General features: G+C 57.5%; 47 protein-coding genes (1 of these 47 running past the window's edge). 24 read left to right on the forward strand and 23 right to left on the reverse strand.

What is annotated here, in order from left to right; all coding sequences use genetic code 11:
* Together ACPOL_RS21980 and ACPOL_RS21985 are read left to right on the forward strand one after the other, a co-directional pair.
* Positions 1 to 874, forward strand: partial view of an SDR family oxidoreductase gene (locus tag ACPOL_RS21980; protein ID WP_114208949.1) — the 3' portion only. Its footprint begins 11 nt before the window's first position; the window shows 874 of its 885 coding nt (coding positions 12-885); its start codon lies beyond the left edge, outside the window; its stop codon occupies positions 872 to 874.
* A gap of 109 nt (positions 875 to 983) precedes the next feature.
* Complete coding sequence (locus ACPOL_RS21985; RefSeq protein ID WP_114208950.1) at positions 984 to 1,859, forward strand: SDR family NAD(P)-dependent oxidoreductase; 876 nt, start codon at positions 984 to 986, stop codon at positions 1,857 to 1,859.
* A gap of 270 nt (positions 1,860 to 2,129) precedes the next feature.
* Here ACPOL_RS21985 and ACPOL_RS21990 read toward each other — a convergent pair whose 3' ends face one another.
* The 3 genes from ACPOL_RS21990 to ACPOL_RS22000 all read right to left on the reverse strand — a co-directional run bounded on the left by ACPOL_RS21990 (position 2,130) and on the right by ACPOL_RS22000 (position 4,683).
* Positions 2,130 to 2,879, reverse strand: a complete 750-nt coding sequence (locus tag ACPOL_RS21990) for an SDR family NAD(P)-dependent oxidoreductase (protein ID WP_114208951.1) — start codon at positions 2,877 to 2,879, stop codon at positions 2,130 to 2,132.
* A gap of 48 nt (positions 2,880 to 2,927) precedes the next feature.
* A complete protein-coding gene (locus tag ACPOL_RS21995) occupies positions 2,928 to 3,773 on the reverse strand; it encodes an alpha/beta fold hydrolase (protein ID WP_114208952.1) in 846 nt (281 codons plus the stop codon).
* Positions 3,774 to 3,885: 112 nt separating this feature from the next.
* Positions 3,886 to 4,683: an alpha/beta hydrolase gene (locus ACPOL_RS22000; RefSeq protein ID WP_114208953.1), complete on the reverse strand. Its 798-nt coding sequence runs from the start codon at positions 4,681 to 4,683 to the stop codon at positions 3,886 to 3,888.
* Between the two features lie 233 nt (positions 4,684 to 4,916).
* Here ACPOL_RS22000 and ACPOL_RS22005 point away from each other — a divergent pair, with 233 nt between their 5' ends.
* Together ACPOL_RS22005 and ACPOL_RS35030 are read left to right on the forward strand one after the other, a co-directional pair.
* Positions 4,917 to 5,519, forward strand: a complete 603-nt coding sequence (locus ACPOL_RS22005) for a TetR/AcrR family transcriptional regulator (RefSeq protein WP_161557509.1) — start codon at positions 4,917 to 4,919, stop codon at positions 5,517 to 5,519.
* A 173-nt stretch (positions 5,520 to 5,692) separates the two neighbouring features.
* On the forward strand, positions 5,693 to 5,944 hold the full coding sequence (locus tag ACPOL_RS35030) for a hypothetical protein (protein ID WP_338026693.1): 252 nt from the start codon (positions 5,693 to 5,695) through the stop codon (positions 5,942 to 5,944).
* Positions 5,945 to 6,255: 311 nt separating this feature from the next.
* On the opposite strand, the gene ACPOL_RS22020 is transcribed toward ACPOL_RS35030, so the two are convergent.
* On the reverse strand, positions 6,256 to 6,447 hold the full coding sequence (locus ACPOL_RS22020) for a Rossmann-fold NAD(P)-binding domain-containing protein (protein ID WP_114208955.1): 192 nt from the start codon (positions 6,445 to 6,447) through the stop codon (positions 6,256 to 6,258).
* 105 nt (positions 6,448 to 6,552) lie between these two features.
* On the reverse strand, positions 6,553 to 7,923 hold the full coding sequence (locus ACPOL_RS22025; RefSeq protein ID WP_201758933.1) for an efflux transporter outer membrane subunit: 1,371 nt from the start codon (positions 7,921 to 7,923) through the stop codon (positions 6,553 to 6,555).
* Positions 7,924 to 8,109: 186 nt separating this feature from the next.
* Here ACPOL_RS22025 and ACPOL_RS22030 point away from each other — a divergent pair, with 186 nt between their 5' ends.
* From ACPOL_RS22030 to ACPOL_RS22040, 3 genes are all read left to right on the forward strand, one after another.
* A complete protein-coding gene (locus ACPOL_RS22030) occupies positions 8,110 to 8,739 on the forward strand; it encodes a TetR/AcrR family transcriptional regulator (protein WP_114208957.1) in 630 nt (209 codons plus the stop codon).
* Between the two features lie 93 nt (positions 8,740 to 8,832).
* Entirely contained in the window at positions 8,833 to 9,924 is a 1,092-nt protein-coding gene (locus ACPOL_RS22035; RefSeq protein ID WP_114208958.1) for an efflux RND transporter periplasmic adaptor subunit, read from the forward strand.
* Positions 9,921 to 13,058: an efflux RND transporter permease subunit gene (locus tag ACPOL_RS22040; RefSeq protein WP_114208959.1), complete on the forward strand. Its 3,138-nt coding sequence runs from the start codon at positions 9,921 to 9,923 to the stop codon at positions 13,056 to 13,058. The genes ACPOL_RS22035 and ACPOL_RS22040 overlap by 4 nt, the downstream gene beginning before the upstream one ends.
* A 423-nt stretch (positions 13,059 to 13,481) precedes the next feature.
* Here the strand turns inward: ACPOL_RS22040 and ACPOL_RS36495 are convergent, their stop codons facing one another.
* The 4 genes from ACPOL_RS36495 to aroF form a co-directional block, all read right to left on the reverse strand.
* The gene (locus ACPOL_RS36495) at positions 13,482 to 14,006 is read right to left on the reverse strand and encodes a CGNR zinc finger domain-containing protein (protein ID WP_114208960.1); all 525 of its coding nucleotides are present in this window, start codon (positions 14,004 to 14,006) and stop codon (positions 13,482 to 13,484) included.
* Between the two features lie 429 nt (positions 14,007 to 14,435).
* Positions 14,436 to 15,320 carry a DMT family transporter gene (locus ACPOL_RS22050; protein ID WP_114208961.1) on the reverse strand — a complete coding sequence of 295 codons (885 nt, stop codon included), beginning with the start codon at positions 15,318 to 15,320 and terminating at the stop codon, positions 14,436 to 14,438.
* 227 nt (positions 15,321 to 15,547) lie between these two features.
* A complete protein-coding gene (locus tag ACPOL_RS22055; protein WP_236656951.1) occupies positions 15,548 to 16,693 on the reverse strand; it encodes a YncE family protein in 1,146 nt (381 codons plus the stop codon).
* Between the two features lie 49 nt (positions 16,694 to 16,742).
* Positions 16,743 to 17,831 (reverse strand): 3-deoxy-7-phosphoheptulonate synthase, encoded by a 1,089-nt coding sequence (gene aroF / locus ACPOL_RS22060; RefSeq protein WP_114208963.1) that lies wholly within the window; start codon positions 17,829 to 17,831, stop codon positions 16,743 to 16,745.
* Positions 17,832 to 18,454: 623 nt separating this feature from the next.
* Between aroF and ACPOL_RS22065 the strand changes: the two genes are divergently transcribed.
* Positions 18,455 to 18,937, forward strand: coding sequence for a nuclear transport factor 2 family protein (locus ACPOL_RS22065; protein WP_150133096.1), 483 nt, complete (start codon positions 18,455 to 18,457; stop codon positions 18,935 to 18,937).
* A 52-nt stretch (positions 18,938 to 18,989) separates the two neighbouring features.
* On the opposite strand, the gene ACPOL_RS22070 is transcribed toward ACPOL_RS22065, so the two are convergent.
* Both ACPOL_RS22070 and ACPOL_RS22075 read right to left on the reverse strand, forming a co-directional pair.
* A complete protein-coding gene (locus tag ACPOL_RS22070) occupies positions 18,990 to 19,178 on the reverse strand; it encodes a hypothetical protein (RefSeq protein ID WP_114208965.1) in 189 nt (62 codons plus the stop codon).
* Complete coding sequence (locus tag ACPOL_RS22075; RefSeq protein ID WP_114208966.1) at positions 19,175 to 19,900, reverse strand: cytochrome c biogenesis protein; 726 nt, start codon at positions 19,898 to 19,900, stop codon at positions 19,175 to 19,177. Before ACPOL_RS22075 ends, ACPOL_RS22070 begins: the two co-directional genes overlap by 4 nt.
* 73 nt (positions 19,901 to 19,973) lie before the next feature.
* Between ACPOL_RS22075 and ACPOL_RS35035 the strand changes: the two genes are divergently transcribed.
* Positions 19,974 to 20,420, forward strand: coding sequence for a hypothetical protein (locus ACPOL_RS35035; protein ID WP_236656952.1), 447 nt, complete (start codon positions 19,974 to 19,976; stop codon positions 20,418 to 20,420).
* Between the two features lie 31 nt (positions 20,421 to 20,451).
* Here the strand turns inward: ACPOL_RS35035 and ACPOL_RS22085 are convergent, their stop codons facing one another.
* Complete coding sequence (locus ACPOL_RS22085; protein WP_114210975.1) at positions 20,452 to 20,886, reverse strand: recombinase family protein; 435 nt, start codon at positions 20,884 to 20,886, stop codon at positions 20,452 to 20,454.
* A gap of 261 nt (positions 20,887 to 21,147) precedes the next feature.
* Between ACPOL_RS22085 and ACPOL_RS22090 the strand changes: the two genes are divergently transcribed.
* Entirely contained in the window at positions 21,148 to 21,618 is a 471-nt protein-coding gene (locus tag ACPOL_RS22090) for an OsmC family protein (RefSeq protein ID WP_114210976.1), read from the forward strand.
* Here ACPOL_RS22090 and ACPOL_RS22095 read toward each other — a convergent pair.
* Entirely contained in the window at positions 21,615 to 22,922 is a 1,308-nt protein-coding gene (locus ACPOL_RS22095; protein ID WP_114208967.1) for a UvrB/UvrC motif-containing protein, read from the reverse strand. The two genes, ACPOL_RS22090 and ACPOL_RS22095, sit on opposite strands and share 4 nt — an antisense overlap.
* Before the next feature lie 117 nt (positions 22,923 to 23,039).
* Positions 23,040 to 24,422, reverse strand: coding sequence for a TldD/PmbA family protein (locus tag ACPOL_RS22100; protein ID WP_114208968.1), 1,383 nt, complete (start codon positions 24,420 to 24,422; stop codon positions 23,040 to 23,042).
* 138 nt (positions 24,423 to 24,560) lie between these two features.
* Between ACPOL_RS22100 and ACPOL_RS22105 the strand changes: the two genes are divergently transcribed.
* Positions 24,561 to 26,072 (forward strand): lipopolysaccharide biosynthesis protein, encoded by a 1,512-nt coding sequence (locus ACPOL_RS22105; protein ID WP_150133097.1) that lies wholly within the window; start codon positions 24,561 to 24,563, stop codon positions 26,070 to 26,072.
* A gap of 305 nt (positions 26,073 to 26,377) precedes the next feature.
* Here the strand turns inward: ACPOL_RS22105 and ACPOL_RS22110 are convergent, their stop codons facing one another.
* A complete protein-coding gene (locus ACPOL_RS22110; protein WP_114210977.1) occupies positions 26,378 to 26,875 on the reverse strand; it encodes an REP-associated tyrosine transposase in 498 nt (165 codons plus the stop codon).
* Positions 26,876 to 27,002: 127 nt separating this feature from the next.
* A complete protein-coding gene (locus tag ACPOL_RS22115) occupies positions 27,003 to 27,917 on the reverse strand; it encodes a YoaK family protein (RefSeq protein ID WP_114208970.1) in 915 nt (304 codons plus the stop codon).
* Here ACPOL_RS22115 and glpK point away from each other — a divergent pair.
* Together glpK and rpiA are read left to right on the forward strand one after the other, a co-directional pair.
* Positions 27,911 to 29,425, forward strand: a complete 1,515-nt coding sequence (gene glpK, locus ACPOL_RS22120) for a glycerol kinase GlpK (protein WP_236656953.1) — start codon at positions 27,911 to 27,913, stop codon at positions 29,423 to 29,425. The genes ACPOL_RS22115 and glpK overlap by 7 nt on opposite strands.
* Before the next feature lie 24 nt (positions 29,426 to 29,449).
* Complete coding sequence (gene rpiA, locus ACPOL_RS22125; protein ID WP_236656954.1) at positions 29,450 to 30,184, forward strand: ribose 5-phosphate isomerase A; 735 nt, start codon at positions 29,450 to 29,452, stop codon at positions 30,182 to 30,184.
* A 23-nt stretch (positions 30,185 to 30,207) separates the two neighbouring features.
* On the opposite strand, the gene ACPOL_RS22130 is transcribed toward rpiA, so the two are convergent.
* On the reverse strand, positions 30,208 to 31,722 hold the full coding sequence (locus ACPOL_RS22130) for an alpha,alpha-trehalose-phosphate synthase (UDP-forming) (protein ID WP_114208972.1): 1,515 nt from the start codon (positions 31,720 to 31,722) through the stop codon (positions 30,208 to 30,210).
* A complete protein-coding gene (gene otsB / locus ACPOL_RS22135) occupies positions 31,723 to 32,592 on the reverse strand; it encodes a trehalose-phosphatase (RefSeq protein ID WP_114208973.1) in 870 nt (289 codons plus the stop codon). It abuts the gene before it with no gap.
* Positions 32,593 to 32,714: 122 nt separating this feature from the next.
* Here otsB and ACPOL_RS22140 point away from each other — a divergent pair, with 122 nt between their 5' ends.
* Together ACPOL_RS22140 and ACPOL_RS22145 are read left to right on the forward strand one after the other, a co-directional pair.
* Entirely contained in the window at positions 32,715 to 33,443 is a 729-nt protein-coding gene (locus ACPOL_RS22140; protein WP_161557511.1) for a gluconate 2-dehydrogenase subunit 3 family protein, read from the forward strand.
* An 83-nt stretch (positions 33,444 to 33,526) separates the two neighbouring features.
* Positions 33,527 to 35,098 (forward strand): GMC oxidoreductase, encoded by a 1,572-nt coding sequence (locus ACPOL_RS22145; protein ID WP_114208975.1) that lies wholly within the window; start codon positions 33,527 to 33,529, stop codon positions 35,096 to 35,098.
* A gap of 23 nt (positions 35,099 to 35,121) precedes the next feature.
* Here the strand turns inward: ACPOL_RS22145 and ACPOL_RS22150 are convergent, their stop codons facing one another.
* Both ACPOL_RS22150 and ACPOL_RS22155 read right to left on the reverse strand, forming a co-directional pair.
* Positions 35,122 to 36,213: a threonine aldolase family protein gene (locus ACPOL_RS22150; protein ID WP_236656955.1), complete on the reverse strand. Its 1,092-nt coding sequence runs from the start codon at positions 36,211 to 36,213 to the stop codon at positions 35,122 to 35,124.
* Positions 36,214 to 36,250: 37 nt separating this feature from the next.
* Positions 36,251 to 37,663 (reverse strand): multicopper oxidase family protein, encoded by a 1,413-nt coding sequence (locus tag ACPOL_RS22155; protein WP_236656956.1) that lies wholly within the window; start codon positions 37,661 to 37,663, stop codon positions 36,251 to 36,253.
* A gap of 172 nt (positions 37,664 to 37,835) precedes the next feature.
* Here ACPOL_RS22155 and ACPOL_RS22160 point away from each other — a divergent pair, with 172 nt between their 5' ends.
* The 7 genes from ACPOL_RS22160 (at position 37,836) to ACPOL_RS22190 (ending at position 47,611) form a co-directional block, all read left to right on the forward strand.
* Positions 37,836 to 39,647 carry an NAD(P)-binding protein gene (locus ACPOL_RS22160; protein WP_114208976.1) on the forward strand — a complete coding sequence of 604 codons (1,812 nt, stop codon included), beginning with the start codon at positions 37,836 to 37,838 and terminating at the stop codon, positions 39,645 to 39,647.
* A 65-nt stretch (positions 39,648 to 39,712) separates the two neighbouring features.
* Positions 39,713 to 40,810 carry a Gfo/Idh/MocA family protein gene (locus tag ACPOL_RS22165; RefSeq protein WP_201758935.1) on the forward strand — a complete coding sequence of 366 codons (1,098 nt, stop codon included), beginning with the start codon at positions 39,713 to 39,715 and terminating at the stop codon, positions 40,808 to 40,810.
* Positions 40,807 to 41,910: an SIS domain-containing protein gene (locus ACPOL_RS22170; protein WP_161557512.1), complete on the forward strand. Its 1,104-nt coding sequence runs from the start codon at positions 40,807 to 40,809 to the stop codon at positions 41,908 to 41,910. Before ACPOL_RS22165 ends, ACPOL_RS22170 begins: the two co-directional genes overlap by 4 nt.
* 104 nt (positions 41,911 to 42,014) lie before the next feature.
* On the forward strand, positions 42,015 to 42,638 hold the full coding sequence (locus tag ACPOL_RS22175; protein ID WP_114208979.1) for a gluconate 2-dehydrogenase subunit 3 family protein: 624 nt from the start codon (positions 42,015 to 42,017) through the stop codon (positions 42,636 to 42,638).
* 27 nt (positions 42,639 to 42,665) lie between these two features.
* A complete protein-coding gene (locus ACPOL_RS22180) occupies positions 42,666 to 44,351 on the forward strand; it encodes a GMC family oxidoreductase N-terminal domain-containing protein (protein WP_114208980.1) in 1,686 nt (561 codons plus the stop codon).
* Positions 44,348 to 45,271, forward strand: coding sequence for a sugar phosphate isomerase/epimerase family protein (locus tag ACPOL_RS22185; protein ID WP_114208981.1), 924 nt, complete (start codon positions 44,348 to 44,350; stop codon positions 45,269 to 45,271). The genes ACPOL_RS22180 and ACPOL_RS22185 overlap by 4 nt, the downstream gene beginning before the upstream one ends.
* A gap of 153 nt (positions 45,272 to 45,424) precedes the next feature.
* A complete protein-coding gene (locus tag ACPOL_RS22190) occupies positions 45,425 to 47,611 on the forward strand; it encodes a glycoside hydrolase family 9 protein (protein WP_114208982.1) in 2,187 nt (728 codons plus the stop codon).
* 34 nt (positions 47,612 to 47,645) lie between these two features.
* On the opposite strand, the gene ACPOL_RS22195 is transcribed toward ACPOL_RS22190, so the two are convergent.
* Complete coding sequence (locus tag ACPOL_RS22195; protein WP_114208983.1) at positions 47,646 to 49,697, reverse strand: beta-N-acetylhexosaminidase; 2,052 nt, start codon at positions 49,695 to 49,697, stop codon at positions 47,646 to 47,648.
* Positions 49,698 to 49,795: 98 nt separating this feature from the next.
* A complete protein-coding gene (locus ACPOL_RS22200; RefSeq protein WP_161557513.1) occupies positions 49,796 to 53,257 on the reverse strand; it encodes a TonB-dependent receptor in 3,462 nt (1,153 codons plus the stop codon).
* A 418-nt stretch (positions 53,258 to 53,675) separates the two neighbouring features.
* Here ACPOL_RS22200 and ACPOL_RS22205 point away from each other — a divergent pair, with 418 nt between their 5' ends.
* On the forward strand, positions 53,676 to 54,896 hold the full coding sequence (locus tag ACPOL_RS22205; RefSeq protein WP_161557514.1) for a tetratricopeptide repeat protein: 1,221 nt from the start codon (positions 53,676 to 53,678) through the stop codon (positions 54,894 to 54,896).
* Positions 54,897 to 54,962: 66 nt separating this feature from the next.
* Here the strand turns inward: ACPOL_RS22205 and ACPOL_RS22210 are convergent, their stop codons facing one another.
* On the reverse strand, positions 54,963 to 56,489 hold the full coding sequence (locus ACPOL_RS22210) for a Gfo/Idh/MocA family protein (RefSeq protein WP_114208986.1): 1,527 nt from the start codon (positions 56,487 to 56,489) through the stop codon (positions 54,963 to 54,965).
* Between the two features lie 208 nt (positions 56,490 to 56,697).
* On the opposite strand from ACPOL_RS22210, the gene ACPOL_RS22215 reads away from it, so the two are divergent.
* Positions 56,698 to 57,669, forward strand: coding sequence for an ROK family protein (locus ACPOL_RS22215; RefSeq protein ID WP_236656957.1), 972 nt, complete (start codon positions 56,698 to 56,700; stop codon positions 57,667 to 57,669).
* Positions 57,670 to 57,671 lie beyond the last annotated feature (2 nt).

Below are 57,671 nucleotides of genomic sequence, written 5' to 3' on the forward strand. Positions count from 1 at the left end.
CGTCACTGGAGCCACCGGATTCATCGGTTCCGCAGTCGTGAAAGAACTCGTCGGCGCAGGCCATCAGGTAGTTGGAATGACACGATCAGACGCTGGCGCAAAGTCGCTTGAAGTCGCAGGTGCGCAGGCGCATCGAGGCGATTTAGAGGACCTGGAAAGTCTGCGCAGCGGAGCAGCCGCGACTGATGCCGTCATCCACACTGCGTTCTGGCATGACTGGACAAGATTTGCGGAGGCCTGCGAGCTGGACAGGCGCGCCATCGAGACCATCGGCGCCGTGCTCCAGGGTTCGAGCCGTCCGTTCATCGTCAGTTCCGGAGTCGGAGTGGCTCAGGGCCGCGCCGCCACCGAGGACGATCCGCCGCTTTCTTCCCCATCCCTTCCTCGCGTATCAGAGACGACGGCCGTCGCTCTCATGGAGCGCGGAGTCCACGCGTCTGTGATGCGCTTGCCGCAGGTACACGACACCGTAAAGCAGGGCCTGGTCACGCCGCTGATTGCGGTGGCTCGCGCTAAGCGAGTCTCGGCGTACATTGGCGAAGGTTACAACCGCTGGCCCGCAGCGCATATTTCGGATGTCGCGCGCCTCTACCTGCTTGCTCTGGAGAAGGGCACGGCCGGAGCCCGTTACCACGCGGTTGCAGAAGAGGGAGTGGCGCTCAAAGACATCGCCACCGCTATCGGCCGAGGGCTGAGTGTGCCCGTCGTTTCCATTCCGCAGGAACAAGCCCAGGAACATTTCGGCTTCCTCGGGTTCTTCGCGGGGAGGGACCCTCTGACCTCGAGCGCGCAGACGCGTGCAAAGCTCGGATGGAACCCCACAGGCCCCACCCTGCTCACCGATCTCGGGAACATGCGTTATTCCGAGATCTGAACTGATAGCGAAAACAGGAACGATGTAGCTTGACAGAGGCCTGCCTCCACTGCTGGCCTCTGTACCCTATCCTGCTCTCGCTGTAATTCCACAATCACGGAGGATCAAAATGCAAAAGACATGGTTAATCACCGGCGCCTCGCGCGGATTTGGCCGCATCTGGGCTGAGGCTGCTCTTACACGCGGTGATCGGGTGACAGCGACCGCCCGCCAACTGGCAGACATAGCCGATCTCGCGGAACGTTTCGGCGATGCGGTTCTGCCCCTTGCGCTCGACGTCACCGACTCCGCGCAGGTGCAGCAGGCAGTTCATCAGGCATACGCGCACTTCGGCCAGCTGGACGTCCTTGTCAATAACGCCGGGGCGAGCCTGTTCGCGGCTACAGAAGAAGCGAGCGACGAACAGATCCGCGGCCTCTTCGATGCGAACTACTTCGGCATGGTTCGAGTGCTTCGAGCGGCTCTGCCTCTGTTGCGGAAACAAGGGAGCGGTCACATTCTCGGCGTCTCGAGCGGGCTGGGCATAACGGCAATGCCGCTCATCGGCTTCTATTGCGCTACCAAGTGGGCGGTCGAAGCTCTCCACGAATCCCTCACCCAGGAGGTGAAGGCGTTCGGGCTGAAGGTGACACTTGTGGAACCCGGAGCCTACGCAACCGACTTCGGCAAGTCCTCACAGATCGCAGATGTTCTCGAACCATACGCGGAGTTCCGCAAACAGTTTCTTTCCCGCTTGGCCGATGTTGAACGAGGCGATCCGGAGGCGACCGCAGAAGCCATCCTGAAGCTTGTGGACGCGGAAAATCCGCCGCTGAGACTTGGCCTGGGCACTTCTATTCTTCCCAGGGCCCGCGCCGCGTATGCGGAGCGGCTACAGACGTGGGAAGCGTGGGAGGACGTGTCGAATGCGGCGATGGGCGAGCCGAAGAAATCGATGGCAGCATGGATTGAGCAACTGACCCATGGAGCTCCGGATCAGGATTAAGGATAGGATCTATACCTTCCATCAGCAAAGTTGGAGAAAGGATGCCGGCAGGAGAAGTTCCCGTCAAATGACAATCGCGAAGAAGATTGCAATTGGTAATCGGCAACTACATCGACAAAAAGAACGAGGAACATATTCCAGGATCATGCTGTCTAAAAAGGCTGTTCAGTTCCGAACGGATCAATCTCGCCAGTGAACGCGATCCGCGAGGGCAGGCTGACTAACTCACGCTTAGGTCAGTGGGGCTTCGCTGGCGAAGCCCCACCGCGCCTAGATCTGACCCATTCCGCCATCTACGAACAATTCAGCTCCGGCGACATAACTGCTGTCCTCTGAAGCCAGGAACAACACCGCTCTAGCGATCTCGTCAGGATTCCCAACGCGCCCGAGCGGGACGATCTGACCGAAGCTGTCTTTCCGCTTCCTGCCTTCTGGAGTGTCGCCAAGAAGTTCGCGCAGGCCTTCGGTGTCAATGGGGCCTGGGCTTACCGCATTGACGCGGATTCCGCGCTCTTTCAAATCGGTCGTCCAGGTGCGGGCGAAAGATCGAATGGCGGCCTTTGTAGCCGCGTAAACAGTGTTAGCCGGAAGTCCCTTACTCCCGACGACTGAGGACATGAGAACGATCGAACCTCCAGCGGTCATCAGGGGCAATGCCTTCTGCGCGCTGAACAGCAGACTCTTCACGTTGCCATCGAACATGCGGTCGAAGTGGGCTTCCTCGACACTCCCAAATGGGGCGAACTCAGCCGCGCCCGCGTTCGCGAATACGATATCGAGCTTGCCCTTTTCCTCTCCGATCTGCTTGAAAAGCCTGTCGAGATCAGCCATGTTGGCAACGTCGCCCTGAACGCCGGTGCTACTCGTTCCCAGCGTTCTTACTGCTTCCTCTACTTTCTCCCGGCGGCGACCTGTGACGTATACGTGTGCCCCTTCGGCTACGAAAAGCTTGGCTGTTGCTATACCAATTCCGCTTGTGCCGCCCGTTATCAACGCTACCTTACCGTCAAGCTTTGCCATTTGATCTCCTGCTGTTGGATGTGCTTTAACTTCAATTAGTCCGAAAAATCAACCGCGCAGAAACAATGTCGTGTGCTCCACGAAGAGCTCTGGATATTGAAAGAGCGAGCCGTGCGCGGAATCCGGGTAAAGGATCAACTGCGCTTTAGGTAGGTTCTGTTGAAGATAGAACGAGTTGATGGTGTAGAAGATGATGTCGGATTTCCCGCCGACAATTAACACAGGCATCTTGATGTCCTTCAAGTACGCGAACCGTTCGCCGACAGGCTTTCCCCACTCTTGAAGAGCCGCAAATTGCGCGGGCTGCACCTTCTCACTTATGGCGGCATCGCGATTCTCCACACGAGCGTCCCTGCGCTTGAAAAATGCACGGCCTGCGGCCTGGCTTGCCGGCGAAGCGGTAAAGAAACCGTCGATCCAGAAATCATCGGGATTGCCATATTTGTTTGTAAAGATCTTCTCCGACTCCGCAGTCAGCGGGATGCCGTCACCGTTGCGGGGACCGCTGCCAACGATCACGAGCTTGCGCACCAACTCCGATCGTTGCAGGGCAAGGTTCTGCGCGATCATGGAACCGATGGAGAAGCCGAGGACATCGACCTTAGTTAGCCCGAGTGCGCCGATGAAGACACCGGCACTCGTTGCCATTTCGGCAAAAGTCGTGGGGACTTCTCCTGTGGAACTAGCGACGCCCGCATTGTTGAAGAGGATCACTTCGCCATGCTGCGCGAAGCCGTCTGTCACAGATGGGTCCCAGCTATCCATGTTGCCAAGAATATGCGGGATGAAGACGGCAGGTGTGCCTTCTTGCTTACCAAAGCGACGATAAGCAAAGCGGACGCCGTTGGCTTCGACGAACTGAGTTGGCGCGGTGTTGTGCGTGTAGGTGCTCATATGAATTGTCCTGGGACCTCGTGGTTCGGTGATCTAAGAGGAGGCGGCTTGAGAGCCCGCCACCGGATAATAGAAGTGAAAGTCGAAGCTTGGAAATAGAGTGGGTGTACTGCTACTGGCGATCGCTGTCCAGGGCATGGCTGGCGCGAACGATGACATTTGCGACGAGCTCAGGTTGCGACAGCATCACCACATGGCAGGAATCCGCCGTCGTGGTCACCGCGTTCATCCGTTTCGCCTCCAACTCCTCGAGTTGAGGTTCGATCGTGCGGTCACGGCTGGCAATGATGAACCATGAGGGCTTTGTTCGCCACGCCGATGTGCTCACGGATGCACCCAGGGCGGAAGCAGAGATAGGACCTTGAGTCGCGAGCAGCGTAGTCCTCTCCCGCAGAGGCAAATCCTGTGCGAAGTCTGCAAGGATTCCCTCGGTATTAAGTTTCAGAAATCCTTCCGCGCCTTTCGTGATCTGATTAGAGGCGGGAGAGGCTGGGGCCAAGGTATTCAGCGTGAAGGCCGATTCTCCGGCATCCGGAGCGTAGGCGGAAATATATACGAGTCCGCTGACCTTCGGGTCGTTCCCAGCTTCGGTGATAACCACCCCGCCACAAGAGTGCGCGACGAGGAGCACCGGCCCTGTCTCCAACGCAATCGCCCGTCGAACTGTCGCCACATCGTTTGCCAATGAAGTGAGGGGAAGTTGGACCGCCACTACATGAAAACCTCTCTGCTCCAGAAGTGGAATGACTTTAGACCAACTAGAGCCGTCTGCCCAAGCTCCATGAACGAGGATGGCTTCCTTTGTCGTGCCAGGTTCCACTTCCTGAGTGAATGCCGCGGTGCTACAGATGAGCAACGCCGCAGCTGCGAAGATGAGAGAGGTGTTTCGTAATCTCTTGAGGGCGTTCATTGAATCTCCTAAACGAAGCCGCATTGATCGGAGTCCGGTCAAGCGGGTAGACAGTATGTGGGGGCAACTTGATAACGAATATCAGGCGTGAAGCGAACTGAGATATCCAATATTCCGGCAATATCTGTTTAAAGATACGCAACCTAGCGTATCGATACGTTGCAGATAAGATACAGTGGGTAGCGTTGGCGATGCATAATAAACGATGTACTCCAGTTATTCAGAGGGGCGAAATGAGGAAAGCAGCCAAGCAACAAACTAAGGGAGGCCGGCCCCGAAACGAACGACTTCATCAGGCCATGTTGGACGCCGCCCTCGATTTGGTTCTAGAAGTAGGGTTTCGGGGCGTCACCATTGAGGGAATCGCCGCGAAGACTGGCGTTGGCAAGACAACTCTCTATCGAAGATGGCCCAACAAAGCAGCGGTGGTGATGGAGGCGTTTTGCGGGTTGCGAGGCCCTGCGTCTCGCTTTCCTGAAAATGCGCTTGCCATGGAACGCCTGAGATTGCAGATGCAGGTAACGGCTAAGGCCTTTCGTGGCAAACTGGGAGCATTGTTGAAGGCTCTTATGGCCGAAGCCCAGTTCGATCCCGAGCTTGCGAAAGCCATCAGGGAGAAATGGACTCTCCCAAGACGGAAGCTTGTTCATGAGATTCTGCAGGAAGCGATAAGGAACGGTGAAGTGAGGGCCGACATCGACATCGATGCAGCTATAGACGCGTTTTATGCTCCGATCTACTATCGGCTGCAAACGGGAATCGCGCCGATCTCGGAGACTTATGTGAATAGTGTCTTCCAACAGGCGATGGAGGGACAGCGAAGCCGTAAAAGTTAGCCATCAGTGCTTGAGTTGGAAGATTCAACTAGCCGTCTTATTAGCAGCCCTATGCGCGTCTCGACGAACTCCCGGAACAAAGTGGCAGCTTTTGAGCGCTCCGCTCCACGTGATCGGCGACCAGAGAATCTGGTGACATCTTGAGCGCGATCGATTGTGCCACCAAGTGAGTTATGCCTCGTTCATTCACCGCCACGCCAGCTGCCTTTGGGAGCCATGAGAAAACTCTTTTGGTGAGTTCCACGAAATCGATGACGGGGCATTTACTCGGAGGTGCGGGAAGTCTTGAGGCTGGCCTCACAGTACTCACTATTCGCGATCAGGTCGCGCCACCGACTACCAACGTGGAAAGCCTTTGCGAAGAGGAACGTGGTTTGATCTTGTGCGGGACTCGCCGCGTTCTGCTCAGATTAACTTTGCGATGACCAATTCTTTTGGTTTCGGCGGAACGAACGCGTCGCTCATTTTGAGGCAATATATCAGCGATGAGATCGCGCCCGTTCGATGACATAGGACCGGGCAGTGATGTAGACGAATGCTCCTTCATGGACAAAACATTTCGCCGGCGCCAAACCAATTCCGGAGTTTACTCCGGTAATCAGCGTGCTTTTCCTTCGAATCTCCCTGGCATAACCTTCTCGTCCGAATCTTCTAGGGGACGCGTTGTTCATTGTTCTGCAGGAATTGCCGGAGGGTGAGAGGGGGCTGCCCAGTCAATCTCTCAACTACATTCGTCTCAATGTTGAAACCCTGTGCACGCGGCTACGGCGGCTTCGATTGCGTTCTGATGTTGCTGCACGCGCTTACCGGAGAAAAGGTCGTTGGTCGAGATAAGTAGCAGCCGGTCGACTCCCGCAAAAGCGGCCACCAGCGTTGAGGGATCGTTGAAGTCAGCAGACCGCAGTTCCACATTAGCCTTGGCATACATGGAGAGCTTCTCAGGCGTGCTTGGCTGAACAAGTAGACAGAGTGCTCGCGTTCCTCAACTGGCGTGAGAATCTTCCGGCTTACGATCACCTTTAATTCTTTCTGACTACGGTGTCCAGCCGCCGCCCAGCGCTCGGAAGGAGCTGACAGCCGCACGTGCGGCGGTCTCACGGGTTGATGCCAGATCGTCTTTCGCCATCAGCAGTTGACGATTCGCGTCGAGCACGTCGGTGAGTGGAATGACTCCGGCTTTGTAGGACTGTTCGGAGAGATCTTTGACCCGTTGCAGAGAAGATATCTCATGGGAAACCTCATGACTCCGCAACTCGGATTGGGCCAACGCACTGAAGGCATCCTCTACATCCTCGGTTGCGCGAAGGACGGAGCTTCGATACTGAACCAAGGCTTCTGCGTTTGCGCCGCGGGCCTGCCTTACCTCGGCATCGACGCGCCCGAAATCGAATAGACGCCAACGAAGACCAGCCACTGCGGTAGGCTGAAAGGCCCGCTCACGGAACAGATCTCCTGGACTGATGGCCTCATTACCGAGCAGTGCTGAGAGCGAAATTTTAGGGTAATACTCGGCGATGGCTTGGCCGATCCGGGCATTGGAGGCGGCAACCCTCCGCTCCGCAGCGATAATGTCGGGGCGTCTCCGAAGCAAGTCGGAAGCGTCGAGAGCGTTGGCAATCCCGGGAATGACGGGGATGTCCGACGGAGTTGTCAGTTGTGCGGCGTACGTGCCCGGCTGCGCACCCATCAGCACATCAAGCCGATTGAGTTGTGCTTCGAGAATGATGTTGAGGATGGGCACGGTTGCCTTTGCCTGCGCGAGAAGCGCCTCTGCTTGTGCGAGTTCGCGATCGGACGCGACACCAGCATTCTTGCGCTGTAAAACCAGTTGCAGGAGATGCTCGTCGGTAGCAATATGCTCCTTCGCAAAGGCGAGCCGAACCTGCGCGCCACGGATCTGCATATAGGCGTCGGCTGCCTCGGCGACCACGGATACGCGCGTCCCGAACCGTTCTGCTTCGGCAGCCTGCGCCTCCGTGTTTGCCGCCTCGGCTCCTCGTCTCAAGCTGCCAAAGATGTCGGTTTCCCATGTCGCTCCGACTCCTAGGTCGAGATAGCTCTGATTGCGATCGAAGCCGGGAAAGAGGTTGGCATATCGCCCGATGGGGTTGTCAAGGGACTGCCGAAAAGAATTACTGTCTCCTTCAAGATCGAAATTCGGCAAGCGCTTAGCTCCGGCTTCCTTCGCTGCCGCTCGCGCCTGCTCGACGCGCGCAAACGACCCAGCAAGGTCCAGATTTTGGGCGAGTGCCCGCTCGACGATGTTGGTTAGGGCGGGGTCGTTAAATCCTGTCCACCACGTGTCGAGCGAGGGGACCGGGGTCGCGGGCGTACGCGCTTCTACTGTGGGAGCGTTGTGGTACGGCTGAAGTTTGACGACTGGTTGTTTGTACCCAGGCCCCACGGAACACCGGCGATCAAGAAGACCACAAGTGCCGCTGCCACAGAAATCGTGGAGGTTGGCGCATATGTCCAATTGCCATCGGTTCGTTTGGTCAGAGCATTCCTGAGGCTTCTAAAGGTCATAATGAGTAATGATTATCGTAATTCATAACAACATGTCAAGGTACCCATAAGCTATGATGGAAGGATGGATCAGGAGATCACGATCGATGTTAGCGGGGTCTCAGGACAACGAGGTCCGGCGGACCACAAGCGACGCCAGCAGATTCTTCAAGCTGCCGATGAGCACTTTCGGCTTTACGGATACCGGAAGACCACGCTTGCTGACATTGCCAAAGCGATCAATCTTTCTACGCCGTACCTGTACAAATTTTTCGATTCGAAGCAGGCTATTGGCGAGGCGATATGTTCCCATTGCCTTGGCACGATTCTCACCGAGGTGGAGCAATCCATCGCGGCGACAAGATCCCCGGTGGAGAAGATGCGTCGTGTTTTCATTGGTTTAGAGAGCCGGGGCTGGCGGCTCCTGAACGAACAGAGAAAAATGCACGATCTAGTTTCTGCATCCTTCGAAGAGGGTTGGGGCTCTCTCGATCGTTTCAAAGAGGCTGTCTTCCAGATAATTCGCAGGATCGTCGTGCAAGGGCGCGAGTCGGGTGAATTTGAGCGAAAGACACCGCTCGAAGAAACCTGTCGAACTATCGCCCGAATGACTGAGTTGTTCTTCCATCCCACTCTCCTAGAGCAGGCAGGCAAGAGCCAGGAAGAAGAAGCGGTAGCGGCTGCCAATGTCGTCATCCGTTCTCTCACCGCATAGACTTGAATACTTGAAGTTATGAGTGACGAGTTGACATATTAATTACTCGTATATTAAGTTCAACTCCAGTTCGTGTTCTTGGAGTGGAACAACATGCCGACTTCGAAATCCTTCCATCTTTTGCTGGTCCTCATTCCGGTTGTCATCGGTATGTCTGGTTGCAAACCGCAGGTACAGCCCGACCCGAGGATTCAACCAGACATGGTTCGCGTTGTTCGGGTTGGCTTGGCACAGGCGGGAGAGCACGCGTTCACTGGCGTCGTAACCGCCCGTGTTCAAAGCGACCTGGGCTTCCGGGTTCCCGGGAAAGTTACAAAACGTTTCGTCGACGTCGGGCAGGTGGTTCGTGCGGGTCAAGAACTGATGCGAATCGATGTTACCGACTACGCCCACGTCATCACGACGCAGACTCAAAACGTCGAGGCAGTGAAGGCCAAGGCGCAACAAGCCTCCGCTGATGAAGCAAGGTATCGCGGCTTGGTCAGTACCGGCGCTGTATCTGCGTCCACCTACGATCAGGTCAAGGCGAATGCCGATGCAGCGCTGGCGCAGCTCGCAGCCGCAGAAGCCCAGGCCCAGGTTGCAAAGGACGAAGGAGACTACTCTCTCCTGCTTGCCGACTCTGACGGAACCGTAGTGGAAACGCTCGCGGAGCCAGGACAGGTGGTCGCAGCCGGACAGACCGTCGTGAAATTGGCACACGCGGGACCGCGCGAAGCGGCCGTCAATCTCCCGGAAACAGTTCGCCCGGCGCTTGAATCGACCGCCCGTGCGACCGTGTACGGCAAGACAGAAAGCGTGGAAGCCCGCTTAAGACAGCTCTCCGATGCTGCCGACCCGGCGACGCGCACCTTTGAAGCCCGATACGTTCTCGGCGGCGCCGAGGCTAAGGCTCCTCTCGGCGCAACCGTGACCATCCAGCTTCCAGTGTCCGCGGGCACGAGCACAGTAGAAGTCCCAGTCGCGGCAATTACCGACCGAGGCCGGGGACCCGGCGTATGGGTGCTCAACGAAACATCTTCCACGGTTTCTTTCCGCCCTGTGTCGGTTCTTCATCTGGAAGACGAAGACGCCACGCTTTCTGATGGTGTCAAGCCGGGAGAGGAGATTGTGGCTCTCGGGGCACATCTTCTTAACGAAGGTCAGCAGGTGCGGGTTGCCGACGAGAAAGCGGCGGCGCGATGAGCAACTTCGAAATTCAAGAGCCGCATTTCGAGAAGGAGCGCAAGCGCGAGAGCGGAATCAACCTGTCTGCGCTTGCTGTCCGCGAGCGATCCGTCACTCTGTTCTTTCTTCTCGCCGTCATCCTCGCAGGAGCCCTCGCCTATTTCAAACTTGGGCGCGCCGAAGACCCGAGCTTCACCATCAAAGTCTTCACCGTCACCGCCGCGTGGCCTGGCGCAACCGCGCAGGAGATGCAGGACCTTGTCGCAGAGCCGCTGGAGAAGCGGATGCAGGAACTCACGTACTACGACCACGTAGATACGTTTACTCGGCCCGGCCTAGCCTTCCTGACGATTACGCTCAAGGACTACACGCCCCCCGCAGCCGTCCCGGATGAATTTTATCAAGGTCGAAAGAAGGTCCAGGATGAGGCTTCGCGGCTACCGCAAGGAGTCTTGCCGCCGGTCTTGAATGATGAATACACAGACGTCATCTTTGCCGTTTACTCGCTCGAGGCTCCTGGTTTGCCGCCACGGCTGCTTACCCGGGAGGCCGAGGCATTGCGGCAGGATCTATTGCACGTCGACGGAGTGAAGAAGGTGAATCTCTTCGGAGAACGCCCGGAGAGAATCTTTGTTCAATTCTCTTATGACCGGATCGCAACGCTTGGTGTCAGTGCGCGCGATATCTTCGATGCCCTAGTCAAACAAAATGTCGTAACTCCATCCGGCTCCATCGACACTCAAAACCAGCAGGTGTATATCCGCCTTGATGGTGCGCTGAACGATCTCGACAAGATTCGAGATACCCCTATTACTGCCGGCGGCAGGACGCTCAAGCTGGCGGATGTCGCAGATGTCGAGCGCGGCTATGAAGACCCAGCGACCTTTCTGGTGCGACACAACGGTCAGCCGGCGATGATGCTCAATGTTGTGATGCGCGACCGTTATAACGGTTTGGAATTGGGCAAGGCCCTCGAGCAGGAGCAGAAGAAGATCCAGGCGGCCCTTCCTACCGGAATGACGCTCGCGAAGGTAACCGACCAGTCCACAATTATTCACGAAGCAGTCGGTGAGTTTCAGCTCAAGTTTTTTGTGGCTCTTTTAGTCGTGATGATCGTGAGCCTGCTCAGTCTGGGATGGCGCGTGGGTATCGTGGTCGCGGCCGCTGTTCCCATCACGCTTTCGGCGACGCTCGTCATCATGCTGGCGACGGGTAAAGACCTCGACCGCATCACGCTCGGCGCTCTCATCCTTTCACTCGGCCTTCTGGTAGATGACGCGATCATCTCGATTGAAACGATGGTCGTGAAGATGGAGGAAGGCTGGGACCGTATCCGGGCTGCGAGTTACGCGTGGAGCCACACAGCGGCACCCATGCTCGCCGGTACTCTGGTCACCATCATCGGCCTGACGCCTGTCGGCTTTGCGGCATCCAGCGCTGGCGAATATTGCAGAAATCTCTTCTGGGTCGTGTGTATCGCACTGCTTACCTCGTGGGTCGTGGCTGTCACCTTTACCCCATATCTCGGAGTAAAGCTGCTGCCTAACATCCCCGCGATGGAGGGTGGCTACGCCGCGATCTATGAAACTCCCAACTATCAGAGGTTACGCAAGCTGATCGTCTGGTCGGTTGAGCACAAGTTCCCCGTGGCCGGCGCTGTTGTCCTGGTCTTCTTCGTGTCGCTCTTCGGAATGGGGATGGTCAAGCAGCAGTTCTTCCCCAGCTCCGACAGACCCGAGGTGCTGGTCGACATCACGATGCCGCAAGGCTCCACGATTGAGGCCACGCAGGCAACGGTCATCCGGGTCGAACATTGGTTGCGCGCACAGCCCGAGGCTAATGTTGTCAGCTCGTATATCGGCGGCGGAGCCCCGCGCTTCTGGCTGTCTTACAATCCCGAACTGCCAGATCCCAATTTCGCCAAGATGATTATCTTGACGCCCGATGCTAAAGACAGAGACAGGCTGATGTTTCATCTTCGCCAGGAAGTTGCTAAGGGGCTTGCGCCTGAGGCTCGTATACGAGCGGTCCGGTTTGTCTTCGGTCCCTATTCGCCGTGGCCTGTAGCTTTCCGGGTGATGGGGCCGGACCCGAATGTTGTCCGCGCGATCGCGGATCAGGTCTTGGCAAAGATGCGCGCGAATCCCAATGTGCGCCAAGCTAATGAAGATTGGAACGAGCGCGCTCCGGTTGTACGCTTCGTCCTCGATCAGGATCGGCTTCGCCTCATTGGTCTTTCGTCGAATGACGCTGGACAGCAGATTCAGTTCCTCACGACGGGTGTCACGGTGACGCAGGTTCGCGAGAACATTCGTACCGTAGATGTTGTGGCCCGCACTCTGGGCCCGAATCGACTCGACCCCACAAAGTTGCTCAACATGACGTTGACCAGCAGTAACGGCAAGCTGGTTCCTCTCAGCCAGGTCGGGAAAGTTGAGATAGCGGAGGAAGATCCGATCCTCAAGCGTCGCGATCGTACGCCGACCATTACTGTCCAGAGCGATCACGATGATGCAGTGCAGCCGCCCCAGGTTACTGCTGAAGTTTTGAAGTCAATTCAGCCGATCATCGATAAGCTGCCCGCTGGATACAGGATCGAAGTGGGAGCGAATGCCGAAGAGTCCCTGAAAGCCAATACCGCGCTCGCCAAGGTCTTCCCCATCATGTTTGTCTGCATGCTGGTGGTCATCATCTTTCAAGTCAGATCTCTGTCGGCCTTGACGATGACCATCTTGACAGCTCCGCTGGGTCTCGCCGGAGTAGTTCCTACGCTGCTGTCATTCCACGTTCCGTTTGGTTTCAACCCGATCCTTGGGTTGATTGCTCTGGCGGGAATATTGATGCGCAATACGCTAATCCTGATTGGCCAGATCAAGACTAACAAGGAAGAGGGACTCGACGACTTTCACGCCGTTGTCGAAGCAACCGTACAGCGATCGCGACCAGTAGTGCTAACAGCCCTGGCTGCGGTGCTTGCCTTCATTCCCCTGACGTTCTCGGTCTTCTGGGGTTCACTTGCGTATACGCTGATTGGCGGAACGGCGGTGGGAACCGTCCTGACACTGGTATTTCTACCAGCACTTTACACCATCTGGTTCCGCGTAACGCCGACCGTTCGAGAGGCAGCACGCGAGATGCAATCCGTCTCTTGAATCAAGAGATCTATAGATCTCTAGGCGGATCGACAGTCCCCTGCGCTTGACGCCACTCGGCCAATGATTGTGAGGGTGATAAAGTTGGCCGGTGAGCTGAGAGACCAGCCTCGAGGTCAAATGGCGGGACCGAACTCCCGAGCGGCTGCCACGTGTTGCGACAGCCTCTCTGATTCTCTAGATCCCTGGTGGAGGTGGTATGTGCAGGTCGAACTTATCCGCTATGGCCAGAAGTTTTTCCTTGGAAGACTCAAGGATGTTAGGGTCTTGTGCATCCCGCTGGTCGAATACGCCAATCTCCTTGAAAAGGGCGGCGAACTCCCCCGGCGCCAGTGTCACAAGGATCCTGGAACCTTCCGCGCTGATAGTCTGAAATGTATGTAGAACGCCTTTTTTACCGTGGAATTCTCCACTTTTTTGCCATTAAGAGTGTCTGGAGCGGAAAGCTGCTACGTTGCTCTTGTTTCCACAGAGTGCGTACGAATGCCACCGCTGGGTCTTGCTGCGGGTTAAATCGTAGAAGGCAGCAGCGCACGCCTCATTCGCACAGATCTTCAGACGATCCAGTTGACCCGTATTGATGAGATTTGCGCAGTCCTGTAGTACGGTTCCTACAACAGCATTCCCCGAGATTTGGGACCATGTGGCTTTGCTCGGTTCTGAGAAGCCGAGCGTGAATTTCGTAGAAGCCGCGATCTCATCCAGGCTTTTTCGAGCAACGCGGCTGGAAGTAGGCTTCAACATCATGAGCAGAGCTTGACGAAGCTCGCGGAGCTGATCGAGAGTAGCCTTGTCAACACTCTTTAGACCGGCTCGGAAAAGCCGGCATAACGATAGAGCACTCGTTGGCGTCGCTAATCGATCTACTCCACCATCGAACCCAACGCCGCGCGAGTTCAGTAACTCAACAATACGATTTCCGGATTTGGTCAGGTAGTCCGTGCTCATTCTCTCGTGTTCCAGATCTTACTCAGTCAGACCAGATCAAATCTGCTGAGTATGTAATACCCAGAGTATAGATGCCGCTTACGGCTGGGCGATGCAATGCAAGTCCTGAACACCGAATCCGCGTAAGCCGCAACCAGAAGAGAGCCGGGGTAGGATTAAACTTTTTAGAGCTTCCGGGATGAACATGCGCAAAGCTGCACCCAAGACCCGGAATTGGCATAGAGCCGGGGAGCAGTGCTAGTTGGGTCAGAATGAAAGCCGATAGCTTGAGGGCAGGGAACTAGGCAACGTCTTCACCGACAAGGCTTCCGGTAAGAACGCGAAATCAACGCACGTCCGCCGAGGGCAACACGCTCTACTGTCACTCGGTGGATCGGCTTGCGTGGCGCAAGCTCACGCGCGAAGCCTCCATTCGGGCGAGGGGAGAGGCTAGGCGCCGCGGTTCGCGTCCGGAGCCCACAACGCAATATACAGCCCCGCCGCGATAATCAGCACTGCCCCGGACAGCATCCATATCGTCGGCTTCTCGTTGAACAGGAAATATGCCACGACCGATCCGACGACAAGCTGCGTGTAATGATACTGGGACACCGTAGCCGCCGTGGTGTACCTCAGCGCGACGACGATGCAGATGCTGCCTATCGCGCACAGCAGCCCCATGGCTAGCAACGCCACGAACAGCCGGCTATCCAGGGGCGCGGCGTGGAAGAGCATTCCGGCGAGTCCAACAGCCGCCGACAGCAGCGCCGAAAACCACGTCATGCTCTCCGCCCGTTCTGTCTGGGAGATTACCCGCGACCAGACTACTGCAACCGAAAAACAGGTTACGCAGACCACGCAGGCGGCAAACCCGGCCCAGGCGCTGGATCCGCTTGATCGGGAAGGATAAACCGCAACGACTACGCCAAGGAAGCCGGCCAGGATAGCTGTCGCCTTGCGCCAGTCGAGGCGCTCCTTCAGAAAAATTCTCCCGAGGACCGCCACCAGCAGCGGCGACGTGAATACCAGGATGTAGAACAACGTCAGCGACAGATGCCGCAGTGCGATGACCACGCAGAGATTGTTTGCGACATCGAGCGATGCGCGGCCCAGGAGACGCGTTGGTCTCTTCGGCCACAACTCCTTGACCTCCCCTCGCACCAACGCGTACAGCGAGATGAACATGGCCATGAAGATGCCAAGGAACGCGACGATCTCGTAATTCGGAAGCAGTGACCGGCCGGCCAATTTCATCGCGCTATCTGTCAGCACCCAAAAAGTAAAGCCGGCTATGGCGAAGCAGATTGCTCTGAGGTGTAAGGTTTGTGAGCTCATCGGCTTTCAGGAGATCCGAAAGCATAGTGGGGCGAATTGCTGCAGGGGCATCTTCACTATCCGACTCATGATTACAAAAGCATAACCGGCTCCGACCCACACGCAGGGATATAACCATGAAAGCATGAGAATCTCAGGCGAGGCACTTCAACACAGAAGTCAGTATCCTGGGGAAAGCTTCGAAGTAGGGAGCACGCGTGATCAATGGCATTTCCGAGAACTTACGACTATGGGATTTTGAAGGCCTTGACTGCGATCGCGTTCGGACCCCTGGCTGCTGGAAGCATGGTGAAGAGCGATCCGACCCGCAGTTCACCCTTCGGTGAGTAGCTGGTGGTGCGCAGAACAGAAACGTCGCCAGAGCGTGAGTTCGCGACCAGAAGCAGGTGGCCGGCGCTCGAGAAGGCCATCGCGTCTGGGCCGTCCCCGACCTGTACTGCATTGATCCGTTTGCCGTCATCGATGCTGTAAGCCCCCACCGTATTGGCGCTGAAGTTACTCACCCAAAGTAGGGAATTATCAGCGCTTACGATGCCGCGGGCCGGGTGAGCGCCGATCAGCGACGCGCCTCCTACTTCGTTTGTGCCGGTGGCAATCTCGGAAACCGTGTTGCTATCGAAGTTCGAGACGAAGATCTCGCCGCCATCAGGCTTCATCGCAAGGTCAACCGGGGTCTGTCCGACATCGAGAAGATCGAGCAGGTGGTCGGACTTCTCCAGATCGTTCATCGGAGTGGGACGAGCCAAGGCTAGAACCATCACTTGATGGCCGCCCGAGCAGGCAATGAACGCCTTGGAAGAAGTGGGCAGGATCACCGCATCGGTCGCCCCCGTACATCCGGGAAAGACGCTCCGTACCCGCAGCGTGTGCGGGTCAATCAAGGTAACGCTTCCGCCCGCGCGGTTGGTTACCAGCAGGGTTGAGCTGTCAGGAGCAATGCGCGCCATGCCGGGCGATTCTCCCGTGCCGACCACACCGATCTCCTTGCGCGCCTCAAGATCCAGAATTGAAACGTTGTTTGAGCCGGAATTGGCGACATATCCGCGGTGCCCGTCAGCCGACACATCGATGAAATACGGCTTGCGATGGACCGGGATGGTAGCGGTGACTGTGTTCTTCTGCGAGTCAATCACCGAAATCGTTCCGTCCCCCGAGTTGACGACGTAGATTTCGTTGCGGATTGGGCTGACGGCGACACCGGAAGGGTTAGTCCCCACAGGAAGTTCCCGATCGCGGCGCACGTTGACTAGATCCAGCACAGTGACTGTGTTGCTGCCGCCGTTGGTGACGTAGGCGTATTCGCGATAGTCGGAGGGGTAATCGGGGAAGTCGCGTTGGCGGCAACCCGCCAGCAGCAAAATGGAGGCGCACAAAATCGAAACACGCCTCCAGCGATGAATCAATTGCAGCGATCTCCGATGCTTACCGCCCTGCAGATCGAGCCGTCCCCGTGACAGGGCCTCCAACGGGCTCAGAAATCTCAATCCCATGCGGCACGTTGCGGTGGACAACCGGAGCGATCTGGGTGATCTCGTCCATCATCTGGACGAACTGTTCGGGATAGATCGATTGCGCGCCATCAGAGAGTGCCTTGTCGGGCTGATCATGTACTTCCACCATCAGGCCGTCCGCACCCACCGCAACCGCGGCGCGCGCCAGTGGAACCACCTTGTTCCGCTTACCTGTCCCGTGGCTCGGGTCCACCAGAATTGGCAGGTGGCTGAGCCGGTGGACTGCCGGCACAATGCTCAGGTCGAGGGTGTTGCGGGTGTGGTCGATAAAGGTGCGCACCCCGCGTTCACACAGAATGACCTGATAATTGCCCTCGCTCATGATGTACTCGGCGGCCATCAGCAGCTCATCGAGGGTCGCAGACATTCCGCGCTTCAGCAGCACTGGCTGGCGTTTGCGACCAACGGCTTTCAGCAGGGTATAGTTCTGCATGTTGCGAGCGCCAATCTGAATGACGTCGGCGTAATCAGCGACCAGATCCAGATTTTCGGTGTCCATGGCTTCGGTGACGATGCGAAGGCCGAACCGGTCGCGGACCTCCGCCATGATAATCAGCGCCTGTTCCCCCAGGCCCTGAAACATGTAGGGGGATGTGCGAGGCTTGTAAGCGCCACCGCGAAAGAACTGGGCGCCCGCGGCGGCGATCTGTTCAGCTACGGCGAAGGCTTGTTCGCGCGACTCGATCGAACACGGGCCGGCGACGATCGCGAGGTCTCGTCCACCGATCGTGGCGTTGGTGCCGGGAAAGGAAATGACCGTGTCTTCTTCCTTAACGTCGCGGCTAACCAGCTTATAGGGCTTTGTGACGCGAATCACTTCGGCAACGCCGGAAAGCTCTTCCAGGTTCCCCTGGTCGATCTGGCCCTGATTACCAGTGATCCCGACCGCGGTACGCTGGGCGCCCGGCATGGGGTGAGGGCGAAAGCCCAACTTTTCGATATGTTCGCAAACTGCGTTGATTTGCTCAGGCGTCGCCTGGGCCTTCATGACAACTAGCATGACCCGACCTCTTAGAACCTTGTTTAGTGTACTGGGAACGGAGCGCAAGCAGCAACGTGCCCAAGGTGTAATCAACCGGAATCTTCCTCCAGTTGAAGCACTCTTGGACTGGTTCTGATCAGGGCATCCGGGGGAGGGATCTTGAAAGTGCAACCCATCGAGAGAACTTTGGCGAGAAAACACTGCAAAAGAAATCTGCCGCGCGGCCTGAGCACTCAATACCTCAAGAACTTGCGACCGGCGCGGCAGGAAAGGTTGAAACTCCGGTGAATTGAAGATAAGTCGGATGACGCCTTAACGAAATCCCACGAAGGTTGTAGTTTCTGAATTTTCTTTGCCTTGTCCCAAATCGGAATGCCGCCACGGTAGCCGTTCGATGAAGCCCGCCCCTCGGGTCGTCCTCGTGTCAAGCTGAACTTTGGTTCTGCCACTGACATCGCCGGAGAAGGGCGTGGCAGTGTGCCGGAGTGACCACCAGTGGAGTCGAACCGGATGAATTACGTGACATCTCCGGATGGTGAAGGTGACCTAAGCTCCAGTCCTGCTAATACGACGCAGCACAGAATAGATAAAGCACCCGGGTGTTTATGATTTAGTAATCCGGAGGCACTTTATTGTCGTTCATGCTGAGACTCGCATCGGTCACGATGGCCCTCGCGCTCCTAGTTTCCGCCAACGCGTCGCCTGCAAGCGCGCAGCAGGAACTTACCCCCAAGCAAACCCAGATCGTGAAGACGGTGAATACGGTTTTCACCGCCGCGCAGGCCGATGATACGACGCTGTTCGATTCCGTCCTTGCACCTAACTTTTATATCTTTGACGGGGGAGCCCGATTCAACGGAGATTCCATTATGGCCTTCATCAAAGCCCAACATCGCGCGGGCAAGCGTTATGAATGGAGTATCACCGAACCGGACGTCCATATCAGCGGCAAAACCGCTTGGATTGCCTACATCAACAAGGGCAGGATTACCGATGCCTCAGGTACGATCGATCAGCAGTGGCTGGAGTCCGCATTCCTTGAGAAGCAGGCAGGCTCCTGGAAGATCGTCTTCATGCACAGCACTCGCGTCCCTATGGCGTCCCAGAAAGACCGTAAGCAATAATTCGATGTGCCGGAATGACGCAGAAACCGCTGAAGCGCAGGTGAAGTCCGCACTACCTGGAAGGAGTCTGCCGCTCAGCCTTGATCAGCGCACGCCACTTCAGCCCAACGTAGCCAAGATAGGCAAGTTGCAAGCCCCACGCGAAGCAATAGGCGGCAATCAGGTGATGATGACCGAGGGCCGACTCGTTATGATGGTCCCAGGGAAAGAGCGAGGCAAAGAGCAACGAGCGACTGATCACGAGGCAACCTCGACGTGTCGGGTCACCGGCGCCTCGAGCGACCGAAGGGCGGCGGCTTGGTCGAGTAGCTGCTGTCTCCGTTCTACAGCGTAACGGATGCTCACCACCAGCAGCGCCCAGGCCATCCATGCATAGATGTTCCAGGCGACAGCCGGCTTCATGCTTGGCGCGATGCCCGACCCGGGGCCGCCAAAAAAGACCGGAGCCGGATGCTGGGTGCGCCACCAACGAGTCGACATGTAGACGATCGGCACGTCGATATAGCCGAAGATGGCGAGCACCGCGGAGATCGTGCGCATCTGCGGCCCGGCGGCGAAGTTCCTCAACAGCAGATAACTGACGTAAATGAGCCAAAGAATGAGAGTGGTGGTAAGGCGCTCGTCCCACGTCCACCAGATCCCCCAGGCGTAGCGCGCCCAAAGCGAGCCGGTGACCAGGCCAACCAGGCAGAAGACAACGCCCATTTCGGCAGCCGAGACGGCCAACGCATCGGCGCGAAGGGACAACGCGGGCCGCTTATTTCGCGAAAGCAGATAGACGACTGAACCGATCAGGTTCGCGGCAAAGCAGAGCGACATCGCGATCCACGCCGGCAGGTGGTAATAGAAGATCCGTTGGACATTGAACATGGCTTCGTCAGCCGGTACCGTCATGGCGACGTGAAAGCCATAGCCGAGGAGACCGAGGGTGACGATTGCGAGTATCCAGCGAAAAATCTTCATGGTACTAGCCCAAGTTTAACGCACTCCTAAGCTTCAAAGTTGACTTCTCTCTTAGCGCTTTGCGGAGTCGACGATGAACCTCGAATCGGTGCTGGTCGTCCACTCAATTGCCACGTTGCTCGCCTGGAGGCAGAATTCGCGACTGGACTCCGTTCACAAATCCTTCTTGAGGAAGGTCGATCCGGGCTACACCTTCCCCGGTTTTGCTCTATCCTCTCCGGTTTTGCTCTACTATGGTCCGAGTGTGGGAGATATGCTGTTGCAGGCTTTGAAGTACGCGGTGATTGGTTTCGTGGTTCTCTACTTCGGCGATTGGGCGGTGCTGGGCTTGCGAATGGCTCGGCACTCGGGCCTCGGCTCAGTGACGGTAAGTCAATATCTGGCTACCCCGCTCAAGGGCAAGAAGCAAGAATACGACTACCTAGGATCTGCAGATCAGCCCTGCGTGAAGTCGATCTTTCCCCACAACGACGATCAGCCCTGTTGGTGGCTGGAGCGGCACAAGAATCAATGGCAGTAGGCCGAAGCATGGCCCGGGCAACTGCCGCGCTTCAGATGGCCTTGGAAAAGTGCTGGCGCCGCGCCTCCCACTCTTCGGTGGGAAACATCGACGGTCCGGCTTCAACCAGGCGTGGAAGCATGTTGAAGACCGAAACCGCAGTCCATCTCCGGCCTTCGCGGGTCCTATAGCCTTTCTCGTTCAGGTCGCTGGCCACGCTCGTGAAAGGGAAGTCTTGAACCAGCAGCTCCATCATGTGCATGAGAATGCGGTTCTCGTCCGGATCGATCTCCAGGCGCAGGCAGTCTTCGGAGATGCGAAGCCCGTAGGGAATGTCCTCGACCCGGCCGTCGATCGGGGCGTTGCCGGGCAACTCCCGGCGCCATTCGATCGACGCAATCTGCCAACCGGCGTCCGCGCGTTGGCGAAGCAGGTCATTGGTGAGCGGCCCGTTAAGAATGTCCCGGGTCTTTTCAAAGTACGCCATGGCAAACCCTCCAGAGACTGGTGTCGGATTCAGCAAACCGAAGGCCATTTTGAAACGGCTCTTGTCGTCAGCTAAGTTGCTGATGCTTCGTAGATATCCCGTTGAGCATCGTCTTCGCGGTGTCCAATAATCAGGAAAGGGTGTTCGCATTCGAACAGGAGTGCGACCGGACACCCGATGGACCCAACGTCTCCAAGCTTGTTCTGTGTTTTGATGTGAGTGTCAGGACGGCCTCCTCAGAGAAATCAAGAGATGGGAAGCATGAATCTTCATACCTACAGAGTTCAAGTCGAGTGGACCGGAAATGATGGCGAAGGCACCCTGAATTACAAAAGCTATCGCCGCGACCACACCATCGCTGCAGTAGGGAAGCCGCCGATTCCGACGTCGAGTGATCCAAGCTTTCGCGGCGACCCGACGCGGTACAATCCCGAGGAACTCCTCGTAGCCAGCCTTTCCTCCTGCCACATGCTCTGGTACCTGCATCTCTGCGCGGTCAATCACGTCACCGTCCAGTCCTTTCGAGACTTCGCCGAGGGAACCATGGAAGAGGCTCAGGATGGCTCTGGAAAGTTCATCCGAGTGGTGCTGAAGCCGTCGGTCACGATCGCGGCGGGAAGCGATCCGGCCAAAGCCGCAGAGTTACATCACGCGGCGCATGGATATTGCTTTATCGCGAAATCGGTCAATTTTCCTGTAGAGGTGGTTCCGGAGATTGTTTTGGCTGCTTAGTTCGATGAACTTGCAGGCGAAGTTGTGTTCGGCGCAACCGCCGCCAGTGTTCCTCGAAATACCCGCGAAATGGCGCGGAGTATCGGCTTCGCGGGCGGCGCAGTCTCTGGATCGTAGAAGACCGCTTCCCCCACCCGCTTGGCTTCTGGCCGGTAGTACCAGCGAGTGAAAAGGCTGAGGTGATCGGACAGGGTTTGATTCTCGCCCTTCACTCCCGCCGCGGCTGACCTGAGGGCGTCGAACGACTCGCTGAGACGCTGCTCCAAGACATCCTTCCCGCGATCTTTCAGCTTTGTGGGACTGACGGTCGTGGCGATCGCGGAAGGCGAACCCTCCTCCTGCAGCGGCACCGCTTCAAGCGCGAAAGGATGCGTGTAGAGTGACGAAGAGCCGGATTGCTCGTTATGAAGCCGCATGCCAAACGTGTCGTAGAGGGTGGGACCGGCGAGGATGCCCGCACTCAGCTGGAAGAGTGCCACGTGACCTGGCTCTGATGATGGCTGAACAATGATGGCGCCAAGCCGGGCAAGCGGATGGACCGCATCCGATGCAAGTGCGGCTGTGGCTTCGATTTTCTGGATACGGGCGTGAATAGCGGCGGCCTTCTCGAAATCCAGGTCCTGGGAAGCGAGATCCCTTTCCTTAGCCAAGGCATCGAGGAGGCTCTGCCCGCGAGAAGTCAGAAAAGCGTGAACCTTGGCGGCTTCTTCGCCATAGCGCTCATCGGTGCAGCCCTTGAAACAGGGAGCGAGGCACATCTTCATCTCGGAGTAGACGCAGCCCGGAAAAGCTGGATCGGGGTCGAGATCGGGGTAGCACCGGCGCAGGAGGAAGAGGTTGAGCGCCTCGTCACAGAAGCGTTCGGCGGCGGCGCGTGAAGGAAAAGGGCCGAAGAGCGAGCCGGCGGCAGATCTAGAAATCGAATTCGTAACATACACTCGCGGATAGCGGTTTTTGCTGGTCATGCGCAGAAAGTAGGGCGCATAAAGGTGGAGGCGCTTGCGGGCGCGTTCGCCGAATGCCTGCAGGGTGGCGCGGTAAAGAGCGAGCGAGGATTCAAAGTCGGAGCCGGTGGCCGTGTATTCGATCCGAACCACCCGTTCGGTAAGGCGCAGACGCCGGGTCTGGGTTGGCTTGGCGTCGAGAAACCGTTTGAGCCGGCGCCGGAGGTTAGTGGTGCGGGCGAGGTAGGGTTCGGCCTTGGGGTCGGCGCCAAAGAGAGCGAAAATTCCCGGCTTCTCCGGCAGCAGAGCGAGCGTTGGCGCTGGGTTTGAGGAGTCGAAGGTGAGGGTCTGGGCGAGCATTCTCGGTTACAGCAAGTTTACCGATTCGCAACAACGAACCACGATACGTGGCCCCGATATGGAGTCATCCCTTGGAAAAGATCAGAAAGCGTAGCGAACCCCGAATTGCGAAATGCTCTAGGCGCCGGCGATGGTCATCCCCTCGATCCTGAGGGTGGGAGCGGTCACTGCTCCGCGGAACTCAAGGTCGTTGCCGATGGCAACGATGTTGTTGAACATTTCCTTGAGATTGCCGGCAATCGTAATTTCCTGAACGGCATAAGCAAGCTCGCCGTTTTCAATCCACAGGCCGGAAGCGCCGCGGGAATAGTCGCCGGTGACCATGTTCACCCCGAAGCCCATGAGTTCGGTGACATAGAGGCCTGATTTGATATCAGCCAGTATCTCGGCGGGGGCGAGGCTGCCCTTTTCAAGAAAGACGTTGCCGCCGCCGATGCCGGGATTTCCAGCCAGCCCGCGAGAAGCGTTGCCGGTACTTTGCATGTTGAGCTTGAGCGCCGTGTAGGTGTTGAGCAGATAGTTCTTCAGAACGCCATTTTCGATGATCGCCTTGCGGCGGGTCGGCAGACCCTCGCCATCAAAGGGCGAGGTACCGAAGCCTCCAACGAGCGTGCCATCGTCGATGATCGTGATGTTGGCAGCGGCGACCTGTTCGCCGAGCTGGTCGGCGAAGAACGAGGCTCCCCTATAGATGGCGTCCCCATTGGCTGCTTCGAAGATGTTGCCAACGAGCCCTCGGGCCATCTCTGGAGCGAAAACGACGGGGACGCGCTGGGTCGGCACCCGGCGAGCGTCCAATCGTCTTAGAGTGCGCCGCGCCGCCTCTGCGCCAATCGATTCCGGGGATTCCAGTTTGGTCAATGTGCGCGCCGCTGTGTACCAATAATCGCGCTGCATTTGTCCATCCTTGGACTGCGCAATCGGGACCGCGGAGATGGAAGCGTAAGAGCGGCGGTATTCGCCCAGAAATCCTCGAGAATTGGCCAGGATCTTTCGCCCGGTAGCCGCGTCGAAGCTGCCTCCGTCGCTATTTTGAATGCGGGGATCGGCGGCCAGCGCCGCAGCTTCAGCGCGGCGGGCATAGTCGATTCGCTGCTCGCCGGGAAGGGAATAGACATCTTCGTAGTAAAGGTCCAGGTCGCCGGTCAACTGGCCGAAGCTGGCCGCCTCAGGAAGTCCGGCAAAGGGATCTTCGGAGGTGACGCGAGCCAGCGCGATTGCCCCCGAGACAAGATGGTCGATTCCCTCCGGAGAGAAGTCGCTCGACGAAGTACTGGCGGCGCGCTGCCCGAGGAAGACCCGCAATCCCACTCCACGCGAGCCGGACTCCTTCAATGTGTCGACCTGCCCGAGTCTCACCAGAGTGGAGAATTCGTCTCCCTCGCGGATGACAACTTCGGCGTCCGTGGCCCCGGCGCGAGTGGCTTTGGCGACAATGTCGGCGGCGAGTTGCTGAAGATTCCGGGTAATTTCCGCAGGAGCGGCGATGTTGGTGCTCATAAGGAAACGCTAGGCACTCCTGAGCCAAATTGCAAGCCGACCCGCCCAGGCGATGGGCGGCGCGACCGCAAGCTATGCTTAAAGGCGAACCAGCGGAGGAAGATCTACCGAATGGAGAGCCTGCGGCGGATTCTAAAAATGCTGATAGCATTTGTGACCGGCCAGGGGGTCACGGTCTTCTCCCAGTTGCTGATCCCGCCGCTGTTTCTACACAGATCTGCCAACGGCATCGTTGTCTATGGGGAATGGATTACGCTCAGCGCGGCCGTCTCCTATTTTGGATCCCTGAATTTTGGTGTGCAGACCTACGCGGCTAACCAGATGAGCATCCATCGCAACCGCGGGGAGTTGGAGGAATGCAAGCGGGTGCAGGCAAGCGCCCTTCGTCTGCTGCAATGGATGATGCTCGCTCTGCTGCCTATTGCCGGTTTGATCGCGTTACTGCCCGTGGCGCGATGGCTTCATCTGCGTACAATCGGCGGGCGCGAAGCCAAGCTCGTCCTTGAGCTCTTCGTCGCGCAAATCTTTGCTTTGATGGTATTTTCCTTATTCGCAAACAGTTTTATGGCAGTGAACCGGGCGCATCGGGGAACGAACTGGAACAATGGGCTTCGTTTAGCATCGGCGGCCGTGCTGGCGGTGCTGATCTGGAGGCGAGCTTCATTCGCGTCAATGGCCGCTTCCCAAGTGTCGATGACAGTGCTCTTCGGATTATTGCTGATGCTCGATCTGCATCGTACCGCGCCTGAACTGGTCCCCTCGCCGCGCTATGCGAGCAATGAAGTGATGCGGGGAATGTTGAAGCCAAGCTGGCACTTCACCGTCTTATCGCTTACTGGATTTCTGACCTGGCAGGCGCCCATCCTGCTCATGCAGCGTGTCCTCGGCCCGGCAGCAGTCGCGGTTTTTGCTCTGACCCGAACCGTCTTCACGATGTCGAGACAGGCCTTGGCTGTAGCCAGCTATTCGATTGGGCCGGAGATTACCAGCCTCGTCGGCCGCAAGGACTGGAAGCAATTGCGCCGTCTCTACGATCTCTCCGAACGAATCGTGTTGCTGCTCGTGCCGACCGTCAGCGTGGCGACGCTTCTCGCCAGCCCGTGGCTTCTGGCCGTGTGGCTTCACCGACGCAGCCTCTATGAGCCAGGCCTCTGCATGTTGATGGCGCTCACCTCGGCGGCGATGGGCATCAAGGAACATAAATATCAGTTTCAATCCTCAAGCAATCAACATGCGGACCTTTCAAAGGTGCTCTTCCTGGCCTACGGCGCCGTTCTGCTGGTCTCGGCAATAACTATGCGATATTTCGGAGTTTTGGGATTCATGATCGCCTGGCTGGTCGCCGAGACTGCCCAGACGATCGCGATTGTCCGCATGAACAAGAAGATGTTTCCTGCCGATTACGGCATCACGGCTAAACCAATATTGCGGTTGACGGGAGTACTATCCATAGTCTTCGCGGGAGCAGTCTACCCGGCTTTCCAGGCGCCGCAGGAATCGCTTCCCATAATCCTTATCGTTGCCGTCCTCTATACGCTGGCGACTGCGCTGCTTTGTTACTGGGTGTTTGGAGTTTCAGAGGTCACCCAACTGGTGCTCGGACGCTGGCGTCACAAGTCAGTTGCGGCCTCAGCTTCGCAGGTGGGTTGATGTTTTGCGTTTGAAGCTGAATAAAATGACTGTAATCTTCTTGAAAGTTGGCGGGGGGGCTCGCATGGCATCGAGTACCCAGGAATGCGGTGCCCACATCCCGCTTTTGGGACGCGGGTTTGGAGCTCTGCCACTCTCCTCGAAGCCGCCCACTGCGATTCGATCTCGACGGGTGCCCGTCGTTCCCGTCGCCCAACAGTTAAGGCTGAACCATAACCACTCTAAGGGCTAGCCGGGCGGTGGCCCGCATGTTATCGAGTACCATGAATGCGGGTGCCCCACGTCCCCGCTTTCGGGACGTGGGTTTAGGCGAACGCCGCCTCTCTCCTCGAAGCCGTCCACTGCGACTCGATCTCCACGGTGCCGAGCGCTCCCGTCGCCCAATGGTTAAAGCTGGACCATAACCACTCCGAGGGCTGGCCGGCCAATCCGCGCTTCACCGGATTATGGTGCATGTACTTCAACTTCTGTACCCGTTTATGCTCCGAGTAGACGTTGAAATCGTAGTAGCGCGGCTGCCAGAAGGGTCGCTCCCAGCGCTGGACGGCGACTGACAGCTTTAGCGCCTGGATCGGTTGCGAAAGAAGAACAGTTCTCGGCTCGCCCACCAGCATGTGGATGTGTTCGGGCATGACGACGTAACCGGCGACGATAAAGTGGTAGCGCTGCCGCATGGTGTCAAGCGAGCGTTCGAAGAGCTCGCGCGCGGACGTGGCGCCGAGGTAAGCCTGGCGTCCGTAGCAACTGAAGGTAACAAAATGGAACTGACCAGATTGCTGGTAACGAACCAGACCCTTTGGCATGCCAGCATCGTAGCCCACATGGTCCATGGATGGGAAAGAGGCTTGGAGATGAAAGCCCACATCTCAAGAGCGAGATGTGGGGCACCCGGACTGGTGAAGAGGCTCAGATCTGGCTTCTTGCCAATAATTACTGGTCAGCCTGAGTGCCTTCTCCACCGCCTCGCACTGCACCGTAAATTGCAACGGAAAACACGGCTAAGGAGGGGAGCGCCCCAGCCGCTTTCGGTACGTAGCGGAAAAGCCATCCAGTGGCGACCGCGGAGAAGAAGTATGTCGCTAGAATTCCTGCCTGCATCAACAGGCGCTCTTCATAGTTTCGGCTCGCATGCGGAGCCTTGCGCCCGGCGGTGAATCGGACCATTCCGTTCATGAACGTCGTCCAGGTGCCAGTGATGTACGTTGTGACGATACCCGGAACCTTCAACTGCAGCATGGCTCCGCTCTGCATACCAATGGCGAAGGCCACAAAGGCCAGCAAGTAGTCTACCGACCGAGTCGAGGGCTGCAACACTGCCCTTGCAACCTCCGCACCGGACATGAAAATAGCTTCAATAAGAAGCGTCCAAGAGATCGATCGAGCCCATGCAACTCCGGGCTGGACTTGCTTTGTCAAGGCAGAGGCAGAGATAACGCCCAATGCATAAGACAGAAGTGAAATCAGCGGAGGAAGAACGGAGCCGTGCAGCTGAAACACTGCGATTCCCAGAAGGACCGTATTCCCGGTCATGTTCGCAACGAAGGCGTGAGCTGGCCCTAAATAGCTCCAACTATCCGCGGATCCCGCCGCTGAGGCCAAGAGAAACAACAGCACATCTCGTTCGTATGGGCGCACTGGTTCCCTCCGGCGGGATCGATTGAAGTTTGTAAGAATTGCGGCGTAATCTTGGAATCGCAGCGAGATGGAAGCGGGCACGTTTTGGAGTCTGCTTGATGGATGCTCTTCGGCAGCTCGGTGGATGCAACGCGATAGGCTCGCTCGCGTGAACCAACCGATGGCCGGGCTCCGCGCAATATTACGAACATAAGTGACAGGAGATGGCATCTCAAAAGCCGATGCAAAACATACTCGCTCTCGACCAAGGCACAACTAGCTCTCGCGCTGTCCTCGTCGGACACGACGCGAAGATCCTCGGCGTTGCCCAGCATGAATTCAAGCAAATATATCCCAACGTGGGCTGGGTCGAACACGATCCCTACGACATTCTCACCTCACAGCTGAGTTCGGCGGTTGAAGTTCTGGGAAAAGCAAATATCCGTCCTCGAGACGTGATCGCGATCGGAATTACGAACCAGCGGGAAACGACGATCGTTTGGAACCGGGACACGGGCAAACCAATCTATAATGCTATCGTTTGGCAAGACCGGCGCGGCGCTCCGCTGTGCGAAAAGCTGACCAGAGATGGTGCCGAAGACACGATACGCCAGAAGACCGGATTGCTCATCGATCCGTATTTCTCCGCCACGAAAATCTCATGGATTCTTGACAACGTTGAGGGTGCCCGCGCCCAGGCAGAGCAGGGCAAACTTGCTTTTGGCACTGTCGACAGCTGGCTGGTCTGGAACCTTACCAGCGGGAAGCGCCATATCACCGATCGTACCAACGCCAGTCGCACCATGCTCTATAACATTGTCGAAGACCGGTGGGACGCCGACCTGCTGAACATGCTCAACATCCCCGAGAGCATGATGCCGGAAGTGGTCTGGTCGAGCGAGATAGTGGGTCAGGTCACAACCTCGCTCGGCCTGGGCAGCGTTCAAATAGCCGGGATCGCGGGCGACCAGCAATCAGCGCTCTTCGGTCAGCTATGCGTCTCTCCAGGCGACGCCAAGAATACCTATGGTACCGGCTGCTTTCTGCTCCAGAATATCGGGAACAAGTTCACTCTTTCGCAGCAGCGCCTGATCACCACGCTCACCTGCAGTCCACAGAAGAAGCTCGAATATGCGCTGGAAGGCAGCATTTTCGTCGGTGGCGCGGTGGTGCAGTGGCTTCGCGACAACATGCGCTTCTTTTCGTCGTCGCCCGATGTTGAAAGCGTCGCTGCATCAGTCAAGGACACCGATGGGGTGGTCTTCGTTCCGGCATTCACGGGCCTGGGAGCGCCGCATTGGGATCCCTATGCCAGCGGAATGATTATTGGAATTCAACGCAGTACGCAGATCGGTCACATTGCCCGGGCTGCCCTGGAGAGCATCGCCTTCCAGGTCGCGGATGTGCTCCAAGCCATGAACAAGGACACCCGGCAGCCCTTCCGCGAACTGCGAGTTGATGGAGGGGCCGCATCGAATGACATCCTCATGCAGTTCCAGGCGGATTTGTTGCAGATCCCGGTTCGTCGTCCTGCTGAACTTGAGACCACGGCGCTCGGAGCCGCTTACCTCGCCGGCCTGGCTGTCGATTTCTGGAGTAGTACAGAGGAGATTGCGAAAGTTCTGGGTGGAGATAAGTTATTCGAGCCGCAGGCTGACCGCAAAGAGATGGAGGCTCGTCAGGCGAAATGGCAGGATGCGGTTAAACGGGCGGGTGGCTGGAATCGGACCAACGCATGAAGTCTTTGCCGCGAGCCGCCCGGCGTGATATCACCTTATGACATGACTTTTCCAGCGCAAATGGATCCGGCGGAAGCAGCCAAGCAGAAGGCGGCGGAGTGGGCTGCCGCCCAGGTTGAAGATGGCATGGCGGTAGGTCTCGGTTCCGGCACCACTTCAGCTCTGGTGATCCAGGAGGTGGGGCGGCGGGTAGCGTCTGGTCTCCGCATCACCGCGATCGCCACTTCCGAGCAGTCTCATCGTCAAGCTCTAGCACTGGGGATACCCATCACCAGCTTTGCTCAGACGCCGCATCTGGACCTCACCATCGACGGCGCCGACGAGGTCCAGGAGGGTACGCTCCACCTGATCAAAGGCCACGGCGGTGCGCTTTTGCGTGAAAAAATAGTGGCGATGGCCAGCCGCCGGCTGCTCATCGCTGTCGATCCCCGGAAGCTCGTGAAAGCGCTTGGATCCGTCTTTGCCGTACCGGTTGAGGTCGTTCCTTTCGGCTGGGAGACCACGGCCACGCGCTTACGGGAAGCTGGTTTCGAGTGTGAATTGCGCCTCAAGGACGACGGTCAGCCTTATATCACCGATGGGCAGCACTACATCCTGCACTGCGATCTGCTGAAGTCCGGGCAGGCCGCGGAGCAGGCCGCAGAGACGATGAAACGGATTGTTGGCGTGGTTGAGCACGGCCTCTTTCTGGGGATGGCGAGCGAAGTTGTCATCGGCGGTTCCGATGGGATCAAGATTCTCGAGAGGACGATTTTCTAGAGCCGAAGCGGCGAATAGAGCGTTCAGGCTTGAGCCGCTTTTCTTTCGGGTAAGTTCTCCAGTGCCGCAAAGAAATGGTCGCGCCAGCCGAGTATATCCGCATTGCGAATCTGCCGTCGCAACCGTAGCATGCGCTGATGCCTTTCTCGCGGCTCCATTTCGATTGCCTGGCGCAGGGCGCACGCGACGCCAACTTCGTCATAGGGATTAACCAGGATCGCTCCCGCTCCGAGTTCTGGCGCTGCTCCGGCGAACTCGCTGAGAATCAGCACGCCGCTATTTTCAACGTGGGCGGTACAGTACTCCTTCGCAACCAGATTCATGCCGTCTTTCAGCGGAGTGATCAAGGCTATGTCCGCCGATCGATACATTGCTAACAGCTCTTCGCGGGGTACCGAATGATGCATATACTCGATCGGCGTCCAGCCGGGTTCGCTGAAGTCGCCGTTGATGCTCGAGACCAGCTGCTCGATCTGCGAGCGTAACTCCTGATAGCGCGGGATATTCTCGCGACTCGGCACCACCACTTGCATCAACGTGATCTTGCGCCGGTACTCTTCATGATCGCGAAGCAGGGCGCGAAAGGCCCGCAGCCTTTCGGGAATACCCTTGGTGTAATCGAGGCGATCGATGCCAATGGCAATGTGCAGTCCTGGATATTGCTTCTGTATCGATGCCATTCGTTCGACCACGGTGTCTGCGCTTGCACCTCGGGCGAAATCGCGATAGTCGATGCTGATCGGCATCGCTTCGATCCTGGTCTCGCCCTGTGGGCCGAGCACGCTGTGCCGGCGTCCACGCCCCATGATCTTGTAATGCGGCAAGAAGCCGCGAAGGCAAGCGATCAAGTTTCGCTCGTCGCGGGCTGTCTGTACCCCGATCAGATCGTAGTCGAGTAGGCCTTCGAGGATTTGCCGCCGCCAGGGCAGCTTTTCAAAGATGTCCGGCGCAGGAAAAGGAATGTGCAGGAAGAAGGCGACACATGCCTCGGGGCGCTGCTCGCGGAAGAAGTGCGCCACCTGCAGCAATTGATAGTCGTGCACCCAGATCACATCCCGCTGTTCAGTCTCAGCGAGAGCGGCTTCAGCAAACTTGCGGTTAACCCGCTGATAAAAGTCCCAGTAGCGGGGCTCGAAGACGCAGCGCGACTGCAGGTCGTGAAACAGAGGCCAGATCACCTCGTTTGAGAATCCTTCGTAGTAATTGACCTGCTCGTCCGCTGTGACAAAAACGGGTGTATAGCGGTAAGCATGTTGCTTCGCCGCAGATTCCAACTGCTCGCGAATCTCAGCCGAGTCTTCGCTCCCCGCACTGCCCACCCACAATCCACCATGGGCCTTCAACAGGGGTTCGAGCGCGCTGATCAGACCGCCGCTAGAGGGCTTGGTGGTGAGATGCCCTCCCTCTTGAACCCAGGAAAGAGGAATGCGGTTCGATACCACGACCAGCCGGCGATCGAGTGACGATGGTGCTCCATTCCCCTGACCTGCATGAGAGGCTTCCTCTAGCCGATCGTGGACCGTCGAAGCAGTGTTCATCTACGGTGCGCTCTGATGATCTGAGTTCCACAGGGCCGTCGATTTTTCATCGGACACTGCCTCCCACCATTGGTCAAGAAAAGCCAAAAGCTCGTCGGGAGGCTTGAGCCAAAGGTCCGCTGCCGTCGGCCGCACCGTTTCGCGCACCAACACCCGCAAGCCCCGTCCACTGAGGGCGCGGAAGGCCTCTTCATCGGTGCGATCATCGCCGAGATAAGCGACGATCGCGTCGGCGGGTTCCGTGCTAAGAATCTCTTCGACGGCTGTTGCTTTACTGCATCCAGCAGCCCGCACTTCAATGCCGCCGTCAAACGGCAGCCAATCGAATCCAGATTTTTCGATCTCCGCGAAGAGACTGCCGGCCACCCGGGTGATCTGGCGCTCTTCGTCGAGCGAAAATCCGCGAGTGTGAAGCGCAAGGCTGCCGGGCTTAGTTTCAAGCAGCTGTGCAAACCCGCGTTCGCCGATACTTCGACTCAACCAATGAAGTGCCTCGCTTTGAGCCGGGCTCAGTGGATACGCTTGATAGCGCCCGTCGGGCAGCAGGCGCTCCCGGCCGTGACTTCCCCAAATCTCTGGTTGGATGCTCGGGGGCAGCAGATGAGGCAATTCGCGTGCCGCGCGACCGGAGACGAAGACCAGTCGCATCTGGGAACATTGCGCGAGAGCTAAGAGACGATCGGCAACGCCTGGATACAGAGATGCGCGAAGCCGGTCTTGAACGAAGGGCGCAAGTGTACCGTCATAATCCAGCATCAGAACGGAGCGTCCTCGGCCGTTGAGCCGCCGCCACCACTCGGAGCCGCGCCAAGTAGGCCAGGGCGCTGGCTTCTCTTCGGCCATAGGGGTCAAACGAGCTAGAGAAGGCATCGTCCCATTAGGATGCCACGGAAGCGGATCAAGCTGCGTTTATTTCTGCAATTTGCACCGGCCCGACCCCTTGCATGGGGTCTCATGGATCATTTACAACGTTTCGGAGGAGAGGTGTGCCGATGCGGCGTCGTGAGTTCGTCAAGGCAATGATGGCGGCATCGATGTCCGCTAAAGCGATGTTGGGCCAGCAGTCGGCGACACCCGTAACTCCATCTACTCCGCCGCCGGCTCCGGCAGGACCGGGCGTCATCGGTGGGCCGGCTCCTGCGCCCGGGCCCGTACCTTGGATGAGCGGGCTGCTCGAGGTGAAACCGCTCCCGATGACTCCGCTCGTTGCGGATGCAATCGCTCGAACGAATGCCAGCTTTTTGAGCCAGCAACAGGTTGCCACCCTGCGCCGCCTCTGCGAAATTTTCTTGCCTCCTCTGAAAGGGTATCCCGGCGCCATCGATGCCGGCGCGCCCGAGTTCCTCGACTTTCTGATTGGTGTTTCGCCGGCAGAAACTCAGCATCTCTATCAGTCTGGACTGGATCGCCTCCATGCGGAAGCCAGGCAACACTTTAGTGTGCCTTTCGCCGCAGTCGACCCTTCACAAGCCGATCAGCTGCTTCGTCCATGGCTTCAAACCTGGATGAACGATCACCCTCCAACTGATGCTTACGCCAGGTTCATCAATCTGGCCCACAGTGATATCCGCACGGCGACCATTAATTCACAGGCTTGGAGTGAGGCGGCTAAAGCAGCCGGGAAGACGCCAGCGGATGTCGGACTTTACTGGTTTCCCATCGATCCAGACCTTCGCCAGCAAAGTGTTCCCACCCAGCCGGCGCGGAAGAGGAGTGCGTAAGCGGCGCCGGTCAGCGCAAACAGCGACCCACTCCGAACGCACAGTCAACACGCAAATTATAGATAGAGGACAGCTTCCGTCACATGGCTGAAGAGATTGTTGATGTGTTGATTATCGGCTCCGGCCACTCTGGCGGCATGGCTGCCAAAATCCTGACCGAGAAGGGCATTTCGTGCCTGATGCTCAACGCCGGTCCCGTCGCCGATGTGCAAAAAGACACGGAGGTCAAGCCAGCGTATGCCCTTCCATATCGCGGCTTCAAACAGCCGGGGCGGCTCTCCCATGTCTTTCAATCCAATGAATTCAATGCCAATACCTGGGTTGACGAACAGGAAGTCCCTTACACCTACGATGCGCAGAATCCCTATAATTGGGTCCGCGTTCGTTTGTTTGGAGGACGCTCCCTCTTCTGGTCGCGTCAGTCTTTCCGGCTTAGTGATTACGAATTCAAAGCCAAATCGCACGACGGCTTTGGCGATGACTGGCCGATCAGTCTGGCCGACGTGGCGCCCTACTATTCCCGGGTTGAAGAGATCTTCCGGGTTCGTGGCCATGCAGACGGCCTGCCGCAATATCCCGACGGTAACTTTGTTCCCGACGATGCCCCGTGGACTGGTTGCATGCAGCGCTTTGTGGACGCGGGCAAAGCAGCGGGCATTCAGGTTTGTAAAGCGCGTAGTGCTCAGGGGATCAATGGATTGGCCAGTTCGGTCAACTTGCTTTTGCCAGATGCGTTTGCGACTGGAAAGCTTCGCGCCATTCCCAACGTCGTGGTGCGGGAATTGCGGGTGGACAAGAACACCGGCCTGGTCAATGAGGCACACTTTGTCGATCGGCTCTCCCGCCGCGAAATGTCAGTGAAAGCCAAGGTCGTCGTGCTGGCAGCCGGGACACTTGAAAGTACGCGCCTGTTGTTGAATTCCAGGATCGCGAACTCAAGCGGGGTCATGGGCCACTATCTCGTCGATCAGGTTTATGGACCGGGCATCGTTTGCTCCGTGCCCGAGGCGCGCGACGGCAAAGGGGGAGCCAACTTGATGGGCGGCTCTGCACTGGTCCCGCGCTTTCGCAACATCAATTCCCGCCATCCGAAATTTATTCGCGGATATGCGTTAAATGTTTTCAGCAGCAAAGGTGCGATGGATCCCAGAAATTTCGCCACGTACGGCGCAGACTTGCAGCACAAGTTGGATAGCTACCATGGCAGCGGCTTTTCGACCGGGATCATGGGCGAGGTATTGCCGCATTATGAGCACTGCGTCAGCATCGATAAAGACGTGGTGGATGCCTGGGATATTCCGGTGCTGCACATCCAGACCAAATACACCGACAACGAATTCAACATGGCGCGCGACGCAGTCGACACCAGCATCGCGCTTGCCGAGGCTGCCGGCTTCGAGGTCCTCACGAAGAATTACGATCCTAACCCGCCCGGCTACAGCATCCACGAGCTAGGTACTTGCCGGATGGGCGACGACCCGAAGAGCAGCGTTCTCAACAAGTGGTGTCAGAGCCACGACATCAAGAATTTGTTTGTCGTGGATGCGAGTAGTTTTGTGAGTGGCGGCTGGCAAAACCCGACCATGACGATCCTGGCATTGTCAATGCGGTCCTCGGAGTTCCTTGCCGAACAGATGCGCCAAGGAAATGTGTAGAGCATCCTGGCAGCTTGCAAATACTATGCCGCTGAAACCGCCGAGGGTGAGCTCACGGTCGAGAATTCTTCTGCCACTTCCCGCAAGTCGCGACTGAGAGCATCGATTCTTACCAAATCCGTGTCCCAGGCAAACATGAACCGTGCTGCTCCGCCGATGAAGGTATAGAACTTCCAGCCCCGTTTGCGTAGCCCAGCCAGAACCTCCTCGGGAGCCAGCAGGAAAACGGCGTTAGCATCGATGCGAGAGGCAATCTTCACATTGGGAATGCCGGCAATCTGCTCGGCAAAGTACCGCGCACACATATTCGCATGGGCTGCATTCCGGAGCCATGCGCCATTCTCGAGCAGCCCCACCCAGGGAGCCGCGAGAAAGCGCATCTTCGAGGCCAGCTGTCCGGCCTGCTTGCAGCGATAGTCGAAGTCGATGGCGAGCTTCCGGTCGAAGAACAGGACTGCCTCCCCGATGGCCATCCCATTTTTGGTGCCCCCGAAGCAGAGCACATCGATACCGCTCTTCCAGGTCATCTCGGCGGGCGAGCAAGCCAGGCTTGCACAGGCGTTTGCGAACCGCGCCCCGTCCATATGCAAATAGAGTCCATGAGTACGGCAGACCTCGGAAATTGCACGGAGCTCGGCCAGCGAATATACGCGTCCCGTCTCTGTAGACTGCGTGATGGTGACTGCGTGGGGTTTGGGGAAGTGGATGTCCTGGCGCTTGGTTGCGATTTCATGGATAGAGTTCGGCGTCAACTTGCCGTCCTCGCACTCGGCGACCAGGAGTTTCGAGCCGTTGGAAAAAAACTCGGGCGCGCCGCATTCGTCGGTCTCGACATGCGCGGAGTTGCAGCAAATCACACCGTGATAAGACTGACATAATGAAGCTAGAGCAAGCGAATTTGCCGCGGTGCCGTTGAAGGCGAAAAAGACCTCGCACTCGGTCTCAAAGAGCTCGCGAAACGCATTCGAAGCCTTCACCGTCCAGGGATCGTCGCCATAAGACGATACATGGCCATGATTGGCAGCTTCCATGGCCGCCCATGCCTCTGGGCAGATGCCAGCGTAGTTGTCGCTGGCGAACTGTTGCAGCAAATCGGCGCGATCGATTTCAGTCACGATGTCTTCTTCTCCGCGGGGCACGGCGTAGATCTCTTTAGATATTATCTGCTGCGATCCGGCGGCCGCTATTGCCGTAACGCAGCAGTTGCATGAAGCCGTAATCCATGTGCAGCTGCTGATGACAATGAAAGAGGCTGTTTCCCGGGTTATTCGCCAGAAGATCCGCTTCGATGACGTTGTAACGTTCGAGCCGCACAGTATCTTTGAAAATTCCGGATACGGGGACCTGATCCACCCGCTTCAGTTCAAAGCTGTGCCGGTGCAGGTGGACGGGATGAGCGCAGCCAGTCGCATTCATCATGCGCATCCGATAGCGCTGCCCTTCGCGCAGGTAAACCGGCTCAATGTCGGGGTACGAGCGCCCGTTGATGGTCCAGCGATCGATGCTGCCAGGGGCATCGGAGTTCTTTTCAAAGAGCATCTCGAGAGTCTCGATGGGCGTCTCCTCGCTGCCTGGCTTCTTCGGCTGCGGCATGCTGAATCGCGCATAGGACCAATCAACGACCTGAGGCGGATTCCAAACTGCGGCGCCTTGGTGATTAGCATATTCGACGCGAATTCCTAAACCGCGGTCGCGCTCGGTTGCATCCAGCGAACCAAGGACCCAGTTACCAGGGGCATCCATCTCGACGATGGCATCGATCCGTTCGGCTACGCCCAGCGACAGCACCTCTACCTTGGCCGGGTTGGGAACGGCGTTCCCGTCAAGCGCGAGCACCGTGAACCGGTGGCCGGGCAGACTGAGCCAGACATCTTCCGTCGCACTGGCGTTGAGAAAATGAAACAGGACGCGCTGCCCCGCGCGGACCCGGAGCGGTTCAGCCGTGCTTAAAAGCTTGTCGTTAAAGGACGCATAGCGGTAAGTAATCTCAGGGCAAGACTCGGATTGCTCCTGGGCAGGCACAAACGAGGGCTCCCAATGATGGACAGCCAGAAAGACTTCCTGATCGTAGTCCCCCGGCTGGCTGCGGGGCTCCACGAGTAGAAATCCGAACTGGCCGCTGTAGGTGGCTCGATTGAGATCGGTCAGCGCCATGGTGTGCGTGTGATACCAGCGCGTTCCCGAGGGGGCAGGAGTGAAACGATATTCGACTTTGGCCCCGGGCGCGATCATGGGGCTGCCCTCTTCCATCGCTCCGTCGGCGAGCGCACCGATATGCAGGCCATGCCAGTGGACCGATTCAGCGCTGGCGGTCTTATTGACAACGGAGACCGTCACCGGCACACCTTCTCGCATTCTCAGAATTGGGCCCGGTGCTTTGCCGTTGTAACCGGTCGTCTGCACAACCACGCCTGGAGCTAATTCGACCGTGACGGGAGTAATCTCAAGGGAGAATTGCTCGACGGTTGAAGACCAGGCCAGAGAGCGGTCGATCAGCGACACGGCGCCGGCGCTTGCGGCGAGTTGAAGAAATTGCCTGCGGTCCATCGGCCCGTGGTCGATCATCGACACTCTCCGACCAGGGTTGGCCCTTCGCTCTTCCAGTTGATAAATTCAGCTAGAAGCGTTCTACACTGCATGTGCCGCAGTGTAGCACCGCAGGTCATCTGGAACGCCAAAACCAGGAGGGTGTCTGTCACAGGAGAGACAAGAGAAGTCAATTGACCGGGCGCTCGGTATGGATGAGCAAATCACCCGAGCCGACCACGTCGATGGCCACGCTCGGACGATCGACACCGCAAGCAGCGAGGACAGCCTACTCGCGGCGGAGCAATGGGACGGCTACGGCGGCGAAGGAGACTATGCCAAAGCCAATGGGAATACCCACGCCGTGATGCGGGCGGGACACGGCATCCGCGACGCGGTCTACTCGGGGAGGCTCAATGAGGCGCAGGCGATTGAAGAGACCCTCGACTGTGTTGTTGTCGGCGGAGGAATCAGCGGTTTGGCTGCCGCCCACCTTTACACCGAGAACACGGGACGCTCAAAGCGCTGCCTGATCCTCGAAGATCATGCGATCTTTGGCGGCGAGGCGCGCCGCAATGAATTCCTCGTCGACGGCCAGCGATTGGTCGCCAATCAAGGGTCGGCAATGTTCTTCCCGCCGATGCCGCTTTCTTCTACCCAGAAGTTCTACGAATCGATCGGCTTCGACGGTCGCCCCTTTCAATACCAGGATTGGGGCGGCGGCCAGCCTGTATTGCCGGTTGCCCAAACTCCATATGCGGAGGGTGGTCCTCACTCCGGCATGTTTTTCGGAGCGCGCTTTGGTCATCCCGAAGGCCTTTGGCTATTCGATCCATGGGGGAAGAGTCTCGCCGGGGCGCCGTTTCCTGAACCAGTGAAGCGGGAATTGCTGAGGGCGCGCAAAGAGAAGCCGGCCTTCAGCCCGCCCCGCTCCCATGGCGATGCGGTCGCTCGAGCGCTCGATAAGATAAGCCTTGAAGATCACCTCATGCAGCGGGATGGACTCAGCCGGGGGACGATCCGTACTTACATGCCTTACGCCGCGAACGGTGCGGGAGCTTCGGCCGATGAGATCTCCGCCTACGCCGACTATGCTCCGGATCTACTCTTCCCGTGGGACGACTCCTCGGGAGCACAAATGTTTCCGGGAGGAAATACCGGCATCGCCCGTTTGCTGGTGAAGACAATGCTTCCGAATGCGCTGCCTGGGCCAACTGGACTTGGCTCGGTCTTTGCTCAGAAGGTCGACTTCACCCGGCTCGATCGCGAGGGGGACCCGGTGCGTATCCGGCTAGGCGCGACGGTCGCCGAAGTGAAGCATGAGGGGGATGCAGTGCGTGTCACTTATGCAGTGAAAGATAGATTGTTCGCGGTACGCGCCCGCTCCGTCATCATGGCCGGAGGTTGGAGCACCTGGAGGACGATTCCGGATCTGCCCGAAAGCTATCGCGATGCTTATCGTCAGTTCTACCGCATGCCGTGCCTGGTAATGAATGTCGCGCTGCGCAACTGGCGTTTCCTGGCAAAAATGGGCATCACCGAAAGTCAATGGTTCGAAGGATTAGGCGACTCCTTTGCTGTGCGCCGGATTGCGACCTTTGGCGGTGTTCCCGCAGCGATCAGCCCGGACGACCCGACTGTCTTGACGATGAAAATTCTTTTTACCGAGCCCGGACTCCCGCTTGCGCAACAGGCGACCCGCGGACGAATGCGTATGTTGAGTACATCCTACGAGGAGTTCGAGCGCCGGATTCGTGAGCAGTTTACGCTGATGTTCGCGCGGGCGGGCTTTGATGCCCGCCGTGATATCGCGGGAATCATTTTAAATCGCTGGGGCCATGCTTATCTCTGCGCCCAACCGGGGTTCTTCTTTGGCAGAGACGGCAAACCGGCTCCGCGTGAAATCATCAGAAGCGCTCCTTTCGGCAAGATCGCTTTCGCCAACTCCGACCTTTCCGGCATTATGGACCATCGCGCCTCCATTGCCGAGGCGGATCGTGCCGTGAAGCAAATCCTGGCATAATCACAGCCCGCCCAAGGGCCCCGATGGTGTTGCGACCGCATCTGAGTAATTCAAACGAGGTGAAAATGAAGGATGGTCCAGTTCGAGTCGGTATCATCGGCTCGCAATTTCAAGCGGAATGTCATGCCGCCGCAATCGATATGATTGAGGGTGAAATGACGGTGGTGGCAGTGGCATCCCCAACCCCCGGAAACGCTAAAGCGTTAGCAGATCGTCATAAAATCGCCCGGGTCTACAGCGACTATCGCGATTTGGCTGCCGACCCGGAAATCGAGGCAGTGACCATTACCTCGCCCAACGCTCTGCATTGCGAAATGGCCGTAACCCTGGCGCAGGCAGGCAAACATGTCATCTGCGAAAAGCCGCTCTGCGTCACCCTCGACGAAGCAGACAGGATGATCGAAGCGTGCCGTGCTAATAGCGTTCTGCTGCTTTACGCGGAGGAGCTTTTCTTCACGCCGAAATACCTCAAGGCGAAAGAGATGGCCAACTCCGGCGCCTTTGGGAAGGTACACCTCATTAAGCAGAGCGAGAAGCATTTTGGTCCGCACTCGGAATGGTTTTGGGATGTCAAGCGCTCAGGCGGCGGCGCGCTGCTCGATCTCGGCTGCCACGGAATTGCCTTTGCTTACTGGTTTCTCGGGCGTCCCAAGCTCTTGAGCGCCTACTCTCATCTGGGCACGTACGTCCACGGCGACAAGACCCAGGCCGATGATGAAGCAGTCACCATCATTGAGTTCGAAGGTCAGGCGTTCAGCGTTATCGAGAATAGTTGGGCGCGTCGCGGAGGCATGGACGACCGCATCGAAATTTACGGCGAAGGTGGCTTGACCATCGCCAATCTTCACATGGGAAACGCTCTGCCCACCTATAGCGAATATGGCTTTGGCTATGCGGTAGAAAAGGCCCCAACGACGACCGGCTGGACCTATCCTGTCTTCGAAGAGTTATGGAACTACGGCTTTCCTCAAGAGATGCGCCACTTCGCACGAGCCATCCGCGGACTGGAATCACCGCAGGCGACCGGCGAAGATGGAAAGGTAGTGCTCGAGGCGGTGTACGCCGCCTATGCCTCTGCGGGCCTTGGTTGTAAAGTATCGCTGCCTTACCAACCAACGACGGCACGGCCCATCGATGAATGGTTGAAGAGGAAGCAGGCATGAACCGTCTTCCCATGCTCGAGAACATCTTTGCGCAACCAGCGTCGCATCGAACCCTGCTCGACTACCATGCCGGTCAAGGAAGCACATCGCTTCAAACATGTGGCGAGCGACTCCGCAACGCCTCGGGAAGATTGATTTACTCAGGGATGGGCGCTTCGATCTTTGCGGTTATCCCGGCCGTCAGCCGGTTGCTCGAGAACGGTTATCCGGCCCAGATCGCGGAGAGTTCCGAGCTGTTGCATTACGGTAGCGCCTCCTTGACAAAGGAGGATGTCGGTATTTTGATTTCGCGTTCCGGGGAATCGGTCGAGGTTGTGCGTCTTGCAGAGAAAATGCGAGAGGCCGGTATGACCGTGATCGGTGTCACCAATGTTCCTGGCTCGCCTCTCGAACAACTCGCCGACCATACCCTGACCATTGGGTCGCAAGCGGACCAGCTGATTGCCGTCCAAACTTATACGGGCACGGTTCTCACCCTGCTTCTGCTTGCCGAAGAGGCTATCTCGGGCAGCAGTCTTGAGTTCAGCCAAGCTGCCTCGGCGATGCTGCCGCAGCTTTCGGCCCACATTGACGCGTGTTTCGAGGCAAGCGAAAGCTGGCGACACTGGTTGGAGCCAAGTGGAGTGCTCTACTTGCTTGGCCGTGGTCCGGCGCTTGCCTCCGTGCAGGAAGGCGCGCTGCTGATGCATGAGACTGCCAAAGCTTCAGCGGTCGGCATGTCCTCGGGGCAATTCCGCCACGGCCCAGTGGAGTGGGTCTCAGCGGAGTCCCGCGTGCTTGTGTTCGGCGCGCCTGAGGCAACCCAGGCCATCGACCGGTCACTGGCCAACGATCTCTACCGCATGGGAGCACAGGTCCGCTGGATCGGCCCGTCGCAAGGCGGCAGCGACAGCGGGGAGCACGCTCCAGCACTCATCCCTTGGCCCGACGTTGCGCCTGCGTTTGCGCCAGTCTTTGACGTTGTTCCCATGCAAGTTGCATCTTACCGGCTAGCGTTGTGGCGTGGCATTGTTCCCGGAGACTTTCGCTATGCCTCCGAGATCACGTCCGCAGAGTCCGGGTTCCCGCTCTTTCAATCACGGCATACTTCAAAGGAATGACATGTATTGAAGGGAAAGGATGGTCTCTTGAATGTAGCTTCTTGACACCGCAAACGGCTGTAGATAGAGTTTGAAAATCTTTGACGAAGAGTTAAGAGGGCAGAATGGCAGGTCAGGCGCCTAGTCGACGCGAGCTTCTTCAAGCATTGACCCTGGCGGCCGCGGCAAGTGCCTGTCCCGGGTTCTGTCGCTGGAGTTACGGGCTCAGTGAAGCCGGCGCGCAACAAGCCAATGGTGCTTCCAGTGCGATCGTCAATCCCGTCTATCGTCCATTGTTTTTCACACCGAAACAATATCGAACGATCGAAGTACTGGCTGAACTCATTTTGCCTTCGATTCAGGATGGCGAAGGCAAGCAGCAACCGGGCGCCCGGGAGGCAGGCGTCGCCGAGTTCATCGACTTCATGGTGGCGAGCGATCCCTCTTTGCAGCCCCAATTTCGAGACGGGCTGACCTGGCTTGATCACGCCTCGATGCCTGCAGGGACATTTGCCGGCTTAGAGCCGCAACAGCAGACCGCGCTTCTCGAGCGACTTGCTTACAAGGCCAGATATAAAGAAAGCGAACAGGCCGGGCAGCATTTCTTCAAGCTAGTACGCCGGTATACAGTGATGGGTTTCTACACCAGCAAGATCGGTCTCGAATCGCTGGACTATCCTGGGCTCACCTTTTACGCAACCTCTCCCGGATGTACTCACGCCGGCAATCCTGAACATACCGGTCTTTGATCTTGACTCTAGGATGGGGCGCAATTCTTGGACACTTATGATGTCATCGTAATCGGCACGGGGGCGGGCGGTGGCATGGCCATCAAGACCCTCTGTGAAGCGGGCCTCAAGGTCTGTGCGTTAAACGCCGGACGCCAGTTGGATCCCGCCAAGGATTTCCGTCACCATCGGCTGCCGTATGACATGAAATTCCGCGGCTTTGATTCTCCGGAACGCCGCGCCCAGAGCGTCGGCTACATGGATAGCGAGTATGTCGCTCCGGACGCATGGGAGCACGAGATCGCCTACGCGACCGCCGAAGGAACACGTTGGACGTGGCCTCGATCGAACGCCGTCGGCGGCAAGACGAACTTCTGGGGCCGCTCTGCCGCGAGAATGGCTGAGATTGATTTCAAGGCTGCCTCGCGCGATGGATTCGATGTCGACTGGCCGATTTCTTATGACGAGATCGCCCCTTACTACACCCGCGTGGAAGAGATGATTGGCGTGGCCAGCACCATACAGAATCGGACTTCCAATCCCGATGGTAGATATCTGCCGCCTATCAGCTTTCGATGCCTGGATCACATCATCGAAGCCGGAGCGAAGAAATCGGGCATTCCTTATCTTCCCGACCGCATCGCGCAACTTACTAAGGAGCATCAAGGCCATCCGCCATGTCATTACTGCGGGAATTGTACGGAGGGGTGCGATGTGGGAGCTTTTTTTTCATCGCCGTACTTCCTTCTACCCACCGCCCATGCGACCGGCAATCTCGAGCTGCGAACCAATGCGGTCGCTCGCGAAATCCTCGTTGATTCCGATGGCCGCGCCAAGGGCGTCGCTTACATCGATCGCACTAACCGCGCTGAGCGGGAAGTTTATGCCAAGGCCGTCGTGGTCGCTGCATCCTGCGCGACTACGGCGCAGATCATGTTGAATTCGAAATCAAGACACTGGCCTAGCGGCATAGCCAACTCCAGCGGGCAGCTAGGCAGAAATCTTTGCGATCACCTCTATGGCACTTCCGGATACGGATATCTTCCCCAGCTCCTTGGCCAGCCCAGCTTTCCTGACAATGTTTCCACAGCCACTGTGGCGTGGCTGCCGCGATGGCAGAACCTGGACAATCCCAAGCAGGAAAAATTCATACGCGGCTACTCTTTCTATCCCGGCGGTGGCTGCGATGTGTTTCCGAGCTACTACGACGATATTGAAGGCTTCGGTGCGTCCTATCGGGCTGAGATCAAGCGCCGCTACCCCACTCCGGTAAGCTTTACGGTGCAGGCACCATCACAGCGCTCCGATCAGAACTTCGTCGACATTGATCCAATCAAGAAGGATGTTTTCGGCAACCCCCAAGTACGCTTCCATTTTGCCTGGGATGAGAACACGATGAAAATGTGGGAGCACTCCGTGCAGGTATGCAAAGAGCTCTTCCATAACATGGGCGGCGTCTACCAAGGCCATGGCGAACCGGAGTCGCCCGGATGGAGTCTGCATGAGACAGGGACTTGCCGCATGGGCAACGATCCACAGCATTTTGTCACGAATCGCTTCGGCCAGACTCACGATGTCCCCAATCTTTATGCCTGCGACGCCAGCGTGCTGCTCAACTGTACTGACAAGACCACTACACTTTCCGTTCTAGCGTTTTCTTTGCGTACCTCCGAATACATTGTCAACCAGTTCAAGGCAGGTTCCCAAACGTCTACCGTTCCGAGCCGAGGATGAAGCTACTGACTCGAAGGACCTTTGTCGGCGCCGCATTGCTTTGCTCCGCAGATGCTGCGTTTGGAGTGACAGCGCGTTCGCCTCGGGCCAATTTTCCAATCGCTCCCCGTGCGCGGATCGCCGTTGCCACTTATCCGTTCCGCGCCGTGATGGATGCGCCAGGTAATCCCGATCGCGATCCCGCGAAAGCTGGGATGGATCTAGCGGCCTTCGCTAAGTTGGTGAAAGATGAATTCAAGGTCAGCGGCATCGAACCGCTCCACTCCCACTTCTCCTCGACAGAACCAGGTCAGATCGTCAAGCTGCGAGCGGCCTTTGACGCGGTCGGGGTACATACAGTCAATATTCCTGTCGACGAACCCGTAGAACTCTGTAGTCAGGTTGAAGAAAAACGAAATGCCGGGAATGCGAGTTACCGCCGATGGATCGATATCGCGGTTATTCTCGGTTCGCCAAGCATTCGGGTTTCAATTCCCACCTGCTCCGATACTTCAGATATTCCCAAGGCTATACAAGCTTTGCAGCCCACTCTTGACTACGCGCGTGAAAAAGGAATCGTCGTTAACCTGGAAAATGATGATCCTGTCTTGTCCTCAGCGACCCGTATCCTGGCAGCTATCCAGCAAGCGAATACGCCGTGGCTGAGAGCGCTCCCCGACTTCGCAAATTCGCTCATGGGTGGCGATGAGCGATTCAACACGACAGCCGTCAAGCAGATGTTTGCCCACGCCTGGAACATCACGCATGTCAAAGATGCGGAAGTTATCAAAGGGAAACGCGAGACTGTCTCGCTTGGCGAGCTCTTTACTATCGCTAAAGCCTCGGGCTATCGCGGCTACTACTCGATGGAATCGGATTCGGAAGTAGACCCATTCGCTGACACCAGGCACCTGATCGAACAGACCTTGTTGCTGATGTAAAGCCGTCGGCCGTTTCACCCGACTGCCTTTCCTCATTTCTCAGGCGTCTCGCGGCCTGGTCCTTATCACTCGAAGTGTTTCATTGACAACAAGCGAAGTAGACGCATATCTTGGGTTTCAATCGATTCAATACGCTCGGGAAGTGAGGCCGCAATGCTGCTCTCCGCCACTCATCGGGTGCTCCGCCCCTTCAGTGTTCTAGTCGCTCTTCTTGGCTTTGTCTCGTTAGCTGCACAAGCCGAGTCCGCCTATGTCCGGGTAAGTCAAGTGGGCTATGAAGTTGGATCGTTGCCCGCGCGCGCCTATCTTATGTCGACTGCATCCGAGACAAATGCCACCTTCAAGGTTGTATGTCCCGATGGCCACAGTGCCTTTACGGGGAAGGTTGGCTCGCTTTTGGGAACGTGGGCGAATAGCAAGCAGCTCACCTACAAGGTCTATGCTCTTGATTTTGTCGTGCCGCGCGGCCGCAGTTATACCATCTCCGTTGCTGGACCCGTAGCAGCGCTCTCGCCCAAATTCGCCGTTGATGTTCCCGACGCTTTATATCCAGGATTACTGGTCAATTCGCTGTTCTTCTATGAAACCCAGCGAGACGGAGCCGACTTCATCCAAAATGCATTGAGAGATGCTCCTGGGCACCTGAAGGACAAGAACGCTAAACTCTACGAAACTCCCCCTCTCGATGACAACGACCTTATCAACAACGTGCCGCCGGCAAAGCCGCTAACCCCAGCGAAGCTCCCCAACATCGATGCAGATGGTGGATGGTGGGACGCCGGCGATTATGAGAAGTATGTTGAAACGATAAGTTATACAACCGCATTGATGGAGATTGGGGTTCGCGACTTTCCTGCTCAAATGGGGCCCGACGCGCCACTCGATCCACCTGCGCCTCCAAATGCAGTCTCTTACGCGGGCGACAGCGGCGCCGGATCACCCCGGTCAGCGGATTTCAGCGCGGAGGCGAAGTTCGGTATCCATTGGTTATTGAAGATGTGGGATAACTCTGCCCATGGACTCCCATATCAGGTTGATAACACCCAGGATTGGAACTATTACGGCGAAGGCGACCCAGCCTCGGCAGAGGGCGGCTGTGGCGGCACCTACAATACCCCTTACTGCCTCCTTACCGAGTACGACATCTGGACGCTTCCCCAGGCTGCGGACAACTACAAGCAAGATGGCGATCCAGGGGCTTGCGATCCATTCACCACTTTCTTCATCTGCAATCGTCCCGTCTACGTAGCCCCGCGACTCTCATTAAGTCCCAACCTGGCCGGCCGTCTAGCCGCAGATTTTGCTCTGTGTTACCAACTTAATCGCGAACAGGATCCAACCTTGGCGAAAGCATGCCTGAAGGACGCTGAAGAGGCTTTCGCGCTTGCTGACACACGTTATCCCGATCCAGCGCCCTCGGTAGGTTCCGGGTCCTGTCCAAACTGCTTGCTGACCATTGCTCCTTTCGACGGGTACCCCGAGACCGTCTGGGGCGATGATATGGAGTTAGGTGCAACCGAGCTATCCGTGGCGCTGCGCTTTGCTCATGGCGAATCGGACTTGCCTGCCGGATTGCCGCATACGGATCCTAACTTCTATTTGCGGCAGGCTGCCAGCTTTGCTAAGTATTACATCGCCAAGATTTACAAACCGGGCTTCAGCGACACTCTCAATCTCTATGATGTCAGCGGACTCGCCCACTTCGAGTTATACCGGGCGCTTAAAGATGCAGGCGACCCACAGGATTTGGATGTTTCCCAGCAGACGATAGGCAATCAGCTTCTCTACCAGGTGAATGCGGCAGTGGCCCAATCAAGTTCGGACCCGTGGGGGTTCGGAGTGCCTTGGAGCGCGGGCGACACCACCTCTCATGGAGCAGGTTTGTCGGTGATGGCGAGCGAGGCCTACTCGATGACTCATGATCCGCGCTATAACACTTACTCGCAGCGATGGCTGGCTAATATCCTGGGGGCGAACTCGTGGGGATCGTCCTTCATCGTTGGCGATGGAAGCACCTTCCCGAATTGCATTCAGCATCAGGTCGCTAACCTGGCCGGGGCGCTTGATGGCACCGCCGGCGGCACGCCCATTCTTTGGGGAGCCGCCACCGAGGGTCCCGACAGTTACACGAGTTCGGGCGTGGTAGGTGGAATGAAGCTTTGCCCCGCGAACGGGGTTGACACCTTCGCGAAGTTCAATGGGAATCCGGGCGCCTACAATCCATCCGAGACCGCGTTGTTCCAGGACAATGTGCAGTCGTACAGCACAACCGAACCGGGCATCGATCTGACCGCGACCTCCTTCCTGATGTGGTCGTGGAGGATGGCCGAGGGCAAATAGACTGGAACTCATTGCGGCGGCCTAGCGACGTGAATCAGCGCTTTGTCGCTCGGACGAGTGTCTCCACTCCGGGAACGATGCCATCGATCAGCGTCGCCTGTGGCGCACCTAACTTTTTGAGCGATGCAAGTTGATCTCCCCTGGTGGCTGCACTCACGGATTCACGCTTCTCCAGCGAATCGAGCGCCGACAATCCGATCGCCGCTGCTTGGCTGAGGTTTCGCGAGAGGGGCGCGAGTTCCGCGGTCAATGCAGAATGCGGAAGCAGCGGCTGCAGTAGCGCGTCGTTGTCCCGCCATAATGTGAGCCATTGCCGCGCTTGCCGACGATCGTTCTCAGTGGCAGTGCCACCAGCGATGCGATCTGCAATGCCGCGGAACTGCCGGGCTTGGTCGCTCTCCGATGGCACCGCATCTACCAGATGATTGAGCGGAGTGTAGCTGTAATATTTGGTCAGCTCTTCACGCGAATACCCCTTCGGGGGTTCAACCACGCTGGCCAGCACCTTCAATGAGGATGGATCTTCATCGCCAACCATCCGCTCTATCATCAGCTCGCTGGTTGTGCGATACAACATTCCACGCTGGGCCAGATCCTCAGAGACGACTCCAAGCCGCCGGTACATCGAATCAACGTCTTTCGTTTCCTGAGGCGACCACAGCCGCTCAGCGATTGCCGCCGTTCGAGGCCAGATGCGACCGCCAACGTTCTCCGGGGTCGTATATTCCGACCACATGGTCGCTTCGCCGCCAAGAATATTCTTCTGTTGATCGGCGGTGAGCTTCGCAGTGGCGCCTTCAAGAGGATCAACCGCATAGTGCTGCGACGCTGGCTGGTTTAAGTCGATGTAATATCCGGTGGAAAGAATGCCGCGGTTGCCGCGCTCCGCCGCCTGCGCCAGAGACTTCTGACCGCGCCACGACTGAATGACTACGTCCTTGGGCGTATCCGGCTGCAGCACTTCGTCCCAGCCGACAGTAATCTTTCCGCGCTTCGCCACCAGCTTCTGCACCCGGCCGGTGAAGTAGGCCTGAAGCGCTGCATCGTCTTTGAGGCCGTGTTCGCGCATGAATTGCTGGATGCGAGGATTGCGGTCCCACTCCTTGCCGTTGCACTCGTCACCGCCGATGTGAAAGTATGCGTCGGGAAACAGCGCCGTCATCTCTTCGATAAATCGATCGAGAAATTCATAGGTGCTCTCCCGGGTAGGATCCATTGCCGGATCGAAGATGCCAAATTCCCGCTCAATTTGGTAAGGCCCGTTGCCGCTTGCGATGTTAGGGTACCCGACGAACCAGGCTGTTGCATGGCCCGGCATGTCGAACTCAGGAATGACGCGGATGCCGCGATCGCGAGCATAGTCGATGATCTCGCGGACCTGTTCCTGAGTGTAAAAGAGGCCGTCGGAGCCCTTTTCCTGAAGCAGAGGGAAAGTCTTGCTTTCGATGCGAAAACCCTGGTCTTCGGATAGATGCCAGTGAAAGACATTCATCTTGACCGCTTCCATTCCATCGAGAGTCTGACGGACGACATCCACCGGCATGAAGTGGCGCCCCGAGTCGAGCATCAACCCCCGCCAGGGAAAGCGAGGCTGGTCATCGATGGTGATTGCAGGCACAACGAAACCATTAGGCGAGATCTTCGCCAGTTGGAGAAAGGTCTGCAGCCCGCGCAAGATGCCGAGCGGATTGGCTGCATTGAGAACTGCCTGTGTCGGGGTAATCTCCAGCCGGTAAGATTCGTCTTCACCGAGCTGCTGGACCGGTGCACTCGGGCCTGCCGTTTTGATGATGAGCTTCGATTGATTCACCGGCTGCGGCGGAACCGGAAGGATTCCGGTTTCGCGCGACAGGGTGGCGACGAAGCGGTCGCGCGCCCGTTCCAGCCGGGGTTCGGTATAACCCTCGAAGACGACCTGCAGTCCTCCGTGAAGAGAAAGGCTACCAGCGCCTTGAACCACATGGGCGGGTAGCGGCATTACCGGCAGCGTCGCCTGCGCATACATCGGGCTGCCATGAAGGACAAAGAAAACGCAGGTCACAACAAGAGCGGTCGCAAACCGCCGGAGCTTACTCAACGAAAACATTTTCTGACTGACCTTCCCGATAGTTTGAGACAAAGAAAAGCAGTACGGCACGTCGTGGCGTACTGCTTAAGTGAGCTATTCCATTACTGTTGCTCTGCCTAGAAGACAAATTTTCCAGCGAGTTGCAAGATGCGGGCATTATGCGCGGCGCTCGCGGTCAAGAACGAGTCACCGGCGCAGTTCGCAGCACCATAGCAGGCGGTCGTGTTGATGGCGCTGAATTGGGTGTGGTTGAAGATATTGAAGGCTTCTGCGCGAAACTCGAAGTGCATGTCTTCGTGCACGGCGAAGTTCTTGAAGAGGCCCATGTCGAAGTTCGTCCGGTGGGGCAAGCGCAAGATGTTGCGGCCTGCATCGCCGTAGGTAAGCCCTTGCGGAGGAGCGTAGGCATCGCTGTTATACAGGCGAGGCCCGAGTTGACCGGCTGGATGCCGGATGGCTGCCGGTCCGTGGATGTTCCCGATAACGTCTGGGTAGGACTGGACGCTGGTGACAGAATTGCCAGTTCCCGCGTTGTCGGCATTCACTGAATTTGTAACGCTGAACGGAGTCCCAGTTTGGAAGCCGGTCAGATCGGAGATCTGCCATCCGCCGAGTGTCGAATGCAAGAGCCCCGGCTTGGTGAAGAAGGGAAGATCGTAGACCAGGCTGGCTTCGAGCACATGCGTCTCATCGAAGTTCGAAGACGCGAGACTCATCTGCGGATTATAGGCATTTGGAACTTCAATCCCGGCGCCACCATCGGAGGCATCATCGATCGAGTGGCCATAAGTGTAAGCGAGACTGCCGTTCAGCCTGCCAAAGTAATGGCTGACTCCGATTTGCAGCGCGTCATATTGCGACTGCGCGATGTTTTCGGAGTGGGTGATGCCGCTAATGCCGACAAATGGACGATAAGGGTCGGGGGTGTTGCCGCAGGCAATGGCGAGGTGGTTTGCCACGTCTCCGCTCACCACTTGACCGTTTGCTGTGCCCGTATAATTTCCGGTGTTATCCAGCGCCAGACTACTGCAGTCTGCCGCCGATATTACCTGGCCCGGCCCGTACGGATTCTCAGAGAGCGGTATCGGCTGCAACTGGTTGTACTCGTGGCGCATCGGCAATTTCCTTCCGAGACTGCCGACATAGGCCACTTGCATGGTGGTATGGCCCGGCAGTTCGCCTTGGACCGCCAAATTATATTGCTGGACGTAAGGCCATACGGCATGAGTGGGGATCGCGATGAAGCTGAGCGGGAACTGCGTGATCGTGCCGCCAGTGGCGTTATAGCTTGTGAAGTTGGATCGAACCGGAGTCTGCACGAGCGGTGCGGTGCCCTCGAGGTATTCGGAGTTGCTCTCGTTGCCGTTGGTGTGCTCAAAGAAGATACCGTAACCGCCGCGCACTGCAAGCTTGCCATTTCCGAACACATCGTAGGCAAAACCAACTCGCGGAGCAGGATTGAAGAGATGTCCGCTCATGCAGCCGGCATAAACCCCGTTGACGCCGCATTGGACGATGCCATTGAAGATATTGCCGCTGCCGGGCACAATCGAGCCATCGACCGGGCTGACCTGCGGGGCGGCGGCTGAGTTCCACGCTGCGGCCTCGAAGTTGCCAGACTGGTTGCTGATATCTTCGTAGGTCCCGAAGAGACTAATCCGCAGTCCCAGGTTCAGCGTCAACTTTTGGTTCACCCGCCAGTTGTCTTGAAAGTAAGGCTCGAAGATCTTGTACCGGTTGTAGTACTTCGGTTGGTCTGAAGTTTGCGTAAACGACCCGACCTGGCCGGCCAGCAAATCGGCGAATGGGTTGCCGGTAGTGACGGAAGAAGAGGTGCTGAAACTATAGACCCCCTGGACGGGAACCCCGTTGTTGTTGCCCACCGCGGGCTCATTCTTCTGTGCGGCTATGAAGGAGGCGCCGGTGATGAAGGTGTGGTCTTTATACGTTTTAGTTAGATTGTCGCGGTAGGTATAGGTGGGGTTCGAGTTTTTCCACGGGAAGTACCCGGTGTTCGCATTAAACCCGCTCCCGTAGGCTGTTCCGCCGCTGACGCTGATCCACGGTAGAACCCCGCCATAGCCGTTATTGAAGAAGCCCTGACCAGTGAAGTCTTGCCGTCCGATACCCGGCGTGGTGTTGAGCAGGGTAATGTGGTCAGAGGTGTAATCGGCAACGAATTCATTCACCAGCGAAGGGGAAGCGGTGTAAGTCAGATTTGCCACCATATCGATGCCGGGGCCGGCGAAACTATTCTGCACGGTAGGAAAGGAACTGGATTGGAAGGTGGGTGGATTGCTGACCGTTGACCAGGAATCATAGATGAAGCGGAAGAAGCCGCGAAGCTTCTCATTGACCACCTGGTCGACGCGGAAGAGTTCTTCGCGATTGGTGGTGAGCTGCGATGGAGAAGACTGGAAGAACGAAGAGGTCCCGGAGCCGACATTTCCTGCGGGGATGAGGACCAACAGCGCGGCGCCATTTGGATCAATCGGAACTTGATTATTGGCGTAGTACGCGCCCGTTGTCGGGTTGACCGGGCAATTGGGGAAGTCTGTAGCGTCCACCGCACTTCCCGGGGCCGGGCAGAGGTCGGAGAAGTCGCCAGTGCGTTCCGCATTTGAGGGGACTTGCTGGTTGAAGACCTGCCCGGGAACGTTCTCATGGCGAAATTCCTGCGAGTAGAAGAAGAAAGTCTTTGGCTGCGCAGGATGGTAGAGCTTAGGGATGAAGATGGGACCGCCGATGGTAAACCCGTAATCATGCTTCTTGTAGGTGGGTACCGATGTTTGGAAATAATTACGAGCGTTGAAGGCGTCGTTCCGCAGAAATTCGAAGACATCACCATGGAAGTGCTCAGTACCGGACTTCGTCTGCGAGAGAACCGTCCCGGAGGCATTGCGGCCATACTGCGCACCATAGTTCGAGGTCAGCACTTCGGTCTCAGCGATCGCGTCAACATTGGGATAGACATTGAGCGTGGTGTTGCTGCCGTTGTCCATGAGACTCGAGCCGTCGATCTCCCAGTTGTTGTACTCCGTCCGGCCGCCGTTGATGCTATAGGCGATACTGCCGGCGACGCCGGTCTCCCCTTCATCCTGCCCGGTTTGATTGATGACGCCAGGAGACAGGGTGACGAGTTGGCTGAAATTACGACCATTGAGGACAAGCTGCGTAATCTGTTTGCCCGTGATGGTGAACGATATCTCGGGAGACTCGGTCTGTACAGTGCCGAGATCGCTGCCGCTCACCTGAACTTCGGAGGACACCGCGCCAACCACTAGCTTCGCGTCCACTCTTTCGTTGCGGGAGACGCGCAAGACTATGCCGTTCGCCGTGAACTTCTCGTAACCAGGAACGGTTACTTGCAGGCTGTACGTGCCGGCATCCAGCGCCGGGAAGGAATATTCCCCGCCGCTATTGGACGTGGTGGTGGTTGCTGTGCCTTGTCCCGACTTGGTAAGCGTCACCTGCGCGCCTGGGATTGCGCCGCCGCTCTGGTCGGTGACTGCGCCATTGATCGATCCGGACTGCTGGCCCGACGCGCGGTTCAATTGAACGAGACCCAGAAACAGCAAAAGCGATCCCGTAAGAAGGAGTCGCTTGGTGAAGGATCGGGTTAGGCTGGCTTGGAGGGGACATGGACCAGAGAACTGGCGCTTCTCCGATACGCGTTGATCTTGGCAAGACATAGGCGGCACGCCTCCGAAATTTCTGGGGAATTATAGTTCTGCTTAGCTTGAACAAGCCTTTTTGCTGGAGATGAAAATTCTTGCAAAGGAATTACCAGATATTAAAACGTTTGAACATCATGTCAAGCAAAAGTTTTTTCTAAGTGAATCGTGCCCCCTTTTTGAGCTTCTACTCTCCCGGGCTGAACCGAATCGCGACAGACTCTCCCCAGGAGTTACAAGCCTGCAAACCGCCCCTCAAGCACCTGGCTTTCCTCGTCTGTCGCTCCAAACCGGTACACTGCTCTGGAATGCGGTGCAGCCTGTGAAACGCACAACCCGCCTCGGTGCATTGCTGCCGGTGCTGCTCTATGGCGTCTTGTTGCGTCCCTCGAACGCGGCTGGGGAATTGATCCTACTGGCAAGCGAACAAGCCAATAGCGCGTCAACCAATGATCCGGCGGCGCTTTTTCGACTGGGCAAGCAGGCGATGCAAACTGGCCAGCTGACAATCGCCGAAGAGGACTTCCGGCGGGTCATCGCTCTCGATCCAAAATCTGGAGCGGCTCACGTCAACCTTGGCGTCACTTACATGCGATTGAAGCGCTGGGATGACGCACTGAGTGAGTTCCGCCGGGCAGAGGAGCTATCGCCCGGTCAACCCGGTATTGAATTGAACATCGGACTCGCCTACTACCGCAGAAACGACTTCGCCTCAGCGATCGAACCATTCTCCCATGCCTTGGAGCGAATGCCCGACCCGAGCCAGGCCAGATATCTGCTGGGGCTGTGTTACTTCTTCACCAACAAGTACAAAGAAGCGACTGACACCCTCGCGCCCCTGTGGGAAAAGGAATCTGCCAATCTCAACTATCTCTACGTCCTTAGTATCGCGGCCAGTAAGTCTTCGAACGCCGCACTCCAGCAGCAGGCCTTTGAGCGCATGCTCGCCATCGGACAAAACACTCCGGAGTTTCACCTCTACATTGGCAAGGCGTGGCTCGCTGAAGACGACACTGATAAGGCGTTGAATGAGTTTAAGCAGGCTGCATCGATGCGGCCGGATCTTCCCCTTGTGCACTACTTCCTGGGGCGCACTTACCTCGAGCAGCATGCGTTTTCGCAGGCCGAAGCCGAACTGCGAAAGGACATTGCCATCGAGCCCGACTTCGCCTACACCTACGAAGATCTAGGCATCATGTTCGCCCAGCTCGATCAGCCAGCGAAAGCGGAACAGGCCTTTCTGCAGGCGATCGAACGCAACAGTTCGCTGGTGAATTCGTACTTCGGCCTTGCCAAACTCTATCGCGGCCAAGGCCGCTATTCTCAGGCACTGGAGATGCTGGATCATGCCATCCCTCTGGCGCCGCAAAGCGCCAGCCTGCATTACACCCGCGGCCAGGTGCTCGCCCATCTCGGTCAAACCGCCAAGGCGCATGCAGAATTCGACACCTCGGCGAAGCTGCTCAAATCCTTCAACGATCGACTGCAGCTCGATCCTTCGGGCGACCGCTCTGCGGATGCCCAGGACGCTGCCCAGCAGTAATGCCGGCCAGCAGTAACGCCGGAAGCTTGAGCCCCTTCGCGCATCCACAGCTGGCGCCCCAGCCGGTCAGCTCGCTGCCCAGGGCGCGCGATATTGGGGCATCAACAAACTACTGGCGCGCTCGGAACCCTGGGTCAGGCGGAAGCTTTCGGGGTCCCACTCCAACAGCTCCTGGGTTCGGATGGCGATGTTCCCCAGCATCAGGCTCTCCACGATCGGTGCTTCGAAGGCGTAATTAGCACTGGCTGGGGGTCCTCCATGACACGCGTGGATCCACTCGTAATAATGCGCTAAGTTGGCTGATGTCGCGGTCGGTCCAAGCTCAGGGCGCAGCGGCTGAAAGGGCTCGTTCGCCTGGGTCAACGCCGGCAACGGCGCAGCCAGGCCGCCATTTGAAGAGAACATCCGAGGCGACGACGCCATGTAGCCGGTGAGCAGCTTGCCGCGATCTCCGCTGTACATGACCCCCTCACCGCCGACACTCATCTGCGCATCTACTGGGAAACCATCAGGCCGCTCTGGCTTAATGCCTCCGTCATACCAATGAAGCTCGACGGACGGCTTGCCGGCTCTGGCAGGGAAGTTGTAGTTCAGCCGCGAAGCTACCGGGTAACAATCCGGGAAGAGCTCCGTGGAACTGGCATCGACGCGATCGGCGGCCCCGAGATCGAGCGCACGGAAGATGGTATCGAAGCCGTATTCACCCATGTCCCCGATTGCGCCGCAGCCATAGTCGTACCACGCGCGCCAGACGAACGGCAGATAGGCGTGGTTGTAGGGCCGGGATGGTGCTGGCCCAAGCCACATATCCCAGTTCAATCCGGCAGGGATCGGATCGGCCGTCGCCGGCGTGTTGAGCCCCTGCTTCCAGAATGCCGAAGCTCGTGTGGTCCAGATATCCACGCGCTGGACCGCGCCAATTGCTCCGCTCTGTACCAGGTCGATCACCCTTTTCGAGTCGGCGGTTTGTGAGTTAAAGATGGAAACCTGCGTCGCCCGCTTGGTCTCCTGAGCCACCTTGGCCATCTGCCTTGCCTCGCCGACCGTATGCGCCATCGGCTTCTGGCTATACACATGTTTCCCGGCGCGCATCGCGGCAATGGCAATCACTGCATGCCAGTGATCGGGCGTGCTGATGACGACTGCATCGAGGTCCTTCTCTTTGCTGAGCAGCTCGCGGAAATCCTCATACGCAGTGCAACCAGCGTAGCGCGACTTGCCTGCGTCCTTGGCATAGAAGGCGTTCGTGATAGATTGAGCCACCTCACGGCCGGCAGTGGGGCCGGTCAATCCCGTGCCCCAGCCAGGCTCCTGGAGTAGCAGTCGAACCTTGTCGCGAAGCTCGTGAGGGCCCCAATCAAGATAGTCGCTGCTCTGCCGGTTCACATCGCACACGGCAACCAGCTGTACCTCGGGGATGCGCAAGAGGTCCAGCATCACCCGCAAACCCTGGGAGCCCACGCCGATGCAGGCGACTGTCAGCTTGTCACTCGGCTTTGGTGTAGTTTGGCCACTGGCCCAACGAGGGAAAAGAAGCGCGCCCGAGGCAGCTGCGCTATAACCGAGGAAGTTGCGACGACTGATGTTCCGCATGTGTGCCTCATCTTAAACACGGCCGATTCATTTGGGAAACTGCAATCGAACGCTGGATGGACGCGCGTCCCACTTATGTATTGAATGCGGGGCGTAGTTCTATTCCTCGTATCTAGGCTTAGCAGGCCGCATTTGTCCAGGTACCGTTGCCGTTAGGCCGAAGCTTTGGAGCGCCATGCTACGATGCACGAGATCAATTGCACCCGGCATGACTCCAGTCTCGCCGGACAAGGAGAGCACATCGCAGATGAACCCGGGCCCCATGAGCGAGGCCGCAGCTGTCATTGCTATCGACATCGGCGGCGGCTCCACCAAACTCGCACTCGTGAATAGAAAAGGCGCAATCTCCGGCTGGCACTCTTTCAAAACAGTTGCGTCGAGCGGGGCTGCACTTCTCGAAAGAGTCGTGGCCGCCAGTCGCCGCCTCCAGACGCAGGCGGAACAGCCCATCGCCGGGATCAGCGCTGCGGTCGCCGGCTTTGTGACACCCCAGGGCGAACTGGAATATAACCCCAATCTGCCCTGGCTGGAGCGCATTCCGATCGCTGCTATCCTCGCCGGGGAGTTAGGTTTGGACGTCCTTGTCGATGCCGACTCAAATGCCGCCTGCGTTGCTGAGTACATCTATGGCCGTGGTCGTGGTTCCGAGCGATTTCTTTGCCTGACCGGAGGAACTGGCCTCGGCGTCGGCATGATGGTCGAAGGCAAATTGTTGCGGATCGCCCACGGCTGCATGGGCGATGCCGGGCACGTCATCGTTTCGCCGGAGGGGCCTGCTTGTAGTTGTGGCGGCCATGGTTGTGCTGAGGCCATGCTCTCAACCGCTGTCTTGGCCAAGCGCTACGCAGAGATCATCGGATGCAAAGATGCGGGCTTCCGTGCGATCGTTGAAGACGCACAATCGAACAAGCCGGCGGCCCTCGAGTTGCTGAAAGAAGCAGGCTACTGGCTCGGTATCGCTTCCGCTTCGCTGGCGAACATCTTCTTTCCCGATCGCATCGCCGTTGCTGGGGGACTTTCTCAAGCCGGGGATGCACTTATGATTTCTGCGCAAGCTTCTTTTCGCTCGCATGGTGGCCAGCTTCCTCTAACCAAAGCCTCCCTGGTGCGCTCAACCACTGGCGAACACGCGACCCTTCTAGGCGCTGCAGCATCCTTCTTCCACCCCGAGCTTTTATGAGT

The sequence above is a fragment of the Acidisarcina polymorpha genome, assembly GCF_003330725.1.
In the GTDB taxonomy this organism is placed as follows: domain Bacteria; phylum Acidobacteriota; class Terriglobia; order Terriglobales; family Acidobacteriaceae; genus Acidisarcina; species Acidisarcina polymorpha.

Excerpts from the sequence above, each read along its gene's own strand:
- ACPOL_RS22065 (WP_150133096.1), top strand. The coding sequence starts at position 18,455 with ATGCTGAGACTCGCATCGGTCACGATGGCCCTCGCGCTCCTAGTTTCC.
- ACPOL_RS21985 (WP_114208950.1), top strand. The coding sequence starts at position 984 with ATGCAAAAGACATGGTTAATCACCGGCGCCTCGCGCGGATTTGGCCGC.
- ACPOL_RS22185 (WP_114208981.1), top strand. The coding sequence starts at position 44,348 with ATGAAGCTACTGACTCGAAGGACCTTTGTCGGCGCCGCATTGCTTTGC.
- ACPOL_RS22020 (WP_114208955.1), bottom strand. The coding sequence starts at position 6,447 with ATGTATGCCAAGGCTAATGTGGAACTGCGGTCTGCTGACTTCAACGAT.
- ACPOL_RS21990 (WP_114208951.1), bottom strand. The coding sequence starts at position 2,879 with ATGGCAAAGCTTGACGGTAAGGTAGCGTTGATAACGGGCGGCACAAGC.
- ACPOL_RS22035 (WP_114208958.1), top strand. The coding sequence starts at position 8,833 with ATGCCGACTTCGAAATCCTTCCATCTTTTGCTGGTCCTCATTCCGGTT.
- ACPOL_RS22100 (WP_114208968.1), bottom strand. The coding sequence starts at position 24,422 with ATGAGCACCAACATCGCCGCTCCTGCGGAAATTACCCGGAATCTTCAG.
- ACPOL_RS22140 (WP_161557511.1), top strand. The coding sequence starts at position 32,715 with ATGCGGCGTCGTGAGTTCGTCAAGGCAATGATGGCGGCATCGATGTCC.
- ACPOL_RS22195 (WP_114208983.1), bottom strand. The coding sequence starts at position 49,697 with ATGTTTTCGTTGAGTAAGCTCCGGCGGTTTGCGACCGCTCTTGTTGTG.
- ACPOL_RS22160 (WP_114208976.1), top strand. The coding sequence starts at position 37,836 with ATGGATGAGCAAATCACCCGAGCCGACCACGTCGATGGCCACGCTCGG.
- ACPOL_RS22005 (WP_161557509.1), top strand. The coding sequence starts at position 4,917 with ATGAGGAAAGCAGCCAAGCAACAAACTAAGGGAGGCCGGCCCCGAAAC.
- ACPOL_RS22175 (WP_114208979.1), top strand. The coding sequence starts at position 42,015 with ATGGCAGGTCAGGCGCCTAGTCGACGCGAGCTTCTTCAAGCATTGACC.
- ACPOL_RS22190 (WP_114208982.1), top strand. The coding sequence starts at position 45,425 with ATGCTGCTCTCCGCCACTCATCGGGTGCTCCGCCCCTTCAGTGTTCTA.
- ACPOL_RS22115 (WP_114208970.1), bottom strand. The coding sequence starts at position 27,917 with ATGCCATCTCCTGTCACTTATGTTCGTAATATTGCGCGGAGCCCGGCC.
- ACPOL_RS22165 (WP_201758935.1), top strand. The coding sequence starts at position 39,713 with ATGAAGGATGGTCCAGTTCGAGTCGGTATCATCGGCTCGCAATTTCAA.
- ACPOL_RS21995 (WP_114208952.1), bottom strand. The coding sequence starts at position 3,773 with ATGAGCACCTACACGCACAACACCGCGCCAACTCAGTTCGTCGAAGCC.
- ACPOL_RS22110 (WP_114210977.1), bottom strand. The coding sequence starts at position 26,875 with ATGCCAAAGGGTCTGGTTCGTTACCAGCAATCTGGTCAGTTCCATTTT.
- ACPOL_RS35035 (WP_236656952.1), top strand. The coding sequence starts at position 19,974 with ATGAACCTCGAATCGGTGCTGGTCGTCCACTCAATTGCCACGTTGCTC.
- ACPOL_RS22090 (WP_114210976.1), top strand. The coding sequence starts at position 21,148 with ATGAATCTTCATACCTACAGAGTTCAAGTCGAGTGGACCGGAAATGAT.
- ACPOL_RS22215 (WP_236656957.1), top strand. The coding sequence starts at position 56,698 with ATGACTCCAGTCTCGCCGGACAAGGAGAGCACATCGCAGATGAACCCG.
- ACPOL_RS36495 (WP_114208960.1), bottom strand. The coding sequence starts at position 14,006 with ATGAGCACGGACTACCTGACCAAATCCGGAAATCGTATTGTTGAGTTA.
- ACPOL_RS22075 (WP_114208966.1), bottom strand. The coding sequence starts at position 19,900 with ATGAAGATTTTTCGCTGGATACTCGCAATCGTCACCCTCGGTCTCCTC.
- ACPOL_RS22130 (WP_114208972.1), bottom strand. The coding sequence starts at position 31,722 with ATGAACACTGCTTCGACGGTCCACGATCGGCTAGAGGAAGCCTCTCAT.
- ACPOL_RS22210 (WP_114208986.1), bottom strand. The coding sequence starts at position 56,489 with ATGCGGAACATCAGTCGTCGCAACTTCCTCGGTTATAGCGCAGCTGCC.
- otsB (WP_114208973.1), bottom strand. The coding sequence starts at position 32,592 with ATGCCTTCTCTAGCTCGTTTGACCCCTATGGCCGAAGAGAAGCCAGCG.
- ACPOL_RS22170 (WP_161557512.1), top strand. The coding sequence starts at position 40,807 with ATGAACCGTCTTCCCATGCTCGAGAACATCTTTGCGCAACCAGCGTCG.
- aroF (WP_114208963.1), bottom strand. The coding sequence starts at position 17,831 with ATGCTAGTTGTCATGAAGGCCCAGGCGACGCCTGAGCAAATCAACGCA.
- ACPOL_RS22000 (WP_114208953.1), bottom strand. The coding sequence starts at position 4,683 with ATGAACGCCCTCAAGAGATTACGAAACACCTCTCTCATCTTCGCAGCT.
- ACPOL_RS22050 (WP_114208961.1), bottom strand. The coding sequence starts at position 15,320 with ATGAGCTCACAAACCTTACACCTCAGAGCAATCTGCTTCGCCATAGCC.
- ACPOL_RS22030 (WP_114208957.1), top strand. The coding sequence starts at position 8,110 with ATGGATCAGGAGATCACGATCGATGTTAGCGGGGTCTCAGGACAACGA.
- ACPOL_RS22040 (WP_114208959.1), top strand. The coding sequence starts at position 9,921 with ATGAGCAACTTCGAAATTCAAGAGCCGCATTTCGAGAAGGAGCGCAAG.
- ACPOL_RS22145 (WP_114208975.1), top strand. The coding sequence starts at position 33,527 with ATGGCTGAAGAGATTGTTGATGTGTTGATTATCGGCTCCGGCCACTCT.
- glpK (WP_236656953.1), top strand. The coding sequence starts at position 27,911 with ATGGCATCTCAAAAGCCGATGCAAAACATACTCGCTCTCGACCAAGGC.
- ACPOL_RS22155 (WP_236656956.1), bottom strand. The coding sequence starts at position 37,663 with ATGATCGACCACGGGCCGATGGACCGCAGGCAATTTCTTCAACTCGCC.
- ACPOL_RS22085 (WP_114210975.1), bottom strand. The coding sequence starts at position 20,886 with ATGGCGTACTTTGAAAAGACCCGGGACATTCTTAACGGGCCGCTCACC.
- ACPOL_RS22105 (WP_150133097.1), top strand. The coding sequence starts at position 24,561 with ATGCTGATAGCATTTGTGACCGGCCAGGGGGTCACGGTCTTCTCCCAG.
- ACPOL_RS35030 (WP_338026693.1), top strand. The coding sequence starts at position 5,693 with ATGCCTCGTTCATTCACCGCCACGCCAGCTGCCTTTGGGAGCCATGAG.
- ACPOL_RS22095 (WP_114208967.1), bottom strand. The coding sequence starts at position 22,922 with ATGCTCGCCCAGACCCTCACCTTCGACTCCTCAAACCCAGCGCCAACG.